General features: G+C 60.4%; 68 protein-coding genes and 1 tRNA gene. 14 read left to right on the top strand and 55 right to left on the bottom strand.

Annotated features, from left to right (window positions below; genetic code table 11):
• The first annotated feature begins 252 nt into the window (after positions 1-252).
• Entirely contained in the window at positions 253-612 is a 360-nt protein-coding gene (locus tag PCS43_RS33570) for a DUF732 domain-containing protein (protein WP_209909334.1), read from the top strand.
• 262 nt (positions 613-874) lie between these two features.
• Here the strand turns inward: PCS43_RS33570 and PCS43_RS31540 are convergent, their stop codons facing one another.
• Positions 875-1522 (bottom strand): winged helix-turn-helix transcriptional regulator, encoded by a 648-nt coding sequence (locus PCS43_RS31540; RefSeq protein ID WP_209909337.1) that lies wholly within the window; start codon positions 1520-1522, stop codon positions 875-877.
• Positions 1523-1525: 3 nt separating this feature from the next.
• Complete coding sequence (locus tag PCS43_RS31535) at positions 1526-2257, bottom strand: hypothetical protein (RefSeq protein ID WP_209909340.1); 732 nt, start codon at positions 2255-2257, stop codon at positions 1526-1528.
• A gap of 89 nt (positions 2258-2346) precedes the next feature.
• Between PCS43_RS31535 and PCS43_RS31530 the strand changes: the two genes are divergently transcribed.
• Together PCS43_RS31530 and PCS43_RS31525 are read left to right on the top strand one after the other, a co-directional pair.
• Positions 2347-3258 carry an alpha/beta fold hydrolase gene (locus PCS43_RS31530; protein ID WP_209909343.1) on the top strand — a complete coding sequence of 304 codons (912 nt, stop codon included), beginning with the start codon at positions 2347-2349 and terminating at the stop codon, positions 3256-3258.
• 251 nt (positions 3259-3509) lie between these two features.
• On the top strand, positions 3510-3797 hold the full coding sequence (locus PCS43_RS31525; RefSeq protein ID WP_209909346.1) for a hypothetical protein: 288 nt from the start codon (positions 3510-3512) through the stop codon (positions 3795-3797).
• 51 nt (positions 3798-3848) lie between these two features.
• Here PCS43_RS31525 and PCS43_RS31520 read toward each other — a convergent pair whose 3' ends face one another.
• Positions 3849-4115 carry an ABC transporter permease gene (locus PCS43_RS31520; protein WP_270923207.1) on the bottom strand — a complete coding sequence of 89 codons (267 nt, stop codon included), beginning with the start codon at positions 4113-4115 and terminating at the stop codon, positions 3849-3851.
• A 580-nt stretch (positions 4116-4695) separates the two neighbouring features.
• On the opposite strand from PCS43_RS31520, the gene PCS43_RS31515 reads away from it, so the two are divergent.
• Positions 4696-5289: a hypothetical protein gene (locus PCS43_RS31515; protein ID WP_270923206.1), complete on the top strand. Its 594-nt coding sequence runs from the start codon at positions 4696-4698 to the stop codon at positions 5287-5289.
• Between the two features lie 216 nt (positions 5290-5505).
• Here the strand turns inward: PCS43_RS31515 and PCS43_RS31510 are convergent, their stop codons facing one another.
• Positions 5506-5907: a helix-turn-helix domain-containing protein gene (locus PCS43_RS31510; RefSeq protein ID WP_209909352.1), complete on the bottom strand. Its 402-nt coding sequence runs from the start codon at positions 5905-5907 to the stop codon at positions 5506-5508.
• 460 nt (positions 5908-6367) lie between these two features.
• Here PCS43_RS31510 and PCS43_RS31505 point away from each other — a divergent pair, with 460 nt between their 5' ends.
• Positions 6368-7444 (top strand): hypothetical protein, encoded by a 1077-nt coding sequence (locus tag PCS43_RS31505; RefSeq protein WP_209909354.1) that lies wholly within the window; start codon positions 6368-6370, stop codon positions 7442-7444.
• Positions 7410-7958, top strand: a complete 549-nt coding sequence (locus PCS43_RS31500) for a hypothetical protein (protein ID WP_209909357.1) — start codon at positions 7410-7412, stop codon at positions 7956-7958. The genes PCS43_RS31505 and PCS43_RS31500 overlap by 35 nt, the downstream gene beginning before the upstream one ends.
• 1990 nt (positions 7959-9948) lie before the next feature.
• On the opposite strand, the gene PCS43_RS31495 is transcribed toward PCS43_RS31500, so the two are convergent.
• Positions 9949-10113 (bottom strand): helix-turn-helix transcriptional regulator, encoded by a 165-nt coding sequence (locus PCS43_RS31495; RefSeq protein WP_254593732.1) that lies wholly within the window; start codon positions 10111-10113, stop codon positions 9949-9951.
• Between the two features lie 356 nt (positions 10114-10469).
• Between PCS43_RS31495 and PCS43_RS31490 the strand changes: the two genes are divergently transcribed.
• Positions 10470-10616: a hypothetical protein gene (locus PCS43_RS31490; RefSeq protein ID WP_209909360.1), complete on the top strand. Its 147-nt coding sequence runs from the start codon at positions 10470-10472 to the stop codon at positions 10614-10616.
• A 60-nt stretch (positions 10617-10676) separates the two neighbouring features.
• On the opposite strand, the gene PCS43_RS31485 is transcribed toward PCS43_RS31490, so the two are convergent.
• Genes PCS43_RS31485 through PCS43_RS31475 form a run of 3 tightly spaced genes read right to left on the bottom strand, consistent with a single transcriptional unit; the run spans position 10677 to position 13270 of the window.
• The gene (locus PCS43_RS31485; protein ID WP_209909363.1) at positions 10677-11576 is read right to left on the bottom strand and encodes a hypothetical protein; all 900 of its coding nucleotides are present in this window, start codon (positions 11574-11576) and stop codon (positions 10677-10679) included.
• A gap of 3 nt (positions 11577-11579) precedes the next feature.
• Positions 11580-12950 carry a hypothetical protein gene (locus tag PCS43_RS31480; RefSeq protein WP_209909366.1) on the bottom strand — a complete coding sequence of 457 codons (1371 nt, stop codon included), beginning with the start codon at positions 12948-12950 and terminating at the stop codon, positions 11580-11582.
• Positions 12947-13270, bottom strand: coding sequence for an LtfC-like domain-containing protein (locus PCS43_RS31475; RefSeq protein WP_270923205.1), 324 nt, complete (start codon positions 13268-13270; stop codon positions 12947-12949). The genes PCS43_RS31480 and PCS43_RS31475 overlap by 4 nt, the downstream gene beginning before the upstream one ends.
• 167 nt (positions 13271-13437) lie before the next feature.
• Here PCS43_RS31475 and PCS43_RS31470 point away from each other — a divergent pair, with 167 nt between their 5' ends.
• Positions 13438-13809 (top strand): hypothetical protein, encoded by a 372-nt coding sequence (locus PCS43_RS31470; protein WP_209909372.1) that lies wholly within the window; start codon positions 13438-13440, stop codon positions 13807-13809.
• Positions 13810-14010: 201 nt separating this feature from the next.
• Here the strand turns inward: PCS43_RS31470 and PCS43_RS31465 are convergent, their stop codons facing one another.
• The 29 genes from PCS43_RS31465 to PCS43_RS31330 all read right to left on the bottom strand — a co-directional run bounded on the left by PCS43_RS31465 (position 14011) and on the right by PCS43_RS31330 (position 38720).
• A complete protein-coding gene (locus PCS43_RS31465; RefSeq protein ID WP_209909375.1) occupies positions 14011-14535 on the bottom strand; it encodes a translation initiation factor IF-2 N-terminal domain-containing protein in 525 nt (174 codons plus the stop codon).
• The gene (locus tag PCS43_RS31460) at positions 14532-15128 is read right to left on the bottom strand and encodes a glycine-rich domain-containing protein (RefSeq protein WP_209909378.1); all 597 of its coding nucleotides are present in this window, start codon (positions 15126-15128) and stop codon (positions 14532-14534) included. Before PCS43_RS31460 ends, PCS43_RS31465 begins: the two co-directional genes overlap by 4 nt.
• 11 nt (positions 15129-15139) lie before the next feature.
• Positions 15140-16189, bottom strand: a complete 1050-nt coding sequence (locus PCS43_RS31455) for a glycine-rich domain-containing protein (RefSeq protein ID WP_209909381.1) — start codon at positions 16187-16189, stop codon at positions 15140-15142.
• 3 nt (positions 16190-16192) lie between these two features.
• Positions 16193-16489 carry a hypothetical protein gene (locus PCS43_RS31450; RefSeq protein ID WP_064443989.1) on the bottom strand — a complete coding sequence of 99 codons (297 nt, stop codon included), beginning with the start codon at positions 16487-16489 and terminating at the stop codon, positions 16193-16195.
• Positions 16490-16492: 3 nt separating this feature from the next.
• On the bottom strand, positions 16493-17326 hold the full coding sequence (locus PCS43_RS31445; protein ID WP_209909384.1) for a holin: 834 nt from the start codon (positions 17324-17326) through the stop codon (positions 16493-16495).
• Positions 17327-17456: 130 nt separating this feature from the next.
• A complete protein-coding gene (locus tag PCS43_RS31440) occupies positions 17457-18239 on the bottom strand; it encodes a peptidoglycan-binding protein (RefSeq protein ID WP_245361471.1) in 783 nt (260 codons plus the stop codon).
• A gap of 34 nt (positions 18240-18273) precedes the next feature.
• Positions 18274-18867, bottom strand: a complete 594-nt coding sequence (locus tag PCS43_RS31435; RefSeq protein ID WP_209909386.1) for a phage gene 29 protein family protein — start codon at positions 18865-18867, stop codon at positions 18274-18276.
• 2 nt (positions 18868-18869) lie between these two features.
• Positions 18870-20543 carry a Gp37-like protein gene (locus tag PCS43_RS31430; protein ID WP_209909389.1) on the bottom strand — a complete coding sequence of 558 codons (1674 nt, stop codon included), beginning with the start codon at positions 20541-20543 and terminating at the stop codon, positions 18870-18872.
• 16 nt (positions 20544-20559) lie between these two features.
• A complete protein-coding gene (locus tag PCS43_RS31425) occupies positions 20560-21501 on the bottom strand; it encodes a hypothetical protein (RefSeq protein ID WP_209909392.1) in 942 nt (313 codons plus the stop codon).
• A 22-nt stretch (positions 21502-21523) separates the two neighbouring features.
• Positions 21524-26677: a tape measure protein gene (locus PCS43_RS31420; RefSeq protein ID WP_209909395.1), complete on the bottom strand. Its 5154-nt coding sequence runs from the start codon at positions 26675-26677 to the stop codon at positions 21524-21526.
• Positions 26678-26694: 17 nt separating this feature from the next.
• Positions 26695-27252 (bottom strand): hypothetical protein, encoded by a 558-nt coding sequence (locus tag PCS43_RS31415; protein ID WP_209909398.1) that lies wholly within the window; start codon positions 27250-27252, stop codon positions 26695-26697.
• 47 nt (positions 27253-27299) lie between these two features.
• Positions 27300-27674 carry a hypothetical protein gene (locus PCS43_RS31410; protein WP_209909401.1) on the bottom strand — a complete coding sequence of 125 codons (375 nt, stop codon included), beginning with the start codon at positions 27672-27674 and terminating at the stop codon, positions 27300-27302.
• 143 nt (positions 27675-27817) lie between these two features.
• Positions 27818-28645, bottom strand: coding sequence for a phage tail tube protein (locus tag PCS43_RS31405; protein ID WP_209909404.1), 828 nt, complete (start codon positions 28643-28645; stop codon positions 27818-27820).
• Positions 28646-28698: 53 nt separating this feature from the next.
• Positions 28699-29094 (bottom strand): hypothetical protein, encoded by a 396-nt coding sequence (locus PCS43_RS31400; protein ID WP_209909407.1) that lies wholly within the window; start codon positions 29092-29094, stop codon positions 28699-28701.
• Positions 29087-29356 carry a hypothetical protein gene (locus tag PCS43_RS31395; RefSeq protein WP_209909410.1) on the bottom strand — a complete coding sequence of 90 codons (270 nt, stop codon included), beginning with the start codon at positions 29354-29356 and terminating at the stop codon, positions 29087-29089. Before PCS43_RS31395 ends, PCS43_RS31400 begins: the two co-directional genes overlap by 8 nt.
• Before the next feature lie 351 nt (positions 29357-29707).
• Positions 29708-30067, bottom strand: a complete 360-nt coding sequence (locus tag PCS43_RS31390) for a hypothetical protein (RefSeq protein ID WP_209909413.1) — start codon at positions 30065-30067, stop codon at positions 29708-29710.
• Positions 30064-30486, bottom strand: coding sequence for a Gp19/Gp15/Gp42 family protein (locus PCS43_RS31385; RefSeq protein WP_209909417.1), 423 nt, complete (start codon positions 30484-30486; stop codon positions 30064-30066). The genes PCS43_RS31390 and PCS43_RS31385 overlap by 4 nt, the downstream gene beginning before the upstream one ends.
• 21 nt (positions 30487-30507) lie before the next feature.
• A complete protein-coding gene (locus tag PCS43_RS31380) occupies positions 30508-30918 on the bottom strand; it encodes a hypothetical protein (RefSeq protein WP_209909420.1) in 411 nt (136 codons plus the stop codon).
• Positions 30918-31949, bottom strand: a complete 1032-nt coding sequence (locus PCS43_RS31375; RefSeq protein WP_209909423.1) for a major capsid protein — start codon at positions 31947-31949, stop codon at positions 30918-30920. The genes PCS43_RS31380 and PCS43_RS31375 overlap by 1 nt, the downstream gene beginning before the upstream one ends.
• Before the next feature lie 12 nt (positions 31950-31961).
• Positions 31962-32330: a potassium transporter gene (locus PCS43_RS31370; RefSeq protein WP_209909426.1), complete on the bottom strand. Its 369-nt coding sequence runs from the start codon at positions 32328-32330 to the stop codon at positions 31962-31964.
• 28 nt (positions 32331-32358) lie between these two features.
• Entirely contained in the window at positions 32359-33048 is a 690-nt protein-coding gene (locus PCS43_RS31365; RefSeq protein WP_209909431.1) for a hypothetical protein, read from the bottom strand.
• Entirely contained in the window at positions 33041-33244 is a 204-nt protein-coding gene (locus PCS43_RS31360; RefSeq protein WP_209909435.1) for a hypothetical protein, read from the bottom strand. The genes PCS43_RS31365 and PCS43_RS31360 overlap by 8 nt, the downstream gene beginning before the upstream one ends.
• A 48-nt stretch (positions 33245-33292) precedes the next feature.
• The gene (locus PCS43_RS31355; RefSeq protein WP_442972515.1) at positions 33293-33952 is read right to left on the bottom strand and encodes a VG15 protein; all 660 of its coding nucleotides are present in this window, start codon (positions 33950-33952) and stop codon (positions 33293-33295) included.
• Complete coding sequence (locus PCS43_RS31350) at positions 33933-35420, bottom strand: phage portal protein (RefSeq protein ID WP_209909440.1); 1488 nt, start codon at positions 35418-35420, stop codon at positions 33933-33935. The genes PCS43_RS31355 and PCS43_RS31350 overlap by 20 nt, the downstream gene beginning before the upstream one ends.
• Entirely contained in the window at positions 35420-37219 is a 1800-nt protein-coding gene (locus tag PCS43_RS31345) for a hypothetical protein (protein WP_209909443.1), read from the bottom strand. The genes PCS43_RS31350 and PCS43_RS31345 overlap by 1 nt, the downstream gene beginning before the upstream one ends.
• On the bottom strand, positions 37209-37574 hold the full coding sequence (locus PCS43_RS31340; protein ID WP_209909446.1) for a hypothetical protein: 366 nt from the start codon (positions 37572-37574) through the stop codon (positions 37209-37211). Before PCS43_RS31340 ends, PCS43_RS31345 begins: the two co-directional genes overlap by 11 nt.
• A 148-nt stretch (positions 37575-37722) precedes the next feature.
• Positions 37723-38031: an HNH endonuclease gene (locus PCS43_RS33565; RefSeq protein WP_209909449.1), complete on the bottom strand. Its 309-nt coding sequence runs from the start codon at positions 38029-38031 to the stop codon at positions 37723-37725.
• Entirely contained in the window at positions 38031-38177 is a 147-nt protein-coding gene (locus tag PCS43_RS31335; RefSeq protein ID WP_209909451.1) for a hypothetical protein, read from the bottom strand. Before PCS43_RS31335 ends, PCS43_RS33565 begins: the two co-directional genes overlap by 1 nt.
• Before the next feature lie 120 nt (positions 38178-38297).
• Positions 38298-38720, bottom strand: coding sequence for a hypothetical protein (locus tag PCS43_RS31330; protein WP_209909454.1), 423 nt, complete (start codon positions 38718-38720; stop codon positions 38298-38300).
• A gap of 269 nt (positions 38721-38989) precedes the next feature.
• On the opposite strand from PCS43_RS31330, the gene PCS43_RS31325 reads away from it, so the two are divergent.
• On the top strand, positions 38990-39310 hold the full coding sequence (locus PCS43_RS31325; protein ID WP_270923204.1) for a DUF2510 domain-containing protein: 321 nt from the start codon (positions 38990-38992) through the stop codon (positions 39308-39310).
• A 187-nt stretch (positions 39311-39497) separates the two neighbouring features.
• Here the strand turns inward: PCS43_RS31325 and PCS43_RS31320 are convergent.
• From PCS43_RS31320 to PCS43_RS31310, 3 genes are all read right to left on the bottom strand, one after another.
• A tRNA-Leu gene (locus tag PCS43_RS31320) sits at positions 39498-39571 on the bottom strand.
• A 383-nt stretch (positions 39572-39954) separates the two neighbouring features.
• Positions 39955-40911 (bottom strand): DUF6602 domain-containing protein, encoded by a 957-nt coding sequence (locus PCS43_RS31315; protein ID WP_209909457.1) that lies wholly within the window; start codon positions 40909-40911, stop codon positions 39955-39957.
• A gap of 66 nt (positions 40912-40977) precedes the next feature.
• On the bottom strand, positions 40978-41601 hold the full coding sequence (locus tag PCS43_RS31310) for a hypothetical protein (protein ID WP_209909460.1): 624 nt from the start codon (positions 41599-41601) through the stop codon (positions 40978-40980).
• A 400-nt stretch (positions 41602-42001) separates the two neighbouring features.
• On the opposite strand from PCS43_RS31310, the gene PCS43_RS31305 reads away from it, so the two are divergent.
• Positions 42002-42901 carry an SMEK domain-containing protein gene (locus tag PCS43_RS31305; RefSeq protein WP_209909464.1) on the top strand — a complete coding sequence of 300 codons (900 nt, stop codon included), beginning with the start codon at positions 42002-42004 and terminating at the stop codon, positions 42899-42901.
• A gap of 284 nt (positions 42902-43185) precedes the next feature.
• Here the strand turns inward: PCS43_RS31305 and PCS43_RS31300 are convergent, their stop codons facing one another.
• From PCS43_RS31300 to PCS43_RS31230, 15 genes are all read right to left on the bottom strand, one after another.
• Positions 43186-43707, bottom strand: a complete 522-nt coding sequence (locus tag PCS43_RS31300) for a crossover junction endodeoxyribonuclease RuvC (RefSeq protein ID WP_209909467.1) — start codon at positions 43705-43707, stop codon at positions 43186-43188.
• Entirely contained in the window at positions 43704-44351 is a 648-nt protein-coding gene (locus PCS43_RS31295) for a hypothetical protein (protein ID WP_209909470.1), read from the bottom strand. The genes PCS43_RS31300 and PCS43_RS31295 overlap by 4 nt, the downstream gene beginning before the upstream one ends.
• A 243-nt stretch (positions 44352-44594) precedes the next feature.
• Positions 44595-44960, bottom strand: a complete 366-nt coding sequence (locus PCS43_RS31290) for a hypothetical protein (RefSeq protein WP_065455380.1) — start codon at positions 44958-44960, stop codon at positions 44595-44597.
• 68 nt (positions 44961-45028) lie between these two features.
• Positions 45029-45991, bottom strand: coding sequence for a recombinase RecT (locus tag PCS43_RS31285; protein ID WP_209909473.1), 963 nt, complete (start codon positions 45989-45991; stop codon positions 45029-45031).
• Positions 45988-46914, bottom strand: coding sequence for a YqaJ viral recombinase family protein (locus PCS43_RS31280; protein WP_209909475.1), 927 nt, complete (start codon positions 46912-46914; stop codon positions 45988-45990). The genes PCS43_RS31285 and PCS43_RS31280 overlap by 4 nt, the downstream gene beginning before the upstream one ends.
• Positions 46911-47102: a hypothetical protein gene (locus PCS43_RS31275; protein WP_209909478.1), complete on the bottom strand. Its 192-nt coding sequence runs from the start codon at positions 47100-47102 to the stop codon at positions 46911-46913. The genes PCS43_RS31280 and PCS43_RS31275 overlap by 4 nt, the downstream gene beginning before the upstream one ends.
• Positions 47099-47416, bottom strand: coding sequence for a hypothetical protein (locus tag PCS43_RS31270; protein ID WP_209909481.1), 318 nt, complete (start codon positions 47414-47416; stop codon positions 47099-47101). The genes PCS43_RS31275 and PCS43_RS31270 overlap by 4 nt, the downstream gene beginning before the upstream one ends.
• Entirely contained in the window at positions 47413-48198 is a 786-nt protein-coding gene (locus PCS43_RS31265; RefSeq protein ID WP_209909483.1) for a DNA polymerase III subunit beta family protein, read from the bottom strand. The genes PCS43_RS31270 and PCS43_RS31265 overlap by 4 nt, the downstream gene beginning before the upstream one ends.
• Entirely contained in the window at positions 48195-48389 is a 195-nt protein-coding gene (locus PCS43_RS31260; protein WP_209909486.1) for a hypothetical protein, read from the bottom strand. Before PCS43_RS31260 ends, PCS43_RS31265 begins: the two co-directional genes overlap by 4 nt.
• Entirely contained in the window at positions 48386-48703 is a 318-nt protein-coding gene (locus tag PCS43_RS31255; RefSeq protein ID WP_209909489.1) for a hypothetical protein, read from the bottom strand. The genes PCS43_RS31260 and PCS43_RS31255 overlap by 4 nt, the downstream gene beginning before the upstream one ends.
• On the bottom strand, positions 48700-49071 hold the full coding sequence (locus PCS43_RS31250; protein WP_209909492.1) for a hypothetical protein: 372 nt from the start codon (positions 49069-49071) through the stop codon (positions 48700-48702). The genes PCS43_RS31255 and PCS43_RS31250 overlap by 4 nt, the downstream gene beginning before the upstream one ends.
• 119 nt (positions 49072-49190) lie before the next feature.
• Positions 49191-49367 carry a hypothetical protein gene (locus PCS43_RS31245; protein ID WP_209909494.1) on the bottom strand — a complete coding sequence of 59 codons (177 nt, stop codon included), beginning with the start codon at positions 49365-49367 and terminating at the stop codon, positions 49191-49193.
• On the bottom strand, positions 49364-49615 hold the full coding sequence (locus PCS43_RS31240; RefSeq protein WP_209909498.1) for a hypothetical protein: 252 nt from the start codon (positions 49613-49615) through the stop codon (positions 49364-49366). The genes PCS43_RS31245 and PCS43_RS31240 overlap by 4 nt, the downstream gene beginning before the upstream one ends.
• Positions 49612-50421, bottom strand: a complete 810-nt coding sequence (locus tag PCS43_RS31235) for a phage antirepressor KilAC domain-containing protein (RefSeq protein WP_209909501.1) — start codon at positions 50419-50421, stop codon at positions 49612-49614. Before PCS43_RS31235 ends, PCS43_RS31240 begins: the two co-directional genes overlap by 4 nt.
• Positions 50418-50603, bottom strand: a complete 186-nt coding sequence (locus tag PCS43_RS31230) for a hypothetical protein (RefSeq protein WP_209909504.1) — start codon at positions 50601-50603, stop codon at positions 50418-50420. Before PCS43_RS31230 ends, PCS43_RS31235 begins: the two co-directional genes overlap by 4 nt.
• A 72-nt stretch (positions 50604-50675) precedes the next feature.
• Here PCS43_RS31230 and PCS43_RS31225 point away from each other — a divergent pair, with 72 nt between their 5' ends.
• The 4 genes from PCS43_RS31225 (at position 50676) to PCS43_RS31210 (ending at position 53954) form a co-directional block, all read left to right on the top strand.
• Positions 50676-50903 carry a hypothetical protein gene (locus tag PCS43_RS31225; RefSeq protein ID WP_209909507.1) on the top strand — a complete coding sequence of 76 codons (228 nt, stop codon included), beginning with the start codon at positions 50676-50678 and terminating at the stop codon, positions 50901-50903.
• 868 nt (positions 50904-51771) lie between these two features.
• Entirely contained in the window at positions 51772-52272 is a 501-nt protein-coding gene (locus PCS43_RS31215) for a hypothetical protein (RefSeq protein WP_209909511.1), read from the top strand.
• Positions 52273-52278: 6 nt separating this feature from the next.
• On the top strand, positions 52279-52680 hold the full coding sequence (locus PCS43_RS33560) for an ImmA/IrrE family metallo-endopeptidase (RefSeq protein ID WP_209909514.1): 402 nt from the start codon (positions 52279-52281) through the stop codon (positions 52678-52680).
• A 32-nt stretch (positions 52681-52712) separates the two neighbouring features.
• Positions 52713-53954 carry a tyrosine-type recombinase/integrase gene (locus tag PCS43_RS31210; protein WP_209909517.1) on the top strand — a complete coding sequence of 414 codons (1242 nt, stop codon included), beginning with the start codon at positions 52713-52715 and terminating at the stop codon, positions 53952-53954.
• The last annotated feature ends 58 nt before the right edge of the window (positions 53955-54012 follow it).

Here is a 54012-nt window from a genome sequence, read left to right as displayed (position 1 = left end):
TGGTGCCCCCAGTCGGACTCGAACCGACACTTGACGGATTTTAAGTTTGCTCTTCTCGACGTTTGCTGCAACCGACAAAATTGGGAACATTTACGAACCGTTGAAGCTCAACATGATTCATCTTTGTACGCTTGGCTCGATTGGCTGGTTTCAAACACGCTGCGTACCCACTGCGTACCGAAGCGCGTTCAGCGCTCAAGCAGGGGTCCGACACATATCCGTTACGACCGGTCCGTCTGGTTTGATTCAGGCATGAAGAAGACCTTCGCCGCGGTCGCGGCAATTGGAGCCGTAATCATCGCTGGCGGATGTTCCAACACAGAAACAGCGCCCACCGAGGCGGCGACAACAGAAATCACTGTGACCACGTCCGCGGCTCCGACGGCGGGGAGGCTCGCCGATGCCGCTTTTCTGGACGAACTCGACGCAAGAGGGATGCTGCCCGAAGACTCAGATTCGAGAGTCTCGCGAGGGGAGAGCATTTGCTCCAGTCTCCGAGGAAGCGGAACGGTCGAAGAAATAGTCGAGAAAATGTCGTGGAAGTACTCGGCGTCACAAGCTCGAATCATCATTTCTTCGGCCCAAAACGTGTACTGCCCGGAGACGAAGTAGTGCCGCACCGCCACGATGTTTGGCACTGGCCTTATCTACCCCTCGACTAGTGCCCAAACGGCTAAATCGCAGGGCAGGCAAAAAGTTCAGGACCCACCTTCCCTCACATGGCATCGAGGTAGGTAAGGCACGGCGGCGCACTCGCCGTGGTCACAACGTCGGCGACCGACACGAAAGGGATGGGTGGGCCACGAAAGGCGATCCGGACTCTCAGAGAACCGCTTCTGTCTCCGCTGTTCGTCGCACGCAGCGTCAAGACTCGTCAGGGGCCGAAAATCGCATCGAGGTCATGGCTTTCGCCGCGGAGCTCGCCAGCAGCGATCGCCTGCTCTGCCGTCAGCATGCCTGATGCGAGGCCGAGTACGACCATCGGTTCTGCTCGAAGGACCGTCTCGGGTTGTCCGTCGACTTCGAGCGCGACGCGAGCACCCGTTTCGTCAACGCGAACGGCGAGGTTCATGCCGTAGACCTCGAAGCCGATGCTCGCCGGTACCTCAGTTCGCTTGCCCTCCATCAGTGATTCGAGCGCGACCACCAACCAATGAGGTTGGAAACTGTCGCCATGCGGACCTGCAATCATGAGCGGCGTACTCCAGTTCACCAACTCCGTGACAGCACCGCGAAGCTCCCTTCCCCAGGCGGTGAGCGTGTAGGCCACGCTGTTGCTGTCGGTGTCGAGTTGGCGCTGAACTACACCGGATTGTTCGAGTTCCCTCAGACGCTCGGCCAGCAGGTTGGTAGAGATCCCCGGCAGGCCGGCCTGAAGTTTCCCGTAGCGGGCAGGGCCGCCGAGTAGCTCACGCACGATGAGCAGGCTCCATCTGTTGCCTACTACGTCGAGTGCCCGCGCCAACCCGCAGTACTGTCCGTAAGACCGCTTGATTGCCGACTTGTCCTCTTCAGTGCTCACCGGTCAGTCCTCCGTCTCGATTTCGTCGAAGTTGAGTGCCAACAACGTCGGTCCGGAGAGAACTCGGCCGCCCGGACCCCTGGGGAGCACGCGGCGCCGAACGGGGAAGACGAGCCCGTCGAACTCGCGGTGGTCATCGCAGTAGAGCGAAGCAGCCGCCCAGTAGCCGACGGGTTCGGCGACGAAGTCGTGACGGCGGATCAAACCCGCAGGGTCGACGTAGAAGGTCTGTCGTCGACAGTGGGTATCGATCTGTTCGGGGAATGTTGCATGGAGCCGTCGCCATGTCTGTCCTGATTCCCGCCATGGTTCACCTTCAGTGACAGCGATGTCGGCGCGGGTGAGCAGGAGCGGCGCGGTCAGGTAGTTCCACAAGGCATATCCAGCGAAGTAAGCGGTGTCGAGTGGATCCCAACGGAAATTGCGGCGGATACCGCTGCGCCCGAAAAACGCCGAACGAGGATCGATTCGGGTGGCGAACGGTTCTCCGTCGCAGGTTTCGACCGTCACATCGCCCCCGTCGAACACAGCACGATTGCCGGCTTGCGGAAAGTCACGAAGGACGGTGCGCCGCGCGGCGACGTGCACCTCGGCAGTGAAATCGGCCAGCTTGTTGCCGGCGAAGCGTGTGGGCAGCAGGCCACCTATACGTCCCCGAACTGTGATCGTCGAAACGGATTGCCAGCGTTCGGCGCCGCCATGTGCGGCCAGGACCTCGTCGATCAATTCACTCATTTAGCCTCTCCTGTCTGCTACTTCATGTTTGATTGTGGACTACAGAAGAACAAGTCGATGTAAGAACGGCGAAACAGGAGGATCGGCACATGACGACCACACAGCCTTCGGGCGGACGTCCCGCGTGGGTGGACGACGAGCTGTTCCCGTTCGAAAGCCACTTCGTGGAGTTGGACGGAAACGTCGTGCACTACGTCGACGAGGGCTCGGGTCCTACTTTGCTGATGCTGACCGGAAATCCGGTCTGGTCCTTCGTCTACAGAGAAGCGATCACCATCCTGCGAGACAGGTTCCGGTGCATCGCCGTGGACTTTCCGGGATTCGGCCTCTCGACCGGCGCACCCGGCTATCAGTACCTGGCCCGCGATCACGCGGATCTGCTCGTGTCCTTCCTCGACCGCTTGAACCTGGCGCAACTGACACTGGTCGGCCACAACTGGGGAGGCCCGTTCGGCCTGTACGCTGCCCAGCAACGACCGGACAAGTTCGAACGCCTCATCCTCACCAACACCTGGGCATGGCCGTTGAACGGTGACCTGTCCAGCGAACTGTTCTCCCGCGGCGTAGGAAACCCAGTCGGACGCGCACTGATTCGCCGGTTCAATCTGATGATCGAGTACTACATTCCCTCAGCACACAAGCGGCGAAAGCTCTCCGACGCCGAAATGGCGCACTACCGCCAGGCAATGCCCACGCCAGCACGCCGCCGCGCCTGCGCAGCCCTTCCCGGAGAACTCATCGGGGCACGTGGATTTTTCACTGACCTGGAGGACCAACTCAGCGCACTCAAGAAGCTGCCCACGCTGATCGTGTGGGCCGATGAGGACCCGATCTTCACCGACAAATACCGTCAGCGCTTCGAAGAAATCTTCCCCAACCACACCACAACGGTGCTCCCCGGAGTCGGCCATTTCCTTCAATCCGACGCACCAGCCGAGTTCAGCAACGCAATCAAGACCTGGTGGGACGAACTGGCCAGTCGCGACAGCACGGCCTCATAGAAGTCGCGGGCGCTCTTCACTCGAACGAGAAACTGCTTGCTCCACAATCGCATCCAGGATCGACATCGGGGAATGTGTAGCGACGACTGGCGGCCGCACCCTTGCGGACACACGCCACCAACGTGCAACGTCACGGGCGGATGTCAGCGGTGGTGTCGCGCCGATCATTCGCTTCCCAACGTCACAACTATGCCGTCCGAGGGGTAGATAACTTTCGGTGCTAGATCTATCGACAGAGGAATCAGATTGACATGAAAGCCCTTCTCGGATTCATCGCAGCGTTCTTGCTGATTGTCTTCGTCACGAACTATTGGCAGACGATGCTGTGGATCTTGCTGTGGGTTGTAATCGCGGCGTTCGTTATCCCGATGACGTACGAAGGCTTCAAGTTCGTGCGCGAGTACCGAGCCGACATGCGCAAGGTGAAGGCCGACTACTACGAGGGCCTCGACGAGCGCACGAATCTGCAGCATCAGCAGTACCTAGCCGGCCGCGACGAAGGCGTCTACGGGGATTACCCACCGGTGAAAATCGACTAGGCCATGCCTCTGACTAAGCCCTAGCCGGAACAACGGGCGTCTTCAGCACTGTCACGCTGCTGCAGCAGAATCGCGATGCCGCGATCCTGGTCGCGGGCCGACTCGCTGCAACGTGGCCGCGAGCAATCCGAGGACTGCCAGGGGTGCTGCGAATGCGAGCAATCCCCAGTAAGAGGACCAGTTCGCCAGCCCGATGATCGACAGACTAACGAGCGCAGCGACCGCTAACCAGGAGACCCACATTCGAGCTGCCAATGCCGCCGCCATCGGCGGTGCTGTTAACAACAGTCCCAACCCGAACAGCGGCCATATCCCCAATGCATGGACGATACGGTCATCACACCGAAAGGAAGACTGACTTTCGCCGGTCTTCGCGCACGACAAGGACACCTCAGACATAGACCACGAGGACCCTACCCACGCAACGAAAGCCAAGGCGGCCACGCCTGAGGTCCACCACACTGCTCTCCACACGTCCGCAGCCTAGCCTCCACACGTCCGCAGCCTAGCCCGGTGCAGGTCCAGCCGTTTCCGCTCGGAGTAGCTGGGATGTGATTCGGAGCGCTCTTTGCCGAATCATTACTCAAGTCGAATGCGCGTCTGGTCTCCTAGATCAATGAGATCAAAGATCGTCGTCGCCGCGGCACTTTCGCTGAGCTTCTTCACTGCTGGATGTGGAGCGTCGGACTCTACCGAATCCGAGCAGCCTCAAGACTCGGTCGTTCAATCCACGAGTCCGACAACCGAAGCCAGCCCTATTCGCAAGAAGGCGATCGGCGAAGAGGCGGCCGCAGGGTGCGTTGAAGGCGCCAGCAGAGAAACGTGCGACGTTCGATTCACGATCACCTCCATCACTCGCGGTGAATCATGTTCGGCATACTCCACTGGCATTCTCGAAATGCCAGCAAACCATGAGGTCGTCCGCTTCGATATCGAAGCGGAGACTGCGGCTGAGTTCAGCTATGCCCAGGCGAACGGCGTGTTGCTCACGCAGTACTGGAGCGTCGTCGATGCGGACGGTTTCATGGTGAAGGATCCCGATATCGCTACCGGGTGTGACGTCGACGCAAACGTCGTCTACAAGTTCCTTGAGCCAGGTACGAAACAGAGGTCGAGCGTTCCAATCATCGCGCCAGTCGGCGCGACAACGCTGCGCCTCTCCGAGCAAGGTCACGGCTGGGAATGGGAGATTCCTGCAGCGGCTGAGGCGCCGCCGGCCGTCACCACACCACAGGTTGAATCTCCCGTCGAACCCACGGTTCAGGAGTGGACACCAATAACAACCACCGTTGCCCAGAATCCCGTCGACAGCCGTCCTAACCCTTATCCGAACTCGCAGGACTCATTCGGCCGAGATACGGGAACAAGCGGGGCAACCTTGGTCGGGTGTGGCGATTGGAGTGAGTACCAGCCAGGTACAGGCATCTATTCAGACGGCTCTCTGGACTACGCCGCAGAATGCCTGCCTGGCGGGTCAATGGCGCCGAATTAGTGACGACCCACCTCAGATAGTCAACAAGACCTATGTGACACCACGTCCGCCGCGGTGCGCAGTACACCAACGATCGCGGACTATGGATGCGCCGGCGAAGTGCCTTCCTGATTCAAGAGCACCGTATGCAACCACCAATCGTGGTTCGGCCCCATGCTCGCGAAGTAGTATCGCGCGTGCACGTTCGCCTTTGCCGGCTCGGCGTGCGCGGCCCGCCTAGGTGTTACTGACGAACGCTGTAGGCGGGCCATCTGGAGTATGAAGAACTCCGTTCACTCGCACCGGGATCGGCGTCCCTGCACCATCTCCCGCGGTCCGGCGACGGATCTCGGCGAGAATTTGCTTGTTCGACAACTGCTGCAGCGACATTCTTGTCGGCGACAACGGCACGTTCTCTTCTTCAGTCATGAACCCAGCGGCGATCAACACTTCCTGCACAGTCGCATCGAACAACGCTGCGACGCGCCGCAGCACCTGCGGGGTCGGCGACCGCGCGATCGTTGTCCACTGACGCATCTGCGATGGATAGACACCCAGCGCCCGAGCTGCTTCCTCGGGACTTTCATAGCCGCGGGCGGCGATCTGGTCTTGAACCCAAGCTGCGAATCCTGACGCCATGGGTGTCATTTTCCCACGGAGTTTCTGAATGTTCGCGCAGCGAAACAGTTCGAGAGTTTCGCGCTCGGATCAGTTATCCCCATGTGCTGTGCATGAATTGGGGATAGTTCAACACTCAAGTATCTGTGACTCGGCGAAGACTGGTATCGAAACCCTCGGATCCGTAGATTTTCCTCGGCGGCATCGCTCGAACCCCCAAATTTCGAGTATGGCGTAGCCCTGCCGACGCGATCCCCCAGACAGCCGGCAGGGCACCACAAACGGTGCGCCGCTTCCGCCTCGGTTCTCGGCGCGCCCAGAGCCACCAGCGTGCTGATCACACACTCGCTGGTGGCCCGCTGACGCCAGTAAGGGTGGAATCGCCGGACTGTATAAGACCGAAAAGTATGGTTCGGGTCGTGCTACGTGTTTGCGGCGTGCGATGATTTCCGAAATGTTTACGACGGCGAAGGTGTAGAGCATGGCTGAACAGAAGCGTTCCCTCGTTGTCTACGAGGTTTCGGTGTCGGAGAGAGGTAAGCCGAAGAAGACCTTGCCCCTCGACAACTTCGACGGCAAAGGTGGTTCGGTGCTAAAACTGTTCGCCACCTACATCAAGTCGATGCCTACCGACAAGCTGATCAAGAGAAATGACCGTTACTTCGGTCAACCCTCCGAGATCGAAGCAAAGGGCTGCACTCACCGATCCAAGGTAATTTCGGGAACCTCCGGAATCATCAGCACTATCGCCAAGGCCAAGACTCCCGGCGACGCCTTCGATCGCGAGGAGGACGATATTGAGCAGATCACCTTTAACGTCGACTTCGTTCAGCCACCCAATTCCCATGTTGGCTTTCTACTCATCGAACGAGTCTCGGGACGCTCAGTGGGACAGGCCTTCCGAACAATCTTCGTCAATCTTGTGAAGAAAAAGCATCCGGAGATCATCCTTTCCCTCGCCCGGACTGCCGAGACTGACGCGTGGAAGGCTGCAGAGGAAGCAGGCGACAAAGTCTCGATCAAGAAGGTTATCGCTATCCATCGCGGGATCGACGCGAGTGCCATGCAACAGTTTGGAATCGGCGGAGTTCCACGCCAAGTTGGTGAGTATCATCAGGTCCTTCGCTTCCAGACAGAGCCTGAGTCCGGAAGTTCACTCAAAAAACTCCGAGAAGCACTCTTCCCATCGCCGCTCCCCCAAGGCATCGCGGTTACCGATGGCACGATCAGCATGTCTGCGTCCGAAGACGGTGGGGCGGATGAGGATGAAGCCGATGAGATTGTCGCCGAGGTGTCATATCCTGGCGGCGCAGTCAAAATGATCCGGTGTTCCGGGGCTCGCCCGCCCTTGATCACGTACCCCATCGACCGCTCGGCGGGGGAAGACCACGACTACGCATTCCGGCGGGAGTCACGGCGGATAGTTCAGAAACTGGTCGGGGCAACCGACGGCGTTCTAGGTGAAAAGTGGGACAATGAACCATGGACCTCGGAAGTCGAGCACTTGCCGACGTGGAAGGTAGATGAGTTCTATGAGGCTGCCGACCCCGCTCAGTAATTTTATTGCTGACGCTGTCATTGACCTCCGTGACTCAGGTCAGGGAGAGTTACGCACCACGCTGATCAAGGTCGTCTACGGCGTTCCGGTTGCTGTCGTCGCGTCCATGCTCATAATCGTGTGGCGCGGCCATTTCAATCTCTCGCCAGCCAGCATGTTCCCTGCGGCCGCGATCTTTGCTGGGGCGTTGATGGGTACGGTCTCGATGTTGTTCACACGGGTCAAGGACGCCGCTGCTGCGCCGAAAAACGCAGTCGGCCGTGACCCGGTCTACCAGGCCACGGTGGTCTTCCGCACAGCGTTGTACTGTGCAGAAGTCGCACTGGTGTTGAACGCTGCACTGCTGGTTGCAGTTCTGTTGCCTGAGGGATGGGCTAGGAACATTGCAGGCGCACTAGCGATCGGGGTTTTTACTCACCTCGGTATGCGGGTGACTCTGCTTCTCCAGGGGCTTCGTGCGCAGATGATGAACATGGCGGGAAGCCGCGCCCAACATCCGATACCGCGTAGGTAGGCAGGAATCGACAACAGGCCCCCGACCTCGAAAGGTCGGGGGTTTGCTGTGCCTCGCCGTTTGGCCCTCTGATCGAGTGGTACCCCTCAGTTGCGGCTTTTCGATGTCGGTAACACGATGAGCCGCATCGGCACACCTTCCGGGTGTCATTCCCCGGAGGTGGGCTGCCTCGCCTCAACCGGACCTACTAGGATTTTCCCTGGATCGGGCCCCCGGACAGCGAGAGTTGCATTAGCTGATGAAGTACGGCGCATACTGCACGCAATGTCGACGCTGCGGCAGCATGGTGTACGACGGCCCATGGATCTCGCCGACCGAACGGCTGAGACTGCAGCAAGATCACCGAAGTTCCTGTCCTACCGGTGTCATTCCGATCCGAGAGTCGCTCTTGACGTCGTCTCGGGTTGCCACTGCGAACCCACACATCACGCGCCCCGCCTAATTGCGACAGAGGGTGAAGTCAGAGATGAAAAGACCCCGAAGTTACGATGCGGCTACCGTTGCAGGTATCGTCGAGATGTAAACGCGTAACGATACTGTTCTTCGTTTACCAGCCCTGACGGTCCCCTATCTTGTGTGGCCGTCAGGGCTGCCCTGTTGCGAAATGAAAAACCCCGAATCTAGTTACCCTCGGCAACCATCTGTGACGGGGCAGCCGAAGCATCCAACGAACCTCGAAACGGAGATGTCGTGAAACGGACAGCACTGCGCCTCGTAACAGGAGCCCTCTTCGTCGCCGTCGTAACCCGATCACTCGGTTACCTGGCCTCGGCTCAGCCTTTCGGCGTACCTCTGGGGCACCGATCCGTGCGCTGAGGTCCTTCTCTCAACCGCAGCGACAGTCCGTCGCACGGCCTCAGCAAGGCAAGGGAAGATCAACCCGGTCCCGCAAACTGACTTATTGCAGGCATCCGCGTGCGGGTCAGTCTCAGCCGAACCGTTGCGCCCGATTCATCCCCAGATGCTGTGATTGAATTACGGAAACTGTTGTGCGCGTTAATTTCAGGCGCGTCCGGGTATACCTTTGCTGCGGTTGAAGGTTTCGGGGTTGAACCGTGACCGGGCGCCCGCCAATCGGTTGGTCAATCACCGGGAGGCGGGTCGCCCGTTTGGCGACATGACAAAAGTTACTAGTACGGAACAAAAGTTACTAGTACGGAATGTGCTCCGGCGCTCATGCGCGCGTACTTTCGATACTGAGGGCAGTTGCTGGTCGGTATTGAGAGGGGCAGCTTCCTCAGTGCCTGTCGATCTCCCTTACCAGTTCGACAGGCACACAAACGGGGGCGCTTGGCGGTTAGCCATTCGCTCCCGCAATCCACTCTCAGCCGTCTGCGCGTGCTAACTTTCCGAAGCTGACTATCGATCAGCTCCTTGGACTGCGCGTCCGCGATGTATCCGTGAATGACGCGCACGGCCCGCCGGAGAGCCGACACTCATCACCACTGGCGGGCCGACCCAGCAACAGGAGGAACCAACCTCAAAGGATTGATGCGGTGTCATTCTCGAAGGCTGTCGGGACCCCACCTACACTGCATCGCGCGGCGTCGGGAGGGTAAGAAAAGACCAGCTCGGCCCCGCCAGCCGGTGTGTTTACAGCGTTCCAGAAGCGGATATAATTCCTTTGCTGCGGCGATTCTGAGTGGGTCAGTTCAGCCGCGCAAGGCCTGCCCTCCGGCTGTCCACTCGCCGGGGGTGGGCCCTCCCCTACAAGGCTGAGAGCGGCCTCCATCCTCCCCCGAGGGTTGGGGCCGCGTTCGTTCGTTTGGTGGATTTCTGCCCGATTCCAGTGTTTGCCTAATGCTTGCCAAATACGTTCGAGAGGTCGGATTCAATCGAGGGGTCGGATCCGGCATGTGGTTGGTCATTCGCGTTGTGTGCTCAACGCGGGTGGCGTTCGACGGGACCCGGCTGCATCTGGCCGGGCCGGGTCCCCACAAGAACGACGAAAGCCCCTTCCTTACCAGGAGATGGGGGCTGAGTTACGCAGCTACGCCTTGCGGGACTTGACCCACTCGTCGACTGTTTCTTTCGTCCAGCCTTGGTTGCGGCCGATCATCGCGTCGGGCGGTGGAAATGTCTTGTACTGCTTGACGGTAGCGAGTGTGACGCCGAGGTAGTCGGCTATTTCGCCGCGCGACATGAAGCGGATCACGGCTCCTCCTTGGTTCGAGTATCCCTCATATTAGCACCCTTAAAGATGCTCGAGAAATCTCTCCGGATAAAGAAATAAACACCTTTCATATCCTGTGAACCATCCTTAAGGGTGCTATGGTTTAGGTGCAACAGCAGAGAGGAGGTGAGTGAGTGGCTGAAAGCCGAATCGCCCTGATCGTCGCAATTGCAACACTGATTGTGAACATCTGGATGGCAATCCAGAATCGGGAGCCGAGGAAGCGAGGCAAACACCGGAAGCGGAAACGCTGACCTGAGACGGGATCGGAGAGTTGGAGGCTCCCCGATCCCCCTCAAGGGTCCATCATAGAAGACAACACAGCAAGGGAGACCGAGATGCTCAAACGCAACTACGACGTCCTGGGAACAATCAGCACAGGTGCAGTCCTGGCGATCTTGTCGGCCCCCTGGCCGCTTTGGATCGTCTGGGGAGGCATCGTCGCCTACCAGGTACAGAACCGCGTGCGGTTCCGGCCGGCGTGATGCTGCCCCAGAAACGACAAACACGCCCCACTCTCACATGAGGATGGGGCGTGTTTTGTACTACAGAATGGCGAAGCCACTCCGCGTGTAGATAGTTGTTCCAAACTGGCTGATTCGGTTGTACTGAACCTTCACTCTGTCCCCGGCCGCCAGCGGGTAGCTGACCGCAGTCCCGCCGCGAACGTCATAGCCACCGATGTCGGAACTGGTGTTCACCACATTGCCGTTCACGAGGATCCGGATTGCAGACTTATTATCCGAACGGCAGTTCACATTGGCAGTCAAGATAGCGCTCGGATGACTCTTCTGAACCACGAACGAAGTGCCATCCATGATGGTGCCCGGATTGGGCGTAAAGGCAATGTCGGACCAACCTACGGGCGGAGTCTGATCGACCTCAGTGCCGCCAATGGCTACGGGCTGATCCTCCGCCGAGATGGTCATCATCGTCCGATTGGCCACAACGGTCGTAGCGAAAGCTCCGGACTGATTCCGATATCCCAGGGTCAACACATCGCCGACGGCCAGGATTGTGTTGGCCATCCCCATCAGCTGAAGAGCGCCGTTGTAGTTCACAGACCCTGCTGACTCGGTGCCAATCAACGTGCCGTTCTTGTAGATACCGAGATAGGCGGTGTTGTTGGAGGTCGTGGTGAAGTGCCCAGTAAACCCAATGCGGACAGGGCCAGACGTTGCACTGACAACGCCGTTGCCCTGAACAACCGTTCCGGGAAGTCCTGGATTGGAGATCATTCCAGGGATGGTCACCGTTGCCACTGCCGATGTCTGGAAGTTGGCGCCGAGGATGATGCCAGTGGGCGTGAAAGAGCTGAACAGAAGCTTCCACCCCGTCCCCGCCCAGAGGTGAGACGACTTGATGTTCTTCCATTCAGAACCAGTCCAATAGGCGCGTTGCGTGATTTTCTTGTACGAGTTCCCGTCCCAGGCGTGTGCAGGCATCGGCTACTCCGTCACGTGGTAAATAGCGCCCGTTATCTGGCCGGTTGTCGGCAGCGCTGTAACGATCTGGTCGAGGTCGCCACGCCTCGCAGTCGCCGACGTCGTACCTAGCGCGAGGTTCGAGTTGCCCGTTCCTGCTCCGATCGCAGCTCGGCCTGCTGCTTGGTCGACAGCCCGCATTGATGCCCGGCCCACGGCGGTTGCATCGGTGATGTCGGCCGAGGAGGTGTCCACCGCACCTGTTCTTCCGTTCACCGAAGAGACCGGCGAGGTGGGATAGGTAGCTTCCAGCCAGTTCGTCGGCACTGACGCCGGATTCGCGATCAAGCGGAAATCTGTACCTCGATCACCGCGTGTGCACCAGTCACCGCGCTCACCACCGAGAGTGATCATTCCCGCCTCGGAATAGGTCACACCGCGAAATGATGCGCGCGCCTCGGCAGGAATCTGCGCCGCCAGGATCTTGCCGGCGCCGTCGAGGTCCGCCTTCGTGGAGAGTTTCGCTGTCAGTCCGGAGACCTGTGCTTCGGTGTGCGTGTGCGTCGTCGGAGCCTTGCCGTCGAGTGCACTCTGCAGGCCGGTGACATCTGCGACGGCGTGGGAGTGAGCGGTCGGTGGGCGGGCGTCGGTCAGGCGCGAATCATCCTGCTGCACCGACGTGTCCGCCCTGTCGAGCGAGGTCTGCACGCCGGGCGATGTCTTCGCCTTGGTGACTGCCTCGTCGGCGAGCTTCGGTGTCGTGACTGCGTTGTCGAGTACGGAACCGGCAACGATGCCATCAGCCGCGTCCTCGGCCCGCTGAGCCTGTGTCGTCGCGTCCGTCACTGCCTGCTGAGACAGTTCGCGTTCGGTGACGAACTGGGCGCCGTACTGCTCGAGAGTTTGGTCGACCAGGTTGGCCGTGTTCTCGATGCTGGTCTTCGTTTGATGGACATCGGTCTGGATCTGCTCGACGTCACCCTTTGCTGTGACCACAAGATCGAGCGCGTCGGTGACAGTCTGACGGTCTGCCTCGACCGCGGAGGCTGCGGACTCGACTGTCAGACGATCCTCGGCGACCTGGGCAGCGTCCTCGGCGACGTCCTGGATTCCAGCGGCTGTCCGCACCGACAACTCCGCCGCTTCCTCAGCACGCCCAGCTGCCTCAGTGGCCTCAGCGATCGCAGGAACAGGAAGTGTGATGTCTGGTCCCTCCGACATGTCGAACACAAGGCTGTCACCGGACACGGAGATGCCGTCGACACTCCTGCCCGCAGGACCAGGAACCGTCGAATCCTTCCCTGGCGGACCCGGCGACGGGACGAGGATCCCGCCACCTCCGGACTCCTCCTCCCCCAGTGTGATTCGCTCGCCATCACTGCCTACGAGAATCATTTGTTCACCTTCTTCACCTGTCCGGTTTGCAGTTCCAACTCAGCCGTCGGCGTGGTCGTGGTGTCCTGGAACATCAGCCAGTATTTGGTTCCTGCGGCAATGGTCGCGACGACTTCGGACTCGATTTTCAGCGATGCTGTGCCGCCGACAATCGTGAACACCCACCTCACCTGTGAGGTGCCCGGATCTCCAAGAAGAAAGTACAGCTTATGCCCGTCAGGGAAGCTGGAGCCGTCTTCGAATCGATACCAGTACACGAAGTCGCCGACTGTGGGGAGGTTCAGGGCGAATTTCGGTGTGGGTGTGCGGATGTCGCCCATCAGATTCCCTTCCCGTAGATGTCGTGTGACGGCGATGCCAACGAGGTGTTGTCGCGGCTGATCAGGGTTGCGGTAGGCATATTTCGCGTAGCCTCTCCAATGAGAAGGCCCCCGCGACTGCGTCAACAGTCCGGGGGCATGTCCGACTAACAGGAGTCGATACACAGATGATAGTTACCGGCGCATTCTTTGCCGAAAAAGTTGAGGTCGTAGACGATAAAGCCAATATCATGGGCGGAATCCTCGACTACGTCACGCTGGCTGGCCCGGGCGACACGTGGGACACGAATCTGTTCCTGGTACTGCAGGCCGGTGCAGACGACGAAGAAACCGACTACACAATCTCCGTTGAAATCATTGGCCCAGGTGGTGAGACAGTCGGCACGCACGAAGTATTGGTCCCCGCTGACGCACACTCGGGAGAAAATCGCTTCTATTTCCTTAGTCTACGAATGGCATTCTCGACCCCCGGCAGGCACGTCTTTATCCTTACGGTCGGCGGCGCAATAGTGTCGGTGCCGATCCGGATCGATTTCTGACGAGCGCCCACCCTCGTCCAAGTCGAATTCGGCGATCTACGGAGACCAGCGAGGATTGACGGCGGCCGGATTCGGTTAGGGCTTGACCACCACCGCCACCACCGCCTACGCGGATGCCTACATGGATGCCGCGACATAAGTCAGCCCGTGTTCCGTCTGGTTGCTTCCTCGCTCTACGACCAAGGAGGCCGAGTAGCTTCTTCATGGTGCCTGGACCGCCTTTCCGTAGATGTCGCGCATGATGTCCGCGATGTCGGGGTCGACGTTGGCGGATGCGCTGGTGATGTCGTGGCCATGATCGGCGAGCGTTTCGAGCAGCTCGGCAGACTTAGTCTCAAGTTCTTTCGCCAGGACGTGAACTCGGATCGGCTTCGCCGCTTCGTATTCGAAGGTCGTCGGCTCATCGATCTCGGCGGGACTGTCGTCGACCACCGGATCGGGCACCACAATCTCGTAGCCGCCCGCTAGCATAAGCGCCAACGTGGCAGCATCATTCAGATCCGCTTCGTGATGCAACATGCACGAACCCGGCATGCGATCCATGTTCCGTGCCCGACCGGACGAAGTGGACGGAACCACGACAACTTCCGGTAGCTGCATCCCGAAAGACGGCTGCGCCCAGATAATCACATGGTCGGCCTGGAACAAGTGCTCTGAAAGTCGGTAGCAATTCGCCGGTCCCGCGTACCCCTTCACGTCCTCGATAATCAATGTTGCAGTCTTCACGGTTCGTCCTCTCCCAACATGTATTCGACAATCGTCACGCAACCATCAGCACCCGAACCGAAGCCGCAACCGCCGCCGCCAGCGGGGAACCCGCCAGGCTGACCAGGATTACCGCCGCCGCCCGATTGGCTTGTCTCCCACAGGAAGGCTGGCGATTCCCCAGAGCCGGTGAAAGGTCCGGAAGAACCGCCACGCTTCCCCAGGCCCGCGCCGCCGCCGCCACCTGCAAGTAGGCGAATGGATGATGAAGTGACCGCCTCTCCGCCAGTGCCACTCAATCCGCCAGCGCCACCACGCATGGTTGCCAGTCCGCCGGCCCCGCCATTGTCAGCGCCAGAGCCGCCATTGGCGATAACGTCCCAGAACGAAGAACTTCCACCATCCTGGCCATTCGTGCCGCCCGCTCCGACCACGATTTCCACGACCTGCGGAACATTCCGCGCAAACACCATGAAGCGATCCACCGCTGCGCCTCCGCCGCCGCCCGCCGCCTGATTGCCGCCGCCGCCGGCTCCCCGCAGAATCAGGTCGAACTGGTAGCAGCCATTGGGCGGAGACCATGTGAAAGTTCCTGGTGTACGGAACACTTCCATCTGCGCGTACCTCACGCGAAACGCTCGATGATGTGAACGATGCCAGCGCCGCCGTTTCCGCCACGGCCCCAGCTGTTGCTGTTGTTCCCAGAGCCCCCGCCGCCACCACCACCGCCAGGGAATGCGCCAGCGCCAGCCGTAGAGCCGTTGTTACGCGCACCTCCCGCGCCTCCACCGCCGCCAGTTGGGACAAGCTGAGATGGAACCTTGCCGGGCGCATTGGCCGTGGTACCACCCGGAGAAATGCCACCCTGACCACCCATGCCCTGGGTTGAGGGGTAGGACGCGGAAGTGGTGAATCCGCGTCCGCCGCCTCCGCCGCCGCCATGCAAGTCATAAGGAGAAACGGAAGATCCCGCGTTGGCCGGCGCTCCAGCAGCCTGAGTGACCAGACTGCCGAAGCCGCCAGGAATCATCCCCGTACCACCCGGAACCCGATCCCAGTTGCTTTGATACGCGAAGTCCGCAGTGGGACCGCCGATTCCACCGCCAGCCTCGAGGTCCAGGACCCAGGAACTACCGCCAGGTTTGCCGTTGCTGTCCGTGCTGATAGCGCCATCACCGGGGTATCCAACCTTGATGGAAATGACCTTCGGAGTTCCGTCAGCATTGAAAAGCATGCTGCCAGGAATGGTGAAGTGGTTTTCTCCACCACCAGATCCACCCCCGCCGCCGAGCTGGGAGGCTGGAGCAATGTCGATACTCCACTTCCCCGAAGCGCCGCCGCCGCCAGCGCCAACCATGATCACATCCCACGAAATCGTTCCCGGTGAAGCCGTGATGTCTGCGTTTCCTGTAAAGGTGCGCGTCTTACCGAAAATGGTGAGCTGGGCAAGCTCCTCACGGATCTCTTCGATGGTTTTCGAGTGGTCGGTGATCAACTGAAGTTGCTCTTCGAGTGACTTGCCGTCATGTTTGAACGCGTTCTGCGCACCCTGCCATTTACCTAGAGCGCCGTTGGTCAGTCTCGCCTTGGCTTGCTCCTCAGTCTCCAGCTGGCGCGCTCGGAAGAGACCACGCCCGAGGGAGCCTTCGGGGATGGAACCATCAGGAGCGGTCAAAGATCACACCTCCTCTTTCACTTCATCCGGCATCGTCGGCTCGGGCGGGATCTCGACGTGGGGAGCGTGCTGTCGCAGCAGTGCGGCGAGGATCACGATGTAGTTGCCTTGCGCTCGGACGAACCGAACGCACACCCGGATTAGCCTGCGATCCTCTTTGCGGCCACCTTCGAGTTCGGCAACCTTGGCCTGCAACTGTCGAACTTGTGATTGCTGCCGACTCACCCATGCCGCGAGGATGCTGGTCGCTGCGATGCCGAATGCTGAAATCCGTTCCGGGCTCAGTAATTCCAGCAGCATCGATCACTGCTCCGTATCGGAAGGGGCGCGGTGCCGGCCGGCGTCCGGAGTCGAACCGATATTCCGCTCGATCGCCCGCACGAGATCGGCGATCACGAAGACCGCCTGATGGTTTTTGGTAAAGCTGAGCGAGTACTTCTTCTCCGCTGCGAACCACTCCCAGACCGGCAGTCCCCACGAAGCGATCAGTTCGAGATCCGAGGTCACTGCATGCCCGCGTGCGTAAATCTGATCGAGTGCATTCTGTACCTCGACCACGGGCCGGTCGGCTGCCTCGGCGAGATCGAATGCGAAGGCGGACGCAATGAGCCCGGTACTCGCGGGCATTGCCGGGAGTACTTCGTCGTCGGTCTCGTCGATGGCGATGAGGGCGGGCTGCACGGGGGCGAGCGACGGCAGTCCCTTGGTCGATCCGAAGTTGCTCGAGGCCAGCGACGTCAGTACTGATACGAGTGCCGCGGTGGTGGCCAGGGTGAGGGCATCGTGCCAATTGATGTCCGAGAGCGTTCCGGTAGCCGGGATCGCGCCGACGAGGGCACCGACGAAGGTGCGGCCCACTCGGTCTGCGAGGTCGATCGCGAAGTTGCCCGAGGTGAGTGCCGTCGATGTCGAGAGTGCGATCAAAAACGAGACGAGGGCCGCGAGCGCCGCCGAGGACAGCGCCGTGGTCCAGGCGACGGAGGCGATTGTCGCGCCAGCCCCGAGGAAGACGAGCACTGTTTGCAGGAATGTCTTGCCGGTGCGATCGAGCAAGTCCAGCCAGAAGGCTTTCGTGTCGATCGAGTGAGTGCCGACGAGTTCGACTCCGAGAGTGAGAGTTCCGTTGGATTCAGCCATGGTCAGTAGTTCCTTCGTTCGTAGCGGTCAGATCGAGTGATGGAGTCATAGCCGCGCGCCCATCGCCAGGCGGCCCATAGGGTTACCCCTGCTGACGTGGCGCCGAGTGCGGCGATCGCGAGCGCAAGTTTCATCGGACGCCCGCCGCTCGCCAGGTATCGGGGCCGACGATGCCGTCAACCGCGAGTCCAGAACGACTCTGCACCTGTCGCACAACCGATTCGGTTGCAGGGCCGAAGTCGCCGTCGACTGCGAGCGTGGAGTAGCTCGCGAACATGCGGTTGAGCAGTGCCTGGAGATAGGTGACGTCTGCGCCGGTCGAGCCGCGCCGGATCGTCGCGCGAGCCACCGGGGCCGGGGTGGGCGTAGGGGCCGGGGCCGATCCCGCTGCGATGAGTCCGAGGTGGCCGGCTTCGAGTCGCTTCGCGAAGGCGATGAGCTTCGCGGATGCTCCGTCCCCGGACGCGGTGCCGTGGTTGAGTTGGAAGTGCATCTCGTCGGGGCGGTTCCAGTTTCGTCCGTGGAAGATGTTGTCTTCGAACAGTCGTCGGCCTTCGTTGATCTTGGCGACAATGCCTGCGGACATCCGACGCTGCCCCATGGGGTACTGCGTGGCGTTGAAGTCGAGGCCTGTACCGGAGAGGTGGTTCGAGTTGCCGACGTCGTTGCGTTCGGACCAGCCCCAGTCGTCGCCGACACCGGCCTTGTAAAGGTCGAGGCGTTCGACGTTGTTGTGGTACCAGATCGCCCACGCCCGCAACACGATTTCGGATGGTCCGGATCGGACGATCATTGCGGCGAGGTACTGATTGTCGGCGCCAGGAACGTAGATTCGCTCGCACGCTGCGCGGGTACACATTCGCCAACCGTTCTCGGAACGCGTGTTGCCATAAGCGGTTCGGAATAATGTCATGACTACCCCTTTCGGGATGTAGGAATGGAGGGCTCTAGAGGCCCAGATGTGCGACGAGCCGGTCGGCGATTTCGCGACCGACATAGGCGTCAGGGTCGACGTCCAGTCCAAGATTTCCGAGAAGTTCGACCACCTGACCGCCGTCGACGTCAAGACGCGACGCCAGTTCACTGACCTGCAAATGACCGGCGGGAGCGGAGAGTTCGGGAACGTCCTCGAATCCCATCTTTTCGAGCACCACCTGTTTCAGCTCGGCTCGATCAGACTGTGGCAACTGCGCCACGACATCCGTCCAGGAGCTCTGCGGAAGGTCGGGGGTCTCCATGGACACCCACTCACCCTGTGCAGTCCACCTGTCCGCCACCGCATTCTTGGGTGGTTGATATTTGAGTGTCGGCTTCGCCGATGGTCTGGCGCCGAGGATCCACATACGCCAGGACTGCATTTCCCAGTACTCAGTTCCGAGCATCAAAGGGGCTCCGACTACGCCGGGCATCCCTGTGAACATCCACAAGAACGCCTGGCGCGGATTACGGAGATCACAGTTCCCTCGTAGCGGAAGACCTTGCCCTTCCCATGCCGGCCACTGGTCGAAAGTCTTTCCGCGAACAAGTCCTTGCTGTTCCATCGTCAGACTCCCAACTGTTGAAGTGAGGTGGCGAACGCTTCGATCCGCTCCCATGCCTTCTGCACGGGGTCCTCGAGCGCGCGACTGTCGCCGATAGTCACGGTGCGTGTGACTGGCTGCTCGCGTGACCAGGACAGCCCTACCTTGGAGATCCGGTCGATGTAGATGCGGCCGGTCTTGTCTTTTTGCATCGTGAAACCTGCACGGTCACCGAGCCATACGTGTCCGGTCTCGCTGATCAGGAAAGGTGCGGCATCGCGGGCGCCGAACTCGATGGACTCGTACGAGCGTGTCGCCCAGATTCCCGCTCGGAGAACCATGAGCGAGGAAATGGTGTAGGCCTTGCCCGCACCGTCCTGGAAGTACTCGAAGTATCTCGTCCAGCCTTGATTGTTGGCCCGCGCGACCAACCGTGCGACCATCCAGGCGAGCACGGTCCCCATGTAGAACGGTTTCAGCACGGCGTCCGCCACACCGCCCATGGGTGGCACGCCGGGAATCATGGCGGTCAGATCGCCCAACATCTGCACTGTCGCCGACATCAATTCGTCGACGCCTGGGGCTGAGCTACCGCCCGTGACGACTTGTATGCCCTTCGACGGAGTCTTGCGGAACCGATACCTGTCCAGCCCGGTCTCTTCGCCGTCGCGCCACACCGCAAGCGGCAGCGACTTATTCGTCCGCTTGCTGCCCGGGATGTAGTACTCGGCCGGGATCGTGGTGTCGGTTTTGAGTTGCGACGTGCTTTCGATGAAATCGCCGATGAACTTCTCGACGGTCATTTTCAGGCCGTCGAATCGAGTGCCGCCCTGCGACGTTCCCGTGAACCGTCCGGATCGATCTTCGAACGACACGACAACCGTCCCGTGACGCAGGTTCGCACCGGGCCACGGAGGCGGATCGCCGTGAAGGTAGCGGCGCACGACAGGAGTGATTTCGCCGTCCTGCATCATCGTCTTGGCGATGTCGTGGAAGTTCTTGAAGCGTGAGCCCGCAATCCCCCACAGTGCACCGGAATTGAGCGAATCCATGAACTTGATCGGCTTGACGACGAGTGACCAGGTGGACTGATCGAGGTTCGTCCGATTCGCCGGATCCATCGGATCGTCCGGCATTGCCCAGGTCGAGTTTCGTTCCCGATGGCACTGGAGGTCGAGCATCGTGGACAGCACCCACGGGATCGGCCCCGGGAGGATGAACACGCGCGGCGCCTGGAAGTGCTCACCGAAGAAACTGTTGGACCAGACGGTGTACCACTTGAGCCGCTCGTAGTCGCTCGAAAACGTCGCTACGACAACCTGATCGCCGTTGTCTCGCTTGTCGAGTTCGACGTACTCGAGGAGTCCACCCCACCGTGAGCCTGTGTACTCGACGGTGATGTTGACGTTGCGCTTCTCGCCGCGCTGCATGCGGCCCCACTCGTCCCAGAGCCACTGCCCCACAGGGTGATCGAGCGGATGTTCCAACTGCCCGGGTCCGGTGTCGCCTTCGATCAGATCGAAGGTGCCGCCGTATTCGGCCTGCACCAGATGCTGCAGCCGCATCTCGCCGTCCCACAGCAATGCAACCGGTGGGATCTGGCGCTGATTCTGCTCACGCTGCTCTTCGGCCCGGGTGGCTTCCCAGATCGCTTCGCATTGCTCTTCGAGCGACAGTCCGTGATCGATCACCGTCACCGGCGGCCACCTCCTGTCATTGCATGCCGATAGGCCGCGACCATCGCCGCGGCTGAACCAGCTGGATCATCGCGCCGCCCGCCGGCGCGTTCGTCACCGATACCCGCAGAGTTTGCTTCTGCGTCTTCGGCGGGATGACGTACTCGAAAAACCGCCCGGGAACAGGCATCCGGCCCAGCAAGTTCGTATTCGCAGCATCACGAACCATCAGCTTCATCGGATCCAGATCGACCGTGAACCCACCCTCGAGCGCACCGATGGACGGCATGACGATGGAGCGGTTCGCGTCGTTGCGGCCCGACAGCTTCGACACGCCAGGTCGACGTTTGCCTGGCGGCCCCTCCCATGACACGTCAGGAAGGATCCAGTCACCGCGAGTGCCGATCCACTTGTGCCGCATCGGCTGATCCGTCGGGTTCCAGACCTCGATCTCGCCGGACCCCGAAGAACTGCCGGTCGACCACTTCGTGATGTAGTCGTCCTCGTAGTAGTGCGGTTGACCCGCTCGAAGTGGAATGATCGGATTCGAATACTCCACGACGAGCGGGTCGATGCCCGGATCGAAATCGGGCTGCTCGTACAGCTGCACGTCAAGGAACCGTGTCGAATTCTCTGTAATGACCTCGATGGACGCCAATTTCGCGTCGTGGTCCCACTGATCGACCCGGTAGTCGAACGCCTGCCGGAACCGCGAATCGATGTCCTCCTGGTCGCCGCCAGCAACCCGATCCGCGGAAACATGGAACCCCAGCGCAAGATCGCGCCAGTCGTTCCACATCCCCTTCATCGTTCCGCCCGACTCGGCGTTCGCCGCCACCCACGACGTGCGGACCGGGGAGTCGAACAGCCCCTTGACCTGATCGACTCCCAAGTCCACACCTTCGGTACCGGCATCCTCGCCGTGAACAGGCCAGAAGCTCCCGTCCGTGCCGTGAATGTTGATCGTCATCGATGCCATGGCGACCTCCCAGCCCTATCGATCATCCGAATGGCCTTCCTGCATGCCGCATCATCTGGCGACCCTGAGCACGCTGTGCGCTGTGCACCGCTGCCATGCCGTCAGAGAATGTCGGGTTGTTGATGTTGACCGAGTAGTCGTTTCCACCACCGGCATTCGGATTGATGGCGAGCGTGTCCAAGTTCGCAATCTTGGCGATATTCGCGAACTCGGGCGCCGTGAACACCGGCTCCGGAGCACCGGACTTGTTCAACGCCAACCCGCCGTGCGGGATCATTCCGCCCTGGTCGTAGAGCTTGATCGGCAACGTCTTGAGCCAATCCTCAACCCAATTCCCCGCACCGATCGTGACCGGCAGCTGACCGTCGATCTCACTCTGAGGGAACGAACGCGACACGAAGTCACCCAACGGATCTCGCATCGCCTCCGCAGCCGAGGACTCCGGCAAGGTGGATCCCGGCTTCGGCTTCTTGAACTCCGGAAGCGGGATATCCAGCCAACGAGAATTGACGCCGAATATCTCGAGCGCTGAATCGACTGCGATCCCCACCAGGTCGGACCCGTATTTCTTGAGCCGATCCTTCAGCGAGAAATCGCCGTTCGCGTCCTTGTCCTTGTCCTCCTCGACCTTCTTCCGAGTCGCGGCGAGCGAGTTCTGAGCCGAGTAGACCGAGATATCGGCCTTCTCCTTCTCGAGCGAGGTCGACTCGGGATCGTTGTACACCTCGTCCCGAGCCAACTGCGCATCCAGAAGAGCAATCTCGGCATTGCGCACCGAAATCGCATCCTCGTCCATCTCGCCAGTCAGAACAGGAGCCGGATCGTTCGATATCGAACTCTTGCCGTCACGTTTCTGCTCCAGCTCGCGGACCTTGAGCTCGGCCTGCTGAACCTTCAGCTCCGCTTGGTCACGATCAGCCTGAGACTTCTTGTCGTTGGCGTTGATCTTGTCCCGAGCCTCCTGCGCCTGAATCACAGCCACACGGGCCGATTCGAGTGCAAGAGCGTCCTTCTCGGTCCACTCCACTGGTTTCTCGCCACGCAGATACGCGCCCGACTTGCTGTCCCATCCGTCGATGAGTTCGTTCGGCAGGTGGAACTTCACCGGGAACTGCGACGACTGAGCGTTCGCACGGTTGCCGCCGATGCCCGATGTACCTTGAGCGCCGCCCGATTCCGCAGACATGCCGGCGATGGTCGCCGCCATGTGCTCTTTCGAGATACCGACCTGGAACTGCGTGCCCGCAGGACCCAAACCTGCCTGCAGACCCGCGACACCGCCACTACCGTTGAAGAAGTCGTACGTGGTGTACAGACGCTTCACCGATCCGGTGATGCCCATGACGATCTGCTGTAACCAGCCGACAAATCCCGAGCAGTCGAATTGCGTCGGCCCTGTACCGCCCCACAGGTACTTGTTGCCCTCGACGGATCGGCCGGCCGCGAGTCCCGCCTCGATACCGTTGCGGCCACCCTCGGCGAAGCGTGGAAGATTCTTCAACCGCGAGTCATCGCGGTTGATCATCCCCAGCAGCCAATCCCACTTTTCCGACGAGCGGCCGTTGACGATCCACTCGCCCTTGTCGACCCAGGTTGTCGGTACGCCATCGCGGCCCATTCCGAGGAAGCCGTCAACACGATCGGTGCCCGGCCCTGACGTGGGAAGTCGTGCGCCGTCGGCATTTCGAGGAAGCCGCCCACCGTAGTATCTGCCAGCGACCTGAGGCAGCCCCTGTTGGCGATACAACTCATTGATCGCGTCGTTCGACCAACCGCCACTCTGCTGCGCAACGGTGTAGAGCTGGTTGAACTGGACGGTGACCGTCTTGTCCTTCAGTGCGTCCAAGGCTGCCTTCGCGGCCCCGCCGTCGATCAGGAACTTCTCAATCCCCGCAATGAACGCCTTCGGGTCCGCAACCTTGCTCGACAGGTCGAACAGTTCCTGCAAACCAATGTTCTTCTGATCCTTGAGCTTCTCGATATCAAGATCGGCGCCCGGCTTTACCTCGAGCTCGTCGAGGTACTTCATGAAGGCGTCGGCGCTGCCCGCATTGAAATCGAACTGCTTGAGGTCGAGATCGATCCCGGCCATCGCCTTCAGATTGTCGAATGCGATCATGTTGTCCATGGCCGTGCTCAACTTCATCTGAAATTCGTTGTCGTCCATGTCGATCCGGATCTGGCCGCTAGGCAAATCCGTAACGTCGGCGCCCATGCGACGCAGTTCCGCCAGGATGCTCGGGTCGAAATCCTTCTCGACCGTCAGAACCTTCGGCTTACCTGGCTCGATCTGCATCATCTGAGACCAGACCTCAGCAAGACCCTTGGTCACATCGTCGGCGCCCTGGAGACCAACCTGAATCTGGATGGCACGCTCGTTATAGCCGAGATACTCCAGCGCATTTCGCATGTCGCCGATTTCGATCCCGAACGACTTACTGGTGCCTTCGACCTGCTGCTGAACGCTCGAGAAGATCTCGTTGATGTCCTTGCCGGCGTTTGCCATCTGGACTGCGTTCTGGATGATCTTGACGCTGGTATCTTCGAGATCTTGACCGTTTTCGGTCAGTGTCGAAATACGCCCGTTATCCAGCAGCTCGGAGCTTGCACCCTTCGTCTGGTCAATCGGCGCCGCTTGCAACAGTTCACGAGTGAGCTTGTTGTTGTCGTTCGTGGCCTGCTTTTCATCGGGGTTGATGCCCGCAATCAGCTGCAATGAGCGATACATTGCATCGCTCTTCTCGGTGGCAGTGGCCGCTTCGTCGCCGATCGTCTTCAGGAGATCGGACATCTCCAGATAGCCTGGCGTGAGTTCCGCAACGGCAGCACGCGTGTTCTGGAACCGTCGCCTCTGACCGTCGAGCCAGATGAATGTTTCCATTCCAGCTTCGGTTGATCGGTCCAACTGCGATGTCAGGTAACCAAACTCGCCGTTCGTCCCAGAAATTGCGCCGGCAAGTTCCTTGTTGGTGACACCCAGGCCGCTGAGTGTCGCCTCAACCATTTCAGCAGAATCTCGAACCGCAAGATCCTGCTTCATGCGCTGGTTGAACGAATCGCCGGTACCGAAGAGCGCATTGCCGGCGTTCTGCCATGCGCCGCCGGCCTGGGCCCAGATTCCTGGACCGTTGGCGATCAGCGTCTTCTGTGCTGTGCGTGCCTCCTCGATTCGGCTCGTCAGGGCCTCTGTGGCCTGTTCCGACATGGCACCACCGGACGCCTGCAGCGCCTTGGCCAACTCGAACTGAGATTCGGCGGTGCCTTGTGTGGCGACCGTCAGCGCTTCGTGGAATCGCTTCGACTTCTGAATCTCGCCATTGATTCCCGAGTACGCGACCATGCCACTGATGAGCGCGATGCCGACCGGACCACCCAGGGCGCCGGACACCGCGCTCATTCCGCGACTCAAGCCGCTTGCAGCAGAACTCATTGCCGAGAGACCAGCAGCGCCGACGCCGCCCGCAGCAGCGCCCATCCTCGAGATGAACGACGTCGTCCCATGAACTGCCTGACCGGCCAACAGGTGAACCGACGCATAACCCTTCGCCTGCAGGGCGGATGCCTGCATCGCTGCGGCCGTGGCCTTCTCCTGCGCCGCGTACGCCCGAAGCCCCGGCATTGCGTTGGTATACGCCGCACCCATCTTTCCCAAGACTGTGTTGGATGCAGTCATGCGGGCTACGAAACTCGACGCCCGGTCACTGAGCGTGAGCATCGTGCCGCTGAAACGGCTCATCGAACCGCTCGCAGCGCCATATGTTGCGGCATTGGTGCGCACATCGGCGTTGAAGCGGGAAAACGCACCACGGACACCGTCAACGGAATTTCCTGTCCTCTGCCACATCCGCTGATATGCGCTCAGCGGTTGCGTTCCGGCGGCGGCCTGCGCCGTCAGGGATGCCATCGACGGAGCGATACGTGCCATGATCGCGGGCACGGTTTTGAACAGGAAGAACGCTGCAGCCAGTGCGGTGACTACACCCTGGTTGTTCTCCATCAGGCTCGACAGGGTGCTCAGGGCAGGAACGAGCACCCCGTCCGCGAGCTGCGCTGTGAGCTCGAGAGTCGAGAGGAGCAACGTCCACGACGAAACCCCGAGCGCGCCTGATGCTTCGGCGAGCGATCCGACGATGCCCTTCACCGCGGGCCAGGCCTTCACGGCTGTGTCGCCGAGTGAATCAAACACGCCCGTGAAGCGGTCCCACTCCGAGCCGATCTTCGCACCGTTCTCCGACTGGAACGTCGCGAATGCCTTCTTGCCCTCCTCGCCGAACTTCTGCAGCTTCGGCAGTCCTTGGTTGAACACGCGATGATCAAGCGTGTCAGCAAATTTCGAGACGAGCGGCGTGGCAACGTCGATTCCGGACGTGACATCCTTGAGCCAGTTCGCCGAGCGGCTGAACGTCGGCTTAAGCGCTGCCGCGCCCACGCGGCCCATCGCCGCCATCGTGTTCGCCCACGCAGCCGACACGGTATTGCCAGCGGTGGCGGCGCCGCCGATGTTCTTCTCGATCGCCGCCAAATATGTTGCGGAGTCGACCTTGCCTTCGGCGACCATGTCCGAGAGCGCCTCTTGCGTGACGCCCATTTCGGTGGCGAGCCACTGGTAAATCGGCAGCCCGCGGATTGCGAGCTGGTTCAGATCAAGGGTGTAGGCCTTGCCCTTGGTTTGAACCTTGTTGATCACCGCGCCCATCTCTTCGATGGATGTTCCGGCGATCGTTGCCGCGTCTGCAGTCAGCGACAGGTAGCGCGTCAGGTCCTGGCCGGGCTTGATTCCGGCGGCGACGGCCGACGCTGAAATCGTTGCAGCTTCACCGAGACCGAAGGATGTGCCCTTCACCGAAGCGAGGGCGGAATCCATGATCTTCGCGGTACTGAGGGTCGTATGCCCAAGCCCTTCGAGCTTGCCCTCGGCGTTATCGATCGCAGTGAGGCGGCCGAAGCCCTTGTACAGCGCCGTACCAATTGCCGTCGATACCGCGGCGCCCGTAGCCGCGGCCCCCGCCATGAGGGTCTTCCCCATGGCTGCCGACATCTTCGAGCCCATGCTGTCGCCGGCCTTTTCGCCCTGCTGGACAACCTTGGACAAAGACTTCGACACTGCGGCCGGAATGCCATCGGTGCGCGCGGCAATCGGGACGTACATGGTCGCGAGTTCAATGCCACCGGCCATGGGCCACCTCCAGTTATTCAGTTGTCATCGAGGTGCTTCCACGTTTTGCGTGTCACAATGCGGCCGATCGCCGACCGTGAAACGTGGAAGAGGGCAGCAAGATCGGCGTAGGTGCATCCACTCGTGGCGAGCGCGCGCACTGCCAACACTTGCTGCGTGGTGAGCTTCGGAGTCCCTGGTTTGAGTTCGTCGTCGAAGGTTTCGCTGGATTCGGCGTCGAGGATCTCGGGTCGGTCGGCAATTGCGAGCGGAACCTGTTCCCGGTTGTCTGCTTTGAGCCTCTTGCGAAGCTCAGAGACTGGTAGCACCGTTTTCGGCTTGCTCTCCTCGGGCGGTGTAACGCCCGGGCGTGGCATCGGCTCGGGGCGCTTGGCCTTCGAGTTGCCGCCGCGCTGCCAGTTGCCGCCCTGGATTCCGTCGAAGATGCCAGCGAGCAAGTGTGCGTGCAGATCCCAGTGAAGATCAGGATTCTTGCGGCGCATATACGCGCCGTTTGGTGGGGGGTACTTGAGGTAGCACTTGAGGTCCCACCATGAAAGATTCGCGGTGCCGAGGAAATCCAGCGATCTACCCATTGGGAGCAGATCAGCTTGGATCGCCTCGGCGACCTCCTCCTCGTCCTCTAGGTATCCGAGGAGGCTGAGGATTCCCCCACTGGCGTCTTCGACTCGTTCTCCCAGTGAGTGTCGATCTGGCCGAGCTCACCGTCGGTGAGCTTCTCGAGGATCGCGTAATCCTTGGCGCTCACATGGAGGCTGAGCATCTTCAGGACGATGTCTCGGCCGGACCGCCGGACCGGCTCCAACGGCTCTCCATTTTCCGGCTGCGGCTCGTTCTTGCCCGAGAGCCAGTCGTGGAACTCCTTGGACTTTTCGACCGGGAAGTACTGAATCTTCGGAACCGTGAAGAAAAGCGGATTCTGACGGCCCTTGATCGGGATCTCGAACTCGATCTGAATCGAAGGATCGTGGGCAGGAGTGACACGGAAGATAGCCATGGTTGGACCAAGCCTTTCGAGAACGGATTTGCTCAACGTCGATTACGTGAAAGCGTTTGACGGACGGGCCTGTTGGTGTCCCGCCCCGTGAAGGGCAGGCCCGGTCCAATGGTGTTGACACCTCACGGGGCGGGAGAATGCGGTCAGACCGCGGCGACGGTCACAGCACCGGGAGGGGTGAGACCGGATCCCGATGCGGTCACAAGACCTGCGCCGTTCTTGAATACGACCGTGAACGGGCCCCCGGTGGAGCCGGTCACATCAACATTGCCGGCGCCGACGGTCGGGAGAGCCTCGAGTGCGGTCCTCACTGCTGCGGCCGTCGGATTGAAAGCGATGCCGTCCGTGGTCTCGCCGTCCACGTACACGTTCCACGTGCCTGCAGTGGATCCGCTGGGCAGCGTGAACAGCTTCGTCACAGAACCATCGGCGGAGCTGATGGTCATGACCGCGTTGTTGCCGTCCTTCTCGAACGAGGTGATTTCCACTTCGTAAGAGATGGTGTCGGTGTGCACGTACACGCGGTCGCCGGTCAAACTCGGCTGGCCGTCGGGAATGTAGTTGCGCACGTTCGTGTCTTCGTCGACGGTGTCGAGGACCCACGAGGAGTGTGGCAGCGTCTTCTTGTTCTTGTTGACCGTGATCACGTTGCCGGAGACCACGACGTTGCTCTCACCGAAAACGGTCTTGAGCACGGTCGCGTTCTTGGACTCCATGAACTTGAACTTGAACACCAGGCCGTACTTGGTCTGGAGAACCTTGACGACCGCGCCGCCGAAGGCGTTCTTCTCGGTCTTGTCTCGGGTCTCCGACTCCGTCATGCCGTCCTCTCCGACATAGCCGTGATCGAGCCAGGCGGGCGGAAGTGCAGAGCCAGCCGGACCGGGCGCCGGAGTGCCAAGCGGAGAACGGAACACGACGCCGTTGGCGAGCGGTTCGGAGGTAAGGATGTTGCCGGCAGAAGATGCCATGGGATGCCCCTTTCAGGCAGAGTTGGCCGTGCCGCACAATGGCGGGAAACGGCCTACGGAGTGATATGTCCCCTGATGTCGAGCTGCAGGGTGAACTGATAGCGCGGCATCGACGATTCCGGATCCGGAAACGACTGCGGGACACCGATCGTGGTGACCTGACGGATTCTCGGTTCGGTCGAATCACGCTGCGCCGCTTTGAGGATCGAGAACGATCGCTCGGCAAGCTTGCGCGCGCGGCCTTCGTTGTTGTCCCAGCATTGGAAGATGACCATCCTCGAGGAGAGGATGATGTTGCGATCTCCACCGCCTGCAGCTCGCGCCGTGACGAACCTGTTCGGCCGGGGCACCGGGACCCGGGTCGAAACGTCGGTGTTGTCGCCGAGCTTGTCGTAGAGATAGTTCGTGACGATTTCTTCGACAGGGTCGAACTCGATGACCTCAACCACTGGACGCTCCCGCGGCGCGGATGAGGTTGTTGTGCTTGGCTTCCGATCGCTTCGCCTGCGCGGTGGTTGCCGCAACCGACACGAATCCGCGACCCTGCGGCCGCTTCTGCCCCTGCACGGACGAGAGCGTGTACCCGGCAGCATCGCCGCCGACCGCGGCATGGACTTTCTCCATCGTTCGATGCAGATGACCCATGACTTCCGCGCCGCGACGGAGCTGCTCGAGCGCGTGCGGATTCCAGACGATGTCAGCTTTCGACATTGCGGACCACCTTCTCGATTTGTGTCGACCAGTGAGAGCACGGCGGCGACGGAAAGTCAGCCAAACCGACAAATGTCGATCCACTCTCATCGACGTACTCGACCAGGCAGTCGCCGCGATTGTCGTCAGCAAGCGGGATCTCTTGTCCACACTCGCAGACCGCGGTTACCGACTCCGCCGTCGTAACGGCTAAGGCTGGAGTGTGCGGATCAAGCCTTCGAGTCCTGAGCGTGGTGCGAAAGGAAACTCTGCCCGCAGCCACACGCGTTGCGTCCGGGAAAGTAATCCGAATCTCGTCCAGCGGACCCGACGTCCGGACGTGAGTCACTTCGCATTTGGATTCCATCGTCATCAGTTCTCCACCTTCTTCAGTGCGATTGAGCGGCCGGGTGCGAATCCGAACGGGCCTTTGGTCCAATCGGAGTCCTCGCCGTCGACTTCGAAGTCGTGGTCGTAGCCGGGAATCACGACGCGATCGAGAGCACTGATCGTCACCTCCGGCGGTGCGAGCACCACGAGGCCTTCTATGACCATGTCTCGGTTCGGCTGGTTCGGCTCCGACATGCCGTAGTCCGAACGTGAGCCGTAGCCGTACACGAGAGTCGGTTCCGGTTCGGACCATGACTTCTTCCGGTTACGGCCGGCGTCGAGTTCCTCGGACTGTTGGAACCGACGGATCCCGATCGTGTGAGCTCGAGGAAACGGCTTCACGGGAACCACTCCGTGTCGGGCGTTCTCGATCGATACGCATCCGGAGGTGTCATGTCCACGGAGAAAGCGCGTGTCTTCCGCTTCGGGATACCGAGTTCTTCACGATCGTCGTCAGTCAGCGTGAGCGCGCCGGGCTCGTCGCCGCCGTACGTGGTCGACGTCTGAAACGGGCCGGCGCCCTGCTGGACACTGCGCACACCTTCCGGGTTCTGAAGGTGCCGGATCAGCATCCGGGCAACGAGCTTCTTTACTCGGATCAGTGGCAGCTTGTTGGCGGTGATGCGGTCCTCGATATTCGGATCTGCGCGAAGAATGTCATCCTCCGCGTCGGCGATCTTGACCGCTATCTGCTCGTCGGTCACCTCGGTCGGAGGGCCGATCCAACGGTCGCGAACATCCTTCGGAATTGTCCATGCCATCGGATCGGCACCTCCTGGTTTTCAGTTGTTGGTCGCAACCTTGGCGGGGCGACCGCGACGCTTGGGCGCCGGTGTTTCAGGGACGGGCTCGGGCTCTACCGTTTCCGGCTCGGGCTCGGTTTCGGTCTCCACCGTTTCCGGCTCGGACACGGATTCCCCTACGAGGTCGGGCGTCGACTCCTCTTCGGTGGCCGGCACACTTTCGGATTCCGGCGCGCTCTCGGGCGCGACCACTTCCGCCACAGTCTCGGTTGCCGCCTCGGTTTCGACCACGACGGGTTCCGTGAATTCAGGCTCGGGTGGCGGGCCGTCCCAGGCCGCGGGATTGGTAATCCTCGCAGCAGCCCAGGACGGAACCGCATCACTTGGCCCGAACACATGACTGACGCCCGACTCGTCCGCGACATGCACAGAGCTGATCAGGCGCGCCATCAGAGAACCTTGGCGATCATGGTCGCATTGGAGTTGCCCAGGATCGGCAGACCGATTCCCGAAGCCTTCGTCCAACGTGCGATCGGATCCTGGTCGATGTACGAACCGACGACGATGCCGGGAGCCTCGTCCTCGTCGATCGAGTAGTCAGGTTCGATCGCCTCGGCCGTGATACCCCAGAGGGTTTCGCCCAGCTTCGTCGACGTCATGCTCGATCCGCCGACGTAGAGGATCGAGTCGTCCGGAATGAGGCGCGTGGCGTCACCGTTGTAATCCTCGACCTGCGCGTCGAAGATCTCGAAACGCGGATGCCCGAACGAAGTGAACAGGGCCTGCACCGCCTCGAGCGTGACGATGGACGGCACAGCAGCGCCCGGAGGCGATACTGCGTTGCGAATCGCCTCATTCCGCATCAGTGTCGAGATGACCCGCTGCGAAGTGATCGCGCGGCCCGGATTGCCCGAGTTCGACACTCGGAAGACCGAGAACCAGGACTCCTGATCGAGGATCGGATCAGCAGCACCGGACCACAAGGTCGCTGCGGTAATGGAATGCCCCGGCTTGCGGTCGAAGTCGGCCTCGATCTCCAGGCCGTCCTGAGCAAGGCTGACCTTGCCGGTCACGAGCGCCTGCGCCTTCGCGATGATCAGACGGGTGCGGATCGCGTCCGCGAGCTCCACGGCGTCCTTGAGGATCAGGTCCAGGATTGCCGAGTTCGCCCTTCGCAGCCGCAGACGGTCGTACTCTCCGAGTCGCTTCTTCTCCGAAAGTGGAGGCAGCTCACCGGAAATGCGAGTCAGTCCCTTGCGGGGCGACTGTGGAGCCTCGGTGTCCCAGCTACGGAACTTCGCAGCCCGCTTCAGGCCGTGCTGCGTGATGTTCGCCCGGAAGTCCACATCGGGGATGAGAGTGTCGGGAAGCAGATTGTCGATCAGCGACAGATCATTGACCGCCTGATCGGCCAACGCCTCGCGGATGTAACCCGTGAGTTCGGCCGGGGTGATGAAGTCGCTGTTGATTACCAGTGCCATGAGTCAGGCTCCTCAGAAGTATCGGATGTCGCGGGCAGTTGCCTGACCGTCGGCGTCGACGGAAGACGGCAGCTTCGCCGCCAGGACGGCGCCATGCCAGAAGAGGGCACCGACCACGACGGTCGCGCCCGGGGGAACCTTCACCGCGGTGAAGAGATGCCCCTCGATCGGTTCGGTGTCGGCGTTGGTCCGCAGCCCGTATCGGTTGCCGACCTTCTTGAGCGGAAACCCGGACTTGAGGTAACCCTCGGGGTAGTGCGTGCCGGCCGTGAACGTCGACACGTCGATGTTGACCGGTCGTGCCGTGTCGGTGCCGTGTGCCGATGCCAGCCAGGACTGGTCATCCTGGCCGAAGCGTTCGGTCCTGATGTTGAGATCCATCTGGATCCCTCCTTATGAATGTGTTGGTCTACTTGGGATTTCGTTCCTTGTAACGCGCGCGCCCCGCCGAGACGGTCGATTCCGTCTTCTGGTGGCCAGGGTTGCCTTGCTGCGGGTTGGGCAGCGGGCCACGGGGAATGCCCGCGAGCGGATGTGCCGCCGCAACCGCCTTGATCTCTGCGGTCACCTTCTCGTTGAAGTCGGTGGCCGTGGGGTCGAGATTGAGTGAGGCGATCCTGGTCATGAACGATCGGGAGTCGACCAGCGAGTTGGGATTCGCCCCCTCGGTAGGGGCGAGCAGCAGAATCGCGTTCTCGACCTTCGCTTCGCGCTCGCCTGCCCGCGCGACAGAAAGGTCGGTGGCGAGCTGGGCGGGATCTGGTGGCGTGTCGCCGCCTTCACCGGTGAAGGCCTTCTGAATCTGATTCCACTTCTCCGCGGCGTCGCGATTGTCCTTCGCCTGATCGAACTGCGCCTTCACCTCCGCCGGCGTCATGCCCTCGAACACCTTTGCCCAGTCGGCCGCGTCGGGATTGGGCTCGGGGTTCGGGTTCGGCTCAGGTTCCGGCTTCGGATTCGGATTCGGATTCTGGTTGCCGTTCGGGTGCCCATTCGGATCCCGTCGGGGATGACGCCGAGCGGCGCGATTCCCGAACTGGCCGAAAGGATCCACTGCCGCAGGGGCAACGACAAGCAGCGACTTTCTCGGATTATGCATTCACGATCACCTTCACTCGCAGCGCGCCGGATTCCTGGCCGCACTCGTCACGTCGTGCGCGGCCCAGGACGAGATGCTCGGACGCGTGAACCACGAGCTGGTCGATCACCGGCTGCGAGAATCCCCCCTCCTTCAGCTCGCCTGCATACCGCGACAATGCGTCAGCCGTCGTGAATTCCGATCGTTCATTACTCATTTTTTGCTCCCGTGCGGGATAGGTCGGCACCACGCGGCACCGAAGGAATTAGGAAGAACCGAGAATGATCCGCATCTCGGCGAGAACTGCGTCCGTGCCAGTGGCATTTCGCGACGCTTGGGCATACGCCTCGTCGAAGCGCTGATAATGGGCTGGCCGAGCGAAGGACTTGCCTGGCCGCACCTCTTGCGCGCCGCAGCGACAGTTTCCGTGAGCGCGAAACCCGACGGTCGACTCGAGATACACAGCGCCGCGGGTACAGAGCATCGCGCAGAACGCGCAACACTTCCCTTCGGCGACCCGCTCATAGCGCGCGCCAGGCTCTGCCTTCGCATTATCGAAGATCGTCTGCCGATTGCCGCTCCAGATCGCTTTCTGGGCAACCTCAGCCAACCGGGCAAGCGCATCCGCGCCGCGAGCACCCATTGCCCAATCAGCCGAAGACAGCAACCCCTCAGACGCGGGAAGTGGCGACGGCTTCGCGCGATACGGCAAGTTCGGCGCAGACTCGTCATACCAAGCAGCGCCCAGATTCGACGCAGCAGCGGCATACGGATCCGTCACCGCGGGCAGCGAATTCACCATCACCGATCGAAACTCTGCGGAAGGGAGACCCTGCGCCGTGTCCCAAACATTGACGATCTCATTGATCGCTAGCCGGTCCAGGTGGCCCAGAATCTCCTTCCGCTCAAGCAGGCTCGTTGGCATTGCGCCTACTCGACAACTCGATCACCTGAGGGTTTGAAACTTGGCCAGCTGCCTTGCGCAGCAGGTCGGGAAGTTCAGCTGCCATCGCCAATCGATTCTCCTCGGCCAAGCGCATCTGATCTTGTTCCGAGAAACCCATATAGTCGTACGTCACGGGCGAGTCCGGACGCAGGATCTTCACTCCCACCAACTTCTGTCCGGCATCAGCAGTTGCGGCACGAGTCGGAGTCGAAGCGTCACGCCATCGAACGCCGATCTTGCGGAACGCATCTGCATCCACCTTGCCGTCACGAGCGAGCAGTGACAGGTACGCAATCTCGCGCCACCCTTGGCCAAATGTTCCTTGCCGACGCTCTGCGCGCTTGACCAGTCGATACTCTGCCTGTCGGATCGAGTCGGCAGACGCGGGATTGTCCGTGAAGAAACCGAGGTAGGTCGACGGAATGCCGGTCTCGGCGGACAGTAGCTGGGAGTACATCTTGACCTGATCGATGTACGGTGTCGGTGGCGCTGGGTGAAACTCCCCCACCGTCGGCGCAAGCCCGTCTTCGGTTCGCGGTATGACGTTGAACCGGCCCATGGCCGCCTTCCAGCCAGCCTGCCGTTTCTCCGACTCGGTCGAATCCTCATTGACACCGAACTGCTCCGGGTCCGCGCCGAGCGCATATCGCGAAGGAGCAGTGTAGAACTCGCGATTGATCTCCATTCCGAGCATTGTTCGAATTGCTGCGTCGGTGTAATACATCACTGGGCGAGTAATCTCCGATCGCCCATCAAGATCCGACGCTCGATCCCTATTGACCAAGCGCGCCATGAACACTCGCCCGGCATTGTGATCGTCTCGAGAGATGACCTCGAGCTTCTTCGTTCGCTCATTGCGGGCAAACCCGATGGTCGAGTTCGGCAGATAGAGCGTCTCCATCTCCACCGCGCCGAATTCATTGCGCGTCTGGGACAATCCGGCCTCCGACCGACGCGCTCGATAGTTCCGCAACGTCGTCGCAGACGACGCGGACTCCACGGTGACCAGAACGTCAGGTTCGCCGTAGTTGGTGTCGCCGCGGCCGACAGTCACAAAGTCGGTTCCGGTGATCAGTGCATCCAAATGCCCTCGCCCGGCTTCTACGCCGAGGCTGTTCTCGCGGAACACGTCATCAAGCCCCATGAGGTCCTGCACCGACGTCCATCCCAGAAAGTCGAGCCGCTCCTCGAGGACATCGACTGCTGTACCCGGCCATCCCATCGACACAGCGAGATCCTGCAAGCCCGGAGGCACCGCAATGTCGAGCTGTCGCGTCTTCTGCTTACCCTCGTAGAAGTCATTCTTGATGGCGTTCTTCGCCGCGAACTTCCGGATCTGCGCGCGCATCTGTCCGACGAGGCGTTCCTCGTCGTCGTCGAGGGCGAGCGTCCGGAGAAACAGAGCCGGGATGCCACGCCCGCCGAACAGCTGCGAAATCCCTTTCATCACAGGGTGACCGCCTTCCGCGAACGCGATGTCGCCTTGATTCCACTGCGGATGGCAATGCGCCACATCATTCGAGCGCCAACCGCGCAGACCGCGCCGTCGATCTTTTTCTTCGACTCGCGATGCTCTTTGCCGAGACCGACGCCGATTCCACGAGCGGGGCGCCGGCGCGCGTTCTTCACATGCTGTTGCAAGATTTTGTCTCCGTCATGAGGGATCACGCCCGTACTCCCCTCCGTTGCGCCGTTCTTCACATCCGAGGTGAATCGCTCGGCGTGCTCGATGAAGACCTTCATGTGGGCCGGTGAGCGCATGTCCCAATTGATCAGGTGCGCAGAGTCTCCCGACTTCACTGCTGGGAGAAGGCGTAGCTTCTGGGCATACTTCTGAGCCCAGGCATCGGCGTACGGCTCCCAGTAGCGTTCACCTGTTTCGTCGTCGCGGGCGTCGGAAAGGTCGGCCCAGAAGCCGACGACCGAGTACTTCGCGAACGTCTCGTGAACCCGGACGTCGACCGCGTCCCGATTGACGATCCAGTCCTTATCCTTCGGGCCGCGCTGCCAGATTCCGATCCGGAATATGTATCCGTCCGACATTCGGCACCCGACCAGGGCGGTCGCGTCATCGGACTTCGATCCGTCGAAGAACATCACGATGCGATCGCCGCGCTCGAGCACGCGAGGATCAGCGTTGGCGTCCCAGTCCTGAGGAACGACCCAAGCGTCCTCGGCGGCCGTGATCTGGTTGTACCACTTGCGCCGTGACTCGCTCGGGGGATTCGCAGAGTTCAGGATCGACTTGACGATGCGACCACGCGGCTTGGTGTCGAGCCAGGTCGAATCGCCCGCGATTGCGCGCACCACATCGGGTGCCGCTTCGGCGCTGAGTGGCGCTTTCGGTGGCGCTTCCAGCGAGTCGTACAGCAGACCGAAGTCCTGAAACTCCGATTCCTCGCCCTGAGTTGCTTCCCACGCTTCGCGAACGACCTGCCCCACCGAACCCTCATTGGGACGAAAGGCGTTGCAGATGTCCAGCATCCGAGCCGTGCCGTCTTCGGACTTCGCGGCGTTGCCCTCGATAGCGCCCGCCATCTCGTGGCCGCCGTTCGATGAATTCCAGTTCTGTGTCTCGCCGCGAATGATCAGCGTCGGCCGGCCACCCTCGATCGCCATCGCCGACGAGGTCACCGCTTCGATCTGCCGAGTGTCACCAAGGCCGTAGAGATTGACCTTGCCGATCTGGATGCCGTAATGCTGGCGAGTTTCCGCCGGAACCAACGACGGCAGGAGCTTCATCGTGTTCTTGGTCTGCTCCTGATTGACCGCGACGATCTGCACCCACGCGTTCGGTTCCTCACGACCGATCGGACGATCGCCGTCCCAGTGGTCGAACGTCACCTCGGCGAAACACGCTGCGAGCGCGAGACATGCCGCAACCGGATCCTTGCCCCAACCCTTCAGCCTCTGCAGGACTGCCGAGTGATAAAGGAATCCGCCGTTCTCGTCGACCGCGAAGAACCAAAGAATGAAACGTGTCTGCTCGGGAGTGAACTGCCATGGCTGACCGCGCTTGTCCCTGAGCCACTTCCCCGCCCAGGCGAGGACCCGCCATCCGAGACTGGCCTCGGGCAACACCCAGCCGTTTTCGTCCCATTGCCACGTCGGGCCGATCTTGACCGGCTCCCACAACAACCCCGTTGGTGGAGTGGCGTCGTCGAGCTGCTCCTCGTACCAGGCAATGATCTCGGCGAACTCGGAATCCGCAGACTTGATCAGAGTCGCCGCGCGACTACGCGCCACGCCTGGACCACCGGGCGTTCGCCGCGGTCCTTGCGGAGGCCGAGCGCTCGCCCGCCTCCTTCTCGACATTGCCGTCGTCGGGCAACTTCAACTGCCGCATCAACGACGACAGCACAGTCCGATGCTGACGCACTTCGGACACCAGCGGATTGACCACCGGCTGCCCGGTCGACCCGATCGTCATGATGTCGTCGTCGTCGAGCCACTTAACCATCGAATCGATCAGATCAGCCTCACGACAAGCATCTTCGAGAATCCGAAGCTCGTCGGGGCGCAAGTCGTACGCACCGGAAATTCCGGACCAGAGCTTTTTTCCTGCCGCACGAAAGCCTGCCGGCGCTTTTGGCTTGACCATCGCAGACCTCCTCCTCGCTCCAAAAAATCCAGAAGCGGCGCACGCATGTTTTTGACTGCTATGCCAACCGTGGGCCCGTGGGGGTGGGGGTAGGGGCATCCCCCCAGGGGGTCACGGGACGGGCCGGCGTGGCGGTGCGGAGGTCACGTCAGCGTCGGCCCGGGTGCGGCTCAACTGGTCGGAGGCGGCCGTTCTTTGCTCGTCCGGCCTGAGCCTCGCGTTGAGTCTCCGCGGCGTGACAAGGCAAACAGAGGGCCTCTCCGTTGGAGAGCGTGTCGGTGCCCCCGGACCTGGTGTTGACGATGTGATTGGCCTCGATGTCATGCGGTTGGGCCGTCGCACTGCCCTGATACCCGCACCTCTTGCACCGGTATCCGTCCCGCGTTTTGACCTGCCTGGCCCAGCGTCGGTGGGCTGCGGTGCTGGTGCGGCTGTGGCCTCCGCGCTCCCAGGCCATCAGTGGGCCTGCCCATCACCGGTCAGCAGTGCGAGCCGACCGTTGAGAGTCGCAGTGAGTAAGGCGACTGCCGGTTTGTTCGCTCGGCTTCGCTCGCGTCGGAGATGAGTGAGGTCGTCGACGATCATGTCTTCGAGTGTTGGCATGCGTTCCTGCCTTTCACTTCCGAGTTCGACATGAGTACAGCGCCGGCCGCCGCGGCGATTGACCGCGACAGCCTGGTGCCGATGTGGCCCTGATGCACTGCGGCCTGCACTCGGGATCGGCTACCCGACGGCGGGAAGACCCTTGCGGTGTCGCCGATGGGAGTAGCCGCGCGCGAGCCACGAGTCGCGAGGGATCCGGATACGGACGGACTCGGTGACGAGTGTTCCGTCATTGGCGGCGGTGAGTTGTGCCTCGCCGTCGGCGTCGAGGACGAAGCGATCGACCTTGAGCCAACGCTTGCTGATCTGACGAGCCGATACGTCGAGCGTCCATCCTGCACTGGCACCCAGTACCCGGGTGGCCTCCTCGTAGTGCGGGGTGCCCCGACGGAAGTAGGGGTCAGCCTTGGTGGGGGCCAGGAGTATCCGAAGCATCCGTTCCATGCGGCGCAGCGCCATGATGGAGTCACGTCGGGGAATGAAGTTCTCCGGGAACTCCGAAGTGCTCACGGCCCGGGACTGTCCATCGACTACATCTGTCATTGTTGATCCTTCCTCACAGAGTCTGCACGGAATCCAATGGCCACACCCTGCGCAGAGGTACGGGCCGGGATCGATGTTTGGTTGTTCAGCGGGGAAGTCGGACCACTTCGCATTCACGATCTCCACATCCGCACTAGACCTTCGATGGCCCAGCGGATCAGTTTGAGCCTTGGCATTACCACACCACCGTTCCGCAGGATGGGATCTAGACATGGGCGCGGTCGGCGAGTGGCACGATGTATCCACCGACGAGAGAAGTGAGCTGAATCGTGAATGATGGCAAGGGATTGAAGATCGCCAATTTAGTGGCATCAGTTCTCGTCTTGCTGTTCCTGCTCGTCATGGCGTCAGGCCTGTACTGGGCTGGAAGCGGCCCGATCTTCGTGCTGCTCTCGCTTGCTGTCACAGGCGGCGTGCTCGCGTGGGTTGCGTTGGCGATCCGCGGACTCGTGGTCAAACCAGCGCCGATCCACCACCGCCCCGCGGGGACATTCATGCTCGCGGGCTGGTACCCCGACCAGCAGGATCCGTCTCAGGTTCGCTGGTTCAATGGCAACGAATGGACAGCGGCAACTTTGCCTCGGCAGTAGGGCGCCGAACGCAACGAAGGACTGCTAGATCACCCAGAACTCGATGAGTGCCCACACAATTCGGATTGCCGCGATCAATCCGAGGATCATCGGATCCACGAACGTGAGTATCTGATGATGTAGACGACGGCAATCAGGCTTCGCAGGACAGTCACTTCAGTCTCCGATGAATTTGTCGAAACGATTGGTGATAGGGCAGGACTCGAACCTGCACGCGATCGGGGACTTGACCCGCTGCTCTGCCAATTGAGCTACCCACCATTGAGGCCCCGCCTGCAGGCCGGGGCTATTCAGTTGTACGGCTGCCGATCTCCCCGGATCACCGTGTGCCCCACAACAGCGGGGACGATTGAGCCCGCTCAGGCAGCAATGCACTACGGCGGGGCCGTCTTGGTGCGAGCTTGGATTCCATATCCGGCGCGTGAGCAGAACCAGATCGGCGACTTTGACCTGAGCGGAAGATTGTGGCGTTGATTCCCGGAGCACCCGCCGGTGATGTTTCGGCTAGTGCATCGACAGATCCAGACGCGCCCCTGGACGACAACGGCGCGAGGCGGACTTTCATCCACTACTCGCGCCAACGCGTTGAGCGTAACACCTGGAGTGTGGTTAAGCGTCACGCACACTCGCAACCCATTTCAGCCTTAGGGCCAACTAAATGTCTCAGTCGACAGCCTGCCCGTCCGTAGGTTATCGAGCGTTCCGGTACTGAACACTTCGTCAAAGGCCCACCACCGCATATCCGCTGTCGCTGTTCCACCCGTGCCCGTCACCCGCAGTCCGTCCGCAATCGACGTCAACTCCGGGCTATGGCGAGCCAGTTTCGTCCACAAGGAGCTGACAAAGGCAGCCACAGGCGCGACGCCCATTTGAGATCCTTCAGCACTATCAGATCTGTCCAGCTTCATGAATCCAGACTGGATACCTTCACGCCAGAGGTTCTGCCCCGATAGCCGGTTAATCTCCGAGGCCATCTCACGTGTAATACCCATTGCATGCCGTGACCACAAGCTGAGGTCCGCAACACATACCAAGTCGAGGCCCGAACGAGGCGTCTTCGAATAGACCATATCGAATTCTTCAAGTGCTGCGGAGACGTTCGCTTCAGGATCTGAATTCGGCGCCTTCCAGCAGTGACTGTGCGCGAGAAGTCCATAAACAGGAGATGCTTCAACATCGCACCTAGCGGTATAACCGCGAGACATCACCCCATTCTTCACGGCGGCGGCTTCACTGACCGCGTCCTCAATACCCGATCGATCCAGGGTGGTTTTGACACTGAAGGCAGCCACAACACCGGAGACCAAAACTGCCGCATTTGTTCGTAGATGCGTTGGATAGCTGGGATGGAAAACAACGATGTCGGTTTCCTTGGATGTATCAGGCCCCGCCTCGTCCTCAAGAAGGAGATACTTCCTGGTCGCGACTTCGTAGGATGGGGGCAGCCACGCACTTAGCAGTGCTGCCCACTTCGCCTCCGCTCGGTGTCCTGTCTGCTGAATCCGCGAAGGTGTCCCACTCGTCTGGTTCTGAAGTTGGTCGTACTCGCGGGTGATTGTTTCCCCAACCTCGTTGAGCCACTGAAAGTGTTCATGCGCCATCGGGCTATGCAACCCTAAAACCAACGTTTCGGCAACCAGGAATTTAGCCGCACTAAGCCTTGTCGGTCACGCAGCCCTCCTTGCGCGAGTCGGCACCAACAGGTGAGCATCGAGAACATCGCCCATATGAAACACTTCGGCTTGCGTCAAAACGCCGCAGCGGTCTGCCGCTATATGTCCACCCTTCCGCAGCGCGTTAACTCGATTCACAGTAAGCCCCGCATACTCGGGATACTGCCGCGCCAGCAGTTCGGCGACCTGGACGATGCCGGCGCGGTGCAGCATTCGGGCACGGACGCGCTCGAGCACGTCGTCCTTCTCGTGAACCGGCACCGGATTCTCGGCCGGAATATCAACGGTCGCCCAGCATCGATCCATCACGTTGCTGATGTCGACGTATGCTGTATCGGCGCCTTCGGTCATCGCGAGCGAAATGATGTTTCGCCGCAGCCACCGCGCCAACCCGACCACTGATTCCTGGTAGTCGTGCGGCAATCGGTTCTCGGATTCACGGAGCGGGCCGACGAAGTTGACGTCGTGCGTGAAGCCCGTTGGCATGTAGGAGATCCCGCGGGAATCGCATACGTGCCTAGCCCAACCTGCCAGCTCGTTGAACAGCAGGTCGATCGCATTGCTTGCGCCGAGATTGAACGGCAAGGGCTGCACATCGGTACTCGATGCGATTTTCATGTCGCCCTTACCGATCCGATCCAGCCGACATGTCGTGACCGCTAAATCTTCCGCGAGTGAAGGGATTTGCCTCAGAATGTCAAGTAAAGACTTCTGATCAAATCTCGGTAGGTAGAAGTAATCCGCAGCCAATCCCATGCGCAAGACCTTTCTGATCGTCGATCATATTCTATCATGATAGTTTACGAATTACATTGCCGCGCAACATGTTTAAACGGAAGCGAATCGGACTAATACCAAACACCTGAACATCACTGCCACCGTCAAACTTCCCGACTCGTCGACCACTTAGGGATGCCACACCCAATTTTTTGTATTCCAAGGAAAGAGACCTACTCGCACCGGCCATCGAGTAGTCTCCTACACTTACCGCTCAATCGACATCAGTAGGAGCAATCAAATGTACGACAGCCAAATCAACGATCAAATTGTTTCACGACTTGATCTATTCGAGTCACACGCAAAGGCCTATAGCAACAAATCAAGAGGAAATATATACAACGATCTCGAACATCTAACTCAAGAACTCCTAAATGCAGCATACGGCTGGAACTTACACAACCCCAACGGATCGAACTCAAACACACCGGCAATCGATCTATACGACGACAGCAAACGAATAGCAGTACAAGTTTCAATGACAGCCAACAAAACGAAAATCAACAAGACGTTAGCAACCTTCAAGAAGAAAAATTTGCAAAGGAAATATGATGATTTATATATCATAGGAGTCCGATCAGTCAGCCAGCTTAGCGACCCCCTGGATTGGGTGCACATTTCAACGCTGAAAAATTCTATAGATTTAGATAACTTAACCGCCGAAACCAAGGAAGAAATTGCCGATCGTATAAGCCGGAGCATACCATGGGAACACTATTACAACATGAGCGACCGCCACTGTTTCGAAGTGGTTCTTTCGGTTCTGAATCGAGATGCTATACGCCACTCCTACGACATGGAAGGAAACTTCGATGACATGCATCATGCCCTCGGAGAGATTAAGCAAATCGCAACAATTGGATCCATCAAAGGTAGAACCCTGGTCGCAAAACCTCAAGTTGACTACAAAGAAGATATTTATCTTGAGATCCTTGAAATAATTGACGTGAAAGTTGGGCTGATGCGGCAAATTGTCTCCCCCCAGCGAAGGGTAGGGCAGCATTTTTTGCCATCAACCGAGGTTGAGAAGCTAACCGAGATTCGAGATGAACTTTTAGCTAAGGTAAACCTATTCTGCACTGAAAATGGACTTGCCAATCAGATTTTGCCATCCGGAGAAATGATGAATTACATGAACTAGACAAGGCATCGCGTCAGTTCCGTCAGGCACTCAGCATTGTCGACGAACCAGCCTTCACCAGGATCGCCGTCGCGAACTAGATAGTGAGGCCGGTCGTTTCGCACTACCGAGGGTGGGGCCGATCGTGATCGAATAGCCGTCACGTTGGCTGTCGTAGCTCAAGATCTGGACTGCCGTGTCGCGCGGCCATTCTGCAGTCGCGTCGAGAAACTGCGGTAACTCGGCGAGTGTGAGTCGGTCACCTTTCCTCTATTTAGCCTCCGTTTGGATGATCAGCTTGGTGTTCATGAGTTCTCCTGTGCGAGTGTGAAATTGCGGGCGAGTTCGTGGCTGGCGAGGCGTGCGACGTCGTAGGCACTGCGTGCGTGCCGGAGTTGACCGCCTCCGATTCGGGCTTCCCACCCCGCCGTGCGTCGCTCACCTGATGAGACGAGCACTCCGGGGTAGGTGCCGAGTGGTTGTGAGCCGTTCTTGTTGGGTCGGATCTGGGTGACGTTGACGGGCCAGTCGACTCCGAGGACTGCGCCGAGCACTTCGGCGGTGGCGAGTAGTGCGGTGGGGTCGACGGCGGCGCGGCCTTTCATGTGCCAACTGGGTCGTGTGATTGTTTCGACGGCGACGAGGTCGACGTCGTGGATTTGTAGGAGCGTAGCGCCAGCTTCGAGGACCGCAAGGACGTAGCGCCGTTCTGCGGGAAATAGCTCGCCTTCTGAGGTGATGGTCTGGTGGGCGACGATTTGGTCGCCTGAGAGGACGCAGAGCCCCGTTGCGCGTGCTCCGGGATCGATCCCGAGGACGGTTCTCACGATTGCGCCTTCGCTGCCCGGTACTTCCGAATGCCCCAGACGATCGCGTGCAGCGATCGCAGGTAGTGCCAGTCGGCGTCGAGGAAGCTCCACTCCCACGCGTCGGAGAACTCGAATGTGCCGGCCTGCCGGTCCCAGTGCTGGAAGCTCATCAACGCATCCCGTGCGGCCACCGCGTACTCGGCGTGGATCAGGACGTCCTCGCGGATCGCTCGCCACAGCGCCGCGGTGTCGCCTTCGTAGCTGTGTCGGCGCTCCCAGAAGTGTTCGACGACGAGCTGGGTGAACCGCTCTGGCGAGTGGGTTCGCCATTTTGCGCTGCCCTGAATCTTCTCGCCCCAGTAGTCCGGGTTGATGCCGTGCTCGTTGCCGCACATTTCGAAGAATCCGAACATGTCCGCCTCGCGAGCGAAGTGGAAGCTCTCCACGTCACCGGTGACGACGAGGTGGCCGGGCCAGGTGATCAGATCCCAGCCGCAGAGGCTCGTCCCTGGGCGCCGGCAACGGATGTGCCGGTACAGCTCGTCGTCCCGAAGGATCGTCATCGCGTGCTCAGTGACCATGTGGTCGAAGTTCCGTTTTGCGTCCGCGAACACGTCGCGCTTTTTGGTACCCAATGCCGACATCGATTTTCCTTCGTTCATCCACATCCACAAGTGAGGTACTCACCTAGAGCAACCAGAAGGATTGGTATGTGGTTGGTGTTTATGGGTTGGTAAATATGGTGGGGTGACATGGGTGTCACTTAGACTTGCTCGAAATGTCACTTAGACTTGTTCCAAATGTCACTTAGACTTTTCGGTCTGTTTTCTGAAATCAGTAGTTATCCACAGGATTTCGAGCCCCTATCCACAGCCTGTGGAAACAATCTCTAGGTGACACCCATGTCACTTAGACTCTGCGCCATCAGGATCCAAAACAAGCCGATCGAGAACGTCTGGCGGAACCGTCAATTGGTACTCGTCCGCCAACTTCTGGTACCGATTCCCCTTCTTCGAACGAGTCACGAAACCGTTCTCCCGAAGCCACGACATGTTCCGAATCACCGTCCGATTCGACACCTCCAGCACCCGACCCAAATGGTCGACGCCGGGATAAATTCGCGACCCGTCACTGTCCGAAAACGTCGCCAACATCAGCGCCAGATACTTCGCGCCCGAGGGCATGCTGACACGTCGGACGATGCCCTCCCAGACGAACCGATCGACCGACTGCTGCCCGTCCTCGAACTCGATCGCTGGCTCTGCCGTCATGGTTCAGTTCTCACCTTGCTCGCCCGGGCCGCCGCCGAAGAGACGGCCCGAGCCTGTTGCAGTTGGACTTACTCGGCCGGTTCTTCGCCGGTTTCGAGAAACTGGATCGTGGTTGCCACCTCGGCGCTCGTCAGATCCTCGAGCCCGGAGAGTTCCTGCCCCTGCGGCCTCTCGAGCCGCGCAGCGAAGAATGCCGCCCGCTCCGACACCTCGATCCCATGCTTGTCCAGAGCCGCGAGCAGCCCTTGCAACTCGTCAGGTGTCGCGCGTACTTCGATCGCGGGCTGCTCCGGTTCGGCCGTCACACCGAGCGCGGCAGCCAAACCAGCGGTGCCACCCTTCGGCGCCGGCACGCGTTCCGACGTCACCGACGTCGACTCGGCCTCGATCACCTGCACAGCGTCCTCGAGGACCATGCCCGAGAAATCGTTCGGGTACGCCTTCTTCCACGCCGCAGCCTCCGCGCACTTCGCGAGCTGGTTGGCCGGCATCTTCGCCCACATCGAATTCGGATGCTGCTGCCCGTCTTTCGAATACGTCTGTACGTACTCGCCGTACATTGCGACAGACGAGTACTTCACGCCGTTCTTGACGACGATGTACTTCGCTGCCAGCGGTGGACGGTTCGGGTCCAGCCAGACGTCATCCCATCCGCCGTCGGCGCCGCGCCAGAACGGACCCTCGACCGCGATGTCGTCACCAGCGAGACGCGCCAGCCGGTGACCGGTCACGCGGTAGCCGTCGATCCCCGTCTGGATCGTGTACTTCATGACCCACTCTTCGTCCTGACGCTTCGCCCGCTCGTTCCACACCTTGATCTTCGTGCGGCGACCGAGCATGTAGATCTGCTTTGCAAAAGGATCCAGACCCGTGCGCTTTGCCTGATGGAAGAACAGGTCGAGGTCGCCCTTCGGCGCATCCTCGACACCGAGCTGCCGAAGTGCCGCCACCTGCACATCAGTAAACGTCGACTGGGTCGGGTCGATAACGAGATCTGTCGTGTTGCCGCGTACCGCGATCTGATTTGTCATGCTGAAAGTTCCTTCACTGTTTCGGGATTGAGGATCGAAGCGGGATCGAGCTTCGTGTTGGCGTAGAGCGAGATATTGCCGCCCTTGCCTGGTCTGCGTTCGGCGATTTTGAGGTCTCCGCACATCGCGTACTTGGCGTTGCCCATTGTGTTGAGGACGAAGGTCTTTCGGCCTCGGTGGCGAGTTGTCAAAGCCTTGAGTTCGCCATCGTCTGCGAGGTAGTCGAAAGCCTGCTCCGCTGAGATCTGCACCTCGGTTCCATCGATGTCGGGATGCAGACGCCGAACCGTCGCGTACGTGCTGATCGAGTCGTCGAGTTCAGGCGGAATTCCTGCGGCCAGGCTGGCATTCCATTCCCTGACGCGGTCGAGGATGAGTTCCGCGACAACCGGATCGTGCGCGATCGTGTAGATCTTTGGCTTGCCGTATTGCGGCCACAGGACGACGTCCGACGGGTCGAGCCAGCCGGTGACGATCTGCTGCCAGATCACCTGCGCGGTGTAGTCCGCGGGCACTTCCCCGGATCCGTCGTCGCCCCACTCGGCGAGGTCGCGTGCTGTTTTCTTCTCCACACCGCGGCGCTTCGATCCGCGTGAACCACGGGCGTCGACCGTGGCGGCGTTGGGGAATCCCAGTGCGTCATTGGTGTACTGGACCTCGGCTCGCGAGAGCTTCCATCCGGGATTCTTGTATCGCCAGTATTCGGCGGCCGCCAGCTCCGCGGCATGGCCGTAGTCGAAATCGTCCTGCTGCGCTTTGCCGATCGGCTCCGGCGTCACGGTGCCGGCCATCTCGTGCCACAGCGAGAACTGCGACTTGAACCGCGAGATACCGAGAATCGACGGAATCTTGGACGCAGTGATTATCGTCAGCCACTCCGGCGAGCCCGGTACGGCCTTCGTCGTCACTAGTCGCGAGGTCATCTTCTGCTCCGATCAAATGTGAGGTTGTCGTGATGGGTGGCCCAGATGTTGGCTCCGTACTGGACGTTCACGAGTCCGCGGTTCGCGATGTCAACGCTGCGGATGATTCCGGGCTCGGTCGCCAGAGTTGCTGGGTGCGTGTAGATCACCCGCTTGCCGACGTTCTCGATGGCTTCGGAGAGTTTCATTCCCACTCACCGCGCATTGCCGCCTGGACGTCCTCGCGACGTTCCGTCTCGACACGCGCGCGTTTGAAGTCGGCCGGATCACCCTGGCCGCCGAACACGCAGCTCGGTGCGCATGGCGCGGACCGCCACTTCCCGCACGTCCCGCACCCCCAGGTAATGAAGCTCGGCACCGCGGGGAACGTCGCAGGTTCACGCGTCGGGAACTTCTCAACACGATCCGCGACGAGACTCTCGTACGCGTGATCGACCTGTTCGCCGATCTCCTGTTCGTACCAGTCGGGGCTGTTGACCGGATCCTGCAGTGGGTCAGTCACTTCGCCGCCTTGGATGCACGCTTGGAGGGAGCCTTCTTCGCTGCAGCGCGTTTCGTCGGCGCACGTTTCGCAGGCGCCGTCGCCACAGCCTTAGTCGGCGTCTTCTTTCGCTGCGCGCGCTTCGGCTTCTCGGGCTCAAGTTCGGGTGTCGGGGTGAGGAATTCGGCCCACTCTGCAGACTTCTCCTCGTATGGAGTCATCGATCGAACGGGCATGATGATCCCGATGAAGTGCTCACCCACCATGACGACAACGGCCCTCGACGGTGACGTTGCACGTATTCTCGCGCTATCGCCCGGGTTCCATGCTGCGCCCTTGAAATCAGCGAAGTAGTCCGTGTTGACGGCCCAGTTGTCGACGTCTACTGAAGCCTTCATCTGCTCAGTGAGAATGCGTGTGACGTCGGGGAACTCCTCGCTGACCAGATCAACGGTCACGCTCCGCCGGTATCCGGCGATGGTGAGTGACGAGCCCTCGACCTTGACCTTGAGAGATTCCAGCTTGGACCGGGAGCGGCCGCCGTTCAGCATCTTGAGAAGAAACGTCGCGGTGCCGCGCTCGAGGAATCCGAGCCGCCCGTCATTGCCTTCGAGATCCTTCACGTCCAGGCGCAGCAGGCCGAACCGAAATCGGTCCGTGCCTGCAACGACGAACTGACGCTTGGTGATCGACAGGTCGATCCCGCACAGCATCGGCAGGGTCGAGTCCTTGCCGGCGAACTTGAGTCCGATCGTGAGAGCCTTCGCGAGATCGCCGCGAGTGATTTCAAATGTGGTGCTCATGCTGTTTCCTCCGTGGTCCATTCGATTCGCTTCATTGCGTTGCCCCAGCCCTCGTGATTGGGGCCGTGGCCGGCGAGCTTGGCGCAGTTGAGATCCGGTTGCGTTGGGTGAGACTTCTTGCACGGGACGCCGCGGCCGTGGCAGGGGTGACCGAGCTTCGTGCATTCGGTGTTGTGAATGTGGTCGGTCATGCCGCCACCGACTCGGCGTCGTGTAGCAGCGCGTACAGGTGCGGATCACACTGCAGTGGTGTGCGGTTCGGATGGGATCGAGCCCACTCGTCGACCCGCATGGAATCCAAACGGGTCCACTCGCCGTCAAACCGCGGCTCACGAGCTCGTCGCTTCCGCTCGGTTTCTCGCGCTGCGCAATCGAGGCAACGACAGCCGAAGTTGTTGTAGCCGGTCATGGTGCCGTGATTCGCGCGAGGGTGAACCAGTCGGCCTTCGATGAGGACCCGCTCTGCCATCCGAGCTGCCCGCTGAGTCGCGGTTGGGCGCCTCATGCTGCACCACCGATCGGGCCGAGCGAGGCCATAGCGGCGACCAGCAGGATCGCGATCACCGCCAGATTGACGATCGCGGCAACCTTGATGCGGCGGGACGACTTCGGCGCGGGTTCCAGTCCCCATTCGGCCCAGGTGTTGCCGTCGACCACAACCGGCTTCACCTCGTCGGCGAAGCGGATCGATCCGTTCTCGATGGTGAGCGCGTCGAGGTCGTCGTCATGGTCGACGTCGGAATCGCCGGGCCAGTCGAAAGCCTGCGCAGTGACCAGCGGATCGCTGGGGCCGAGCCCTGCGAGCGGCGACGAATCCGGGCACGTTTCAGGCTGCACCGGTGCCGTTTTGGGCGTGTTTTGGGTATGCGTCATCACAAAATGTCCTTCGCAGGAGAAATGGGGAGTGTGGGAAGTTTGGGCCGGTGGCGTCGGGTTGCCGGCCATCTGGACCGGCACGGTCCTACAGTGGTGACGCCACCGGAGTTGTTGGGCTACATCGGCATAGCGACTCGAAGTCCAGCGGCAGCAGCGATTACCCTGTCGGCAGCGACGATCCGTTCAGCCTCCGACAGTGGAGCCGACGGGAGCTCGTACTCCTCGAGGGCCGCCTCGTAGACCTCGATCGCGGCGAGCGCGCGCTGACGCTGAACCGCTACCACGGCGGTCACTTGATGTCCTCGAGCAATTGAAACGCGCGGCTCACCAGGCGCGAGGGAGCCATCGTCGTGGGCCGCATCGGCTCAGTGACCTTGCTGCCGTCTTCCTGTCGGATGATCGTGCACGTCACTCGGATGTGGTCGTAGCGGTCGACGCTGATCTCATCGACGCGAAGTGTCCGAACATGGACATCGCGGGCATCGCGGTAGACCTGGCCGACAACGATCCGTTCGCCGCTCGGGGTGGTGTACTCGTTCATGCTGCAGCCTCTTTCGTCCAGCGTCTGACCGCACGTGCAATCGCTTGCGCACCAGCGGGAGTAATCTTCAGCGTGTGCATGACCTCGCCTCGAAACCGCGGAGCGTCGTGGGCCTCACAACGCTGGAAATATGCCTTCTTGTCGGCGTATTCGGAGTAGCGCGTCTGGGGTACGACTTTGCCGTGCCTCTCCGAGAACCTGGACGACTTTTCGGCGTAGATCCAATTGCGTGCGATCAACTCGGCACGTAGCCACGTCTCCCCTACGCCGAGCGTCGAGGCGACCGTGCGCACCGTCATCACATCGCTGCAGGCAACGAAGATGTCGACGTACGCTGCCTTCGGCTCGAGGGCTGCGACCTGCGACTGCAGCTCCGCCTTCTCTTCCTCGGCGGCAATCGCCAACTTGAGGATGTCGAGGCGAGAGAGTTCCGTGACCGCGGTTGGCGCCGTCTCCGCTTCGCGAGTCCGGATTGCGAAGTACGCCTGGGCTGCGGCGACCTCCGACTTATTCGGGTCACCGTTCATCGCGACGAGGTACGCGGCGAATCGTGAAAGTTCGAAATTCTCAGCAGGCTTGGTGGAAGACATTTTGGTGGATCTCCCAAAATTCCTGCTCACGTCGTGCCCCTGGTTTGCGGCCGATTTCATTGCGCGATCAATCGGCACCTTGAACTCGCGCCACGCGCCGTAGCCCATGACGGACATAAGATCGCGAGCCGACCAGAACTCGGAGTCGTCCGGACGCACCTGGCGGATCGAGTCGAACGGCGACTCATCGTGGTTGAACAGATTCAAGTCGCTCATGCTGCACCGCCGAGCTTGGCCTGAACCTCGAGCGCCTGGGCGATCTCGTCCGAGAAGTTGAAAGCGCCGTCGCGCGGGAGGTAGACGTCGTCCTCGCCGTCGACGCTGATGGCGATCATGTTCAGCGCCCGGTCATATCGCGCCGAGATCCGAGGATCGTCGACCTTCTCCGTCGAGGACACCGAGGCGCCCCCGACGGATCCGGCCTCTCCTACTGTTAGGTCACCACAACCATCAACCGAGGGAGAAGAACTATGGCCAAGGTCTACTACGGCGGCGAAACCTACACCCTGAGCGGAGGCGTCGACGCCGTCGAGAAACTCGAGCAGGACATTTCCGAGATCTTGCAGGGCGGCGGCGCTGGGGCGTTTGTCGGATTCAGAACCCCATCGGGAACGGTTCGAGTTCTCGTATCGAACAGCACGCCGATAGCACTCAAGGGCGCGACCAGCGGCAATCCTGAGATCGTGGTCGGCTGGTAGTTCGCGAGCAATTCCGAGTTCCTCGCTCACGATGGCGCGTACACCAGTGTGAGCGAGGGGTTTTGCCTTACCTGCGGGGTGGCGGTCACGAGCCGCCTGCTCGGACTTGGCGACCAAGCGAAATCGACTCGGCCTGCCCGAAGTCATCACCTTCACCGTGTTGTTGTTGAGTGCGTCGATCACTGCCGCCATGATGTCTTCACGGGTAAGCGGTTGTGCGGTAGTCTCTGTCATCAGATTCCTTTGCTTGGGATTCGGTTAGCCGTCATCTGTTCGCGCAGATGACGGCTTTTTCATGAAGCCGCGGCTTCCTGTTCTGCAATCCAGGCAAGAATTACGCTCTTTCGCCAGACCCTGCGGCGTCCAAGCTTGAAACTTGCTGGCCCCTTTCCGATGTGCGCCCAGTAGAGCCAAGTTCCCTTAGGCACACCGGTAGCCGCTTGGCACTGAGTCGCTTGCCAGAATTCGTCGCCGTCCGGAACGACTGCAATGGCGGCAGTCATGCCGACGCCTTCATCTCGTCACGATCGAATTCGACAACTTCGCCGAGGCCAAGGCCGAATGCCTTGCAGACTCCAATTGCGAATCCCATCGACGGGGCGCGACTACCTCTACGTACTTCATCCAGGGTGGCGCGACTCGACCCGATCAGTGAGGCGAAAGCCGCGTCGGAATTTATACCGGCATTTCGCTTCAGTCTTTCAAGCAGTCCAGGCCTCATTCGAGCTTCGACCTCTTGCATAACTCACTCCTTGCTTGTGCCGTCCAATGTTCTGGACATACTGAATCACAAGCTGGTTATTCATGCAACCATGAAATGGTTCGTTATGTCTTGACTTCGAGACACTCGATGTCTCATACTTGAGACATGACAGACATTGACCAGTGGATACGCAAAACCACCGGCGGGGACTCAGGTCGGAAAATTGCCAAAAAGGCTGGCATGCCGTCCGCAACCTTGAACCGTCAGCTTGCGGAGTCGGCCCTAACTCCCGAAACCATCGTGAAGATTGCGCGGGGATACGGAGAATCTGCCGTTCCTGGACTGATTGCATACGGACTGCTGGTCGATAGCGATATTGCAGAGGTATCGATCGAGGAAGCGCTCCAATATGCAGAAGACGAACAACTCATGGACGAGGTTCTTCGCCGCATGCAAGGCGGCTCCCAGGCGTACGACACACCTATGGGTGGTGGAGGGACGGAACCTCTTGCCGGCATGGAAGACGTCAATGTTTTTCAATTGACCCCGCCAGAACAACCGTCAGAGACTGACGACGAAGTGGACGACCTGGATCTCCCTTATGTGGCGCACGAGCCGGGCCAAGACATAGGCGAGGATGACGACGAGTCGAAATACGACATATAGGTACCCATGGATCAGCTATACACCGCTGCAAAATCCATGGGGGTTACCGTGGTTGAGCGATTCCTACCCGGTCACCAATGGGGTCGGTACATCCACTCCAAACGGCGAATTGTTCTCAACACTCGACTTCAGTCGCGACAAAAGGCGCACACTTTCGGCCATGAGCTCGGGCATGCGCATTACGGCCACGAGCATGACGATAAGCCAGGATCGATAGTTGCCATTCGCCAGGAACGTAAGGCTGACGAATTCGCGGCAAAACTGCTGATTGATTCGTACGACTATGAAGTGACTGAACGAATGTACGGGCCGCATGTCCCGACCCTCGCGGTGCAGCTCGGAGTTACCGCGCCAATGATCTACGCCTGGCAATCACTGCAACGGCGAAATGCCCATCGCTCTCGGTAGTTTCTCATCCGACAAATCTCAAAGGACTATCCATGGCCATTAAACGAAACCGCCGCGCCGGCGTCGAGGATCTTTGGTGGAAATCCGTCACAGTCAACGGCGAGACGGAGAAGGTAGAAACAAAGCTGCATGGCAAGGGGAAGCGATGGCGAGGTAGGTACGTTGACGCGCATGGGGACGAACACACGAAAAGGTTTGCCCGCAAGGTTGACGCCAACGACTGGGTCGAGGAATTCACCGTCGAGCATGCGACTGGGACTTGGGTAGACCCGAAACGCAAAGCAACCGCATTCAGCGTCGTCGCCGAGCAGTGGTACGCCACGAAGGCGACAAAAGCCCCGACGACAATCGCCGGATACCGATCACTGCTCGATACACAGGTCCTCCCCCGATGGGGCGATACGGCCCTAGCGGATATTACCTACGAGGATGTGCAGATCTGGGTGACCGGGCTCAGCAAGTCCGGCAAGGTTACGAAAAACGGCACCAAGCCACTCTCGCCCTCGCGAACCATCCAAGCCTACCAAGTTCTCGACCAAGTGCTCCGCTACTCGATTCGTGCCAAACGGCTGGCCTTCAATCCCGCGTCGGACATCGAATTGCCCCGGAAAGCCGACCCGGACAAGCGTTACTTGTCGCACGAACAGATCAGACGCCTTGCGGCCGAATGCGGCAGATTCCACACGATGGTTCTCGTGCTCGCATACTGCGGGTTGCGATACGGCGAAGCGATCGCACTGCGAGAGAAGAACGTCGACCTGAAAACATCCCGGATCCGTGTGCAGACGTCAGTCACGCGCGTCACCGGCGTCGGACTCGTTGAGGGCCCGACGAAGAATCATGCTGCGAGATCGGTACCCATCCCCAAGTTTGTCGTCGACGAACTTCGCGATCGGCTTGAGGGATCCGATCCGGACGATCTCGTCTTCCCAAGCCACAAGGGCGGATGGCTTCCACTCGGCGAGTTCCGATGGGTATTCGACACCGCCGCCAAGAAGGTCGGTCTGGACGGGCTCGTCCCTCACGAGTTGCGCCACACTGCAGCATCGTTGGCGATCGCGGCCGGCGCCAACGTGAAGGTCGTCCAGCAGCTCCTCGGACACAAGACTGCGACCCTCACACTGGACCGCTACGGGCACCTGTTCGCGGACGATCTCGATACCGTAGCGGCCGCTCTCGACGCCGCCGCGGAGGCTTCGAGTAAATCTCCTGCGTACCCTCTGCGTACCCGCGAAGGATTCGAGGGCCGACCTGCCTTGCATGTCGTGCGTTGAGCTGCACCGATATGGTGCCCCCAGTCGGACTCGAACCGACACTTGACGGATTTTAAGT

Source organism: Rhodococcus sp. C-2 (assembly GCF_027854095.1).
Lineage (GTDB): Bacteria > Actinomycetota > Actinomycetes > Mycobacteriales > Mycobacteriaceae > Rhodococcus_F > Rhodococcus_F qingshengii.
Note: the sequence above shows the minus strand (reverse complement) of the source record. Positions and strands in the feature narration are given on the sequence as shown.

What these genes read in the sequence shown, in the direction of transcription:
- PCS43_RS31405 (WP_209909404.1), bottom strand. Translation starts at nt 28,645, where the DNA reads ATGGCATCTTCTGCCGGCAACATCCTTACCTCCGAACCGCTCGCCAAC.
- PCS43_RS31255 (WP_209909489.1), bottom strand. Translation starts at nt 48,703, where the DNA reads ATGAGGCGCCCAACCGCGACTCAGCGGGCAGCTCGGATGGCAGAGCGG.
- PCS43_RS31310 (WP_209909460.1), bottom strand. Translation starts at nt 41,601, where the DNA reads ATGAAAATCGCATCGAGTACCGATGTGCAGCCCTTGCCGTTCAATCTC.
- PCS43_RS31460 (WP_209909378.1), bottom strand. Translation starts at nt 15,128, where the DNA reads ATGGAAGTGTTCCGTACACCAGGAACTTTCACATGGTCTCCGCCCAAT.
- PCS43_RS31525 (WP_209909346.1), top strand. Translation starts at nt 3,510, where the DNA reads ATGAAAGCCCTTCTCGGATTCATCGCAGCGTTCTTGCTGATTGTCTTC.
- PCS43_RS31305 (WP_209909464.1), top strand. Translation starts at nt 42,002, where the DNA reads ATGTACGACAGCCAAATCAACGATCAAATTGTTTCACGACTTGATCTA.
- PCS43_RS31415 (WP_209909398.1), bottom strand. Translation starts at nt 27,252, where the DNA reads ATGGGTAGATCGCTGGATTTCCTCGGCACCGCGAATCTTTCATGGTGG.
- PCS43_RS31210 (WP_209909517.1), top strand. Translation starts at nt 52,713, where the DNA reads ATGGCCATTAAACGAAACCGCCGCGCCGGCGTCGAGGATCTTTGGTGG.
- PCS43_RS31225 (WP_209909507.1), top strand. Translation starts at nt 50,676, where the DNA reads ATGGCCAAGGTCTACTACGGCGGCGAAACCTACACCCTGAGCGGAGGC.
- PCS43_RS31295 (WP_209909470.1), bottom strand. Translation starts at nt 44,351, where the DNA reads ATGAACGAAGGAAAATCGATGTCGGCATTGGGTACCAAAAAGCGCGAC.
- PCS43_RS31355 (WP_442972515.1), bottom strand. Translation starts at nt 33,952, where the DNA reads ATGCCAACGAGCCTGCTTGAGCGGAAGGAGATTCTGGGCCACCTGGAC.
- PCS43_RS31535 (WP_209909340.1), bottom strand. Translation starts at nt 2,257, where the DNA reads ATGAGTGAATTGATCGACGAGGTCCTGGCCGCACATGGCGGCGCCGAA.
- PCS43_RS31370 (WP_209909426.1), bottom strand. Translation starts at nt 32,330, where the DNA reads ATGGATCTCAACATCAGGACCGAACGCTTCGGCCAGGATGACCAGTCC.
- PCS43_RS33560 (WP_209909514.1), top strand. Translation starts at nt 52,279, where the DNA reads ATGGATCAGCTATACACCGCTGCAAAATCCATGGGGGTTACCGTGGTT.
- PCS43_RS31470 (WP_209909372.1), top strand. Translation starts at nt 13,438, where the DNA reads ATGATAGTTACCGGCGCATTCTTTGCCGAAAAAGTTGAGGTCGTAGAC.
- PCS43_RS31420 (WP_209909395.1), bottom strand. Translation starts at nt 26,677, where the DNA reads ATGGCCGGTGGCATTGAACTCGCGACCATGTACGTCCCGATTGCCGCG.
- PCS43_RS31330 (WP_209909454.1), bottom strand. Translation starts at nt 38,720, where the DNA reads ATGACAGATGTAGTCGATGGACAGTCCCGGGCCGTGAGCACTTCGGAG.
- PCS43_RS31475 (WP_270923205.1), bottom strand. Translation starts at nt 13,270, where the DNA reads ATGGGCGACATCCGCACACCCACACCGAAATTCGCCCTGAACCTCCCC.
- PCS43_RS31265 (WP_209909483.1), bottom strand. Translation starts at nt 48,198, where the DNA reads ATGAGCACCACATTTGAAATCACTCGCGGCGATCTCGCGAAGGCTCTC.
- PCS43_RS31360 (WP_209909435.1), bottom strand. Translation starts at nt 33,244, where the DNA reads ATGAGTAATGAACGATCGGAATTCACGACGGCTGACGCATTGTCGCGG.
- PCS43_RS31290 (WP_065455380.1), bottom strand. Translation starts at nt 44,960, where the DNA reads ATGACGGCAGAGCCAGCGATCGAGTTCGAGGACGGGCAGCAGTCGGTC.
- PCS43_RS31350 (WP_209909440.1), bottom strand. Translation starts at nt 35,420, where the DNA reads ATGAAAGGGATTTCGCAGCTGTTCGGCGGGCGTGGCATCCCGGCTCTG.
- PCS43_RS31485 (WP_209909363.1), bottom strand. Translation starts at nt 11,576, where the DNA reads ATGCCTGCACACGCCTGGGACGGGAACTCGTACAAGAAAATCACGCAA.
- PCS43_RS31380 (WP_209909420.1), bottom strand. Translation starts at nt 30,918, where the DNA reads ATGGCGCGCCTGATCAGCTCTGTGCATGTCGCGGACGAGTCGGGCGTC.
- PCS43_RS31490 (WP_209909360.1), top strand. Translation starts at nt 10,470, where the DNA reads ATGCTCAAACGCAACTACGACGTCCTGGGAACAATCAGCACAGGTGCA.
- PCS43_RS31515 (WP_270923206.1), top strand. Translation starts at nt 4,696, where the DNA reads ATGCCAGCAAACCATGAGGTCGTCCGCTTCGATATCGAAGCGGAGACT.
- PCS43_RS31385 (WP_209909417.1), bottom strand. Translation starts at nt 30,486, where the DNA reads ATGGCATGGACAATTCCGAAGGATGTTCGCGACCGTTGGATCGGCCCT.
- PCS43_RS31510 (WP_209909352.1), bottom strand. Translation starts at nt 5,907, where the DNA reads ATGGCGTCAGGATTCGCAGCTTGGGTTCAAGACCAGATCGCCGCCCGC.
- PCS43_RS31505 (WP_209909354.1), top strand. Translation starts at nt 6,368, where the DNA reads ATGGCTGAACAGAAGCGTTCCCTCGTTGTCTACGAGGTTTCGGTGTCG.
- PCS43_RS31425 (WP_209909392.1), bottom strand. Translation starts at nt 21,501, where the DNA reads ATGGCATCGATGACGATCAACATTCACGGCACGGACGGGAGCTTCTGG.
- PCS43_RS31215 (WP_209909511.1), top strand. Translation starts at nt 51,772, where the DNA reads ATGACAGACATTGACCAGTGGATACGCAAAACCACCGGCGGGGACTCA.
- PCS43_RS31275 (WP_209909478.1), bottom strand. Translation starts at nt 47,102, where the DNA reads ATGAAACTCTCCGAAGCCATCGAGAACGTCGGCAAGCGGGTGATCTAC.
- PCS43_RS31530 (WP_209909343.1), top strand. Translation starts at nt 2,347, where the DNA reads ATGACGACCACACAGCCTTCGGGCGGACGTCCCGCGTGGGTGGACGAC.
- PCS43_RS31280 (WP_209909475.1), bottom strand. Translation starts at nt 46,914, where the DNA reads ATGACCTCGCGACTAGTGACGACGAAGGCCGTACCGGGCTCGCCGGAG.
- PCS43_RS31440 (WP_245361471.1), bottom strand. Translation starts at nt 18,239, where the DNA reads ATGACATTATTCCGAACCGCTTATGGCAACACGCGTTCCGAGAACGGT.
- PCS43_RS31365 (WP_209909431.1), bottom strand. Translation starts at nt 33,048, where the DNA reads ATGCATAATCCGAGAAAGTCGCTGCTTGTCGTTGCCCCTGCGGCAGTG.
- PCS43_RS31315 (WP_209909457.1), bottom strand. Translation starts at nt 40,911, where the DNA reads ATGGCGCATGAACACTTTCAGTGGCTCAACGAGGTTGGGGAAACAATC.
- PCS43_RS31235 (WP_209909501.1), bottom strand. Translation starts at nt 50,421, where the DNA reads ATGAGCGACTTGAATCTGTTCAACCACGATGAGTCGCCGTTCGACTCG.
- PCS43_RS31395 (WP_209909410.1), bottom strand. Translation starts at nt 29,356, where the DNA reads ATGTCGAAAGCTGACATCGTCTGGAATCCGCACGCGCTCGAGCAGCTC.
- PCS43_RS31480 (WP_209909366.1), bottom strand. Translation starts at nt 12,950, where the DNA reads ATGATTCTCGTAGGCAGTGATGGCGAGCGAATCACACTGGGGGAGGAG.
- PCS43_RS31250 (WP_209909492.1), bottom strand. Translation starts at nt 49,071, where the DNA reads ATGACGCATACCCAAAACACGCCCAAAACGGCACCGGTGCAGCCTGAA.
- PCS43_RS31435 (WP_209909386.1), bottom strand. Translation starts at nt 18,867, where the DNA reads ATGGAACAGCAAGGACTTGTTCGCGGAAAGACTTTCGACCAGTGGCCG.
- PCS43_RS33570 (WP_209909334.1), top strand. Translation starts at nt 253, where the DNA reads ATGAAGAAGACCTTCGCCGCGGTCGCGGCAATTGGAGCCGTAATCATC.
- PCS43_RS31335 (WP_209909451.1), bottom strand. Translation starts at nt 38,177, where the DNA reads ATGCCAACACTCGAAGACATGATCGTCGACGACCTCACTCATCTCCGA.
- PCS43_RS31340 (WP_209909446.1), bottom strand. Translation starts at nt 37,574, where the DNA reads ATGGTCAAGCCAAAAGCGCCGGCAGGCTTTCGTGCGGCAGGAAAAAAG.
- PCS43_RS31500 (WP_209909357.1), top strand. Translation starts at nt 7,410, where the DNA reads ATGAGTTCTATGAGGCTGCCGACCCCGCTCAGTAATTTTATTGCTGAC.
- PCS43_RS31445 (WP_209909384.1), bottom strand. Translation starts at nt 17,326, where the DNA reads ATGGCTGAATCCAACGGAACTCTCACTCTCGGAGTCGAACTCGTCGGC.
- PCS43_RS31375 (WP_209909423.1), bottom strand. Translation starts at nt 31,949, where the DNA reads ATGGCACTGGTAATCAACAGCGACTTCATCACCCCGGCCGAACTCACG.
- PCS43_RS31285 (WP_209909473.1), bottom strand. Translation starts at nt 45,991, where the DNA reads ATGACAAATCAGATCGCGGTACGCGGCAACACGACAGATCTCGTTATC.
- PCS43_RS31450 (WP_064443989.1), bottom strand. Translation starts at nt 16,489, where the DNA reads ATGCTGCTGGAATTACTGAGCCCGGAACGGATTTCAGCATTCGGCATC.
- PCS43_RS31410 (WP_209909401.1), bottom strand. Translation starts at nt 27,674, where the DNA reads ATGGCTATCTTCCGTGTCACTCCTGCCCACGATCCTTCGATTCAGATC.
- PCS43_RS31240 (WP_209909498.1), bottom strand. Translation starts at nt 49,615, where the DNA reads ATGAACGAGTACACCACCCCGAGCGGCGAACGGATCGTTGTCGGCCAG.
- PCS43_RS31260 (WP_209909486.1), bottom strand. Translation starts at nt 48,389, where the DNA reads ATGACCGACCACATTCACAACACCGAATGCACGAAGCTCGGTCACCCC.
- PCS43_RS33565 (WP_209909449.1), bottom strand. Translation starts at nt 38,031, where the DNA reads ATGGCCTGGGAGCGCGGAGGCCACAGCCGCACCAGCACCGCAGCCCAC.